At 65.1% G+C, this 57,671-nt stretch carries 48 protein-coding genes (1 of these 48 only partly in view); 36 read left to right on the top strand and 12 right to left on the bottom strand.

All coding sequences use genetic code 11. From position 1 onward, the window contains the following. Positions 1 to 1,228, top strand: the 3' portion of a protein-coding gene (locus AO716_RS14245; protein ID WP_055241816.1) for a class II 3-deoxy-7-phosphoheptulonate synthase. The gene continues 161 nt to the left of window position 1, outside the view; 1,228 of the gene's 1,389 nt are visible here — the last part of the coding sequence; its start codon lies beyond the left edge, outside the window; the stop codon is at positions 1,226 to 1,228. Between the two features lie 79 nt (positions 1,229 to 1,307). On the opposite strand, the gene pknB is transcribed toward AO716_RS14245, so the two are convergent. Beyond that, complete coding sequence (pknB, locus tag AO716_RS14240; RefSeq protein WP_235472089.1) at positions 1,308 to 3,395, bottom strand: Stk1 family PASTA domain-containing Ser/Thr kinase; 2,088 nt, start codon at positions 3,393 to 3,395, stop codon at positions 1,308 to 1,310. Between the two features lie 92 nt (positions 3,396 to 3,487). Continuing rightward, positions 3,488 to 4,846: a LysM peptidoglycan-binding domain-containing protein gene (locus AO716_RS14235; RefSeq protein WP_055241813.1), complete on the bottom strand. Its 1,359-nt coding sequence runs from the start codon at positions 4,844 to 4,846 to the stop codon at positions 3,488 to 3,490. Positions 4,847 to 5,071: 225 nt separating this feature from the next. Between AO716_RS14235 and AO716_RS14230 the strand changes: the two genes are divergently transcribed. Beyond that, the gene (locus AO716_RS14230; protein ID WP_055241811.1) at positions 5,072 to 5,425 is read left to right on the top strand and encodes an Rv2175c family DNA-binding protein; all 354 of its coding nucleotides are present in this window, start codon (positions 5,072 to 5,074) and stop codon (positions 5,423 to 5,425) included. Between the two features lie 4 nt (positions 5,426 to 5,429). On the opposite strand, the gene AO716_RS14225 is transcribed toward AO716_RS14230, so the two are convergent. Both AO716_RS14225 and AO716_RS14220 read right to left on the bottom strand, forming a co-directional pair. After that, positions 5,430 to 6,566: a polyprenyl synthetase family protein gene (locus tag AO716_RS14225; RefSeq protein ID WP_055241809.1), complete on the bottom strand. Its 1,137-nt coding sequence runs from the start codon at positions 6,564 to 6,566 to the stop codon at positions 5,430 to 5,432. 12 nt (positions 6,567 to 6,578) lie between these two features. After that, positions 6,579 to 7,088, bottom strand: a complete 510-nt coding sequence (locus AO716_RS14220) for a hypothetical protein (protein WP_152969971.1) — start codon at positions 7,086 to 7,088, stop codon at positions 6,579 to 6,581. Positions 7,089 to 7,172: 84 nt separating this feature from the next. On the opposite strand from AO716_RS14220, the gene dinB reads away from it, so the two are divergent. The 25 genes from dinB to nrdR all read left to right on the top strand — a co-directional run bounded on the left by dinB (position 7,173) and on the right by nrdR (position 35,860). Next, positions 7,173 to 8,393, top strand: coding sequence for a DNA polymerase IV (gene dinB / locus AO716_RS14215; protein WP_268753585.1), 1,221 nt, complete (start codon positions 7,173 to 7,175; stop codon positions 8,391 to 8,393). Between the two features lie 168 nt (positions 8,394 to 8,561). Beyond that, on the top strand, positions 8,562 to 8,942 hold the full coding sequence (locus tag AO716_RS14210; RefSeq protein WP_055241806.1) for a DUF3040 domain-containing protein: 381 nt from the start codon (positions 8,562 to 8,564) through the stop codon (positions 8,940 to 8,942). 281 nt (positions 8,943 to 9,223) lie between these two features. Further along, entirely contained in the window at positions 9,224 to 9,655 is a 432-nt protein-coding gene (mraZ, locus tag AO716_RS14205) for a division/cell wall cluster transcriptional repressor MraZ (protein ID WP_055241804.1), read from the top strand. Positions 9,656 to 9,851: 196 nt separating this feature from the next. After that, positions 9,852 to 10,847, top strand: a complete 996-nt coding sequence (rsmH, locus tag AO716_RS14200; protein WP_055241803.1) for a 16S rRNA (cytosine(1402)-N(4))-methyltransferase RsmH — start codon at positions 9,852 to 9,854, stop codon at positions 10,845 to 10,847. After that, on the top strand, positions 10,847 to 11,518 hold the full coding sequence (locus tag AO716_RS14195; RefSeq protein ID WP_055241801.1) for a hypothetical protein: 672 nt from the start codon (positions 10,847 to 10,849) through the stop codon (positions 11,516 to 11,518). Before rsmH ends, AO716_RS14195 begins: the two co-directional genes overlap by 1 nt. 27 nt (positions 11,519 to 11,545) lie before the next feature. After that, the gene (locus AO716_RS14190) at positions 11,546 to 13,339 is read left to right on the top strand and encodes a peptidoglycan D,D-transpeptidase FtsI family protein (RefSeq protein WP_055241800.1); all 1,794 of its coding nucleotides are present in this window, start codon (positions 11,546 to 11,548) and stop codon (positions 13,337 to 13,339) included. A 53-nt stretch (positions 13,340 to 13,392) separates the two neighbouring features. Further along, positions 13,393 to 14,976, top strand: a complete 1,584-nt coding sequence (locus AO716_RS14185; protein WP_082413572.1) for a UDP-N-acetylmuramoyl-L-alanyl-D-glutamate--2,6-diaminopimelate ligase — start codon at positions 13,393 to 13,395, stop codon at positions 14,974 to 14,976. Between the two features lie 6 nt (positions 14,977 to 14,982). Beyond that, on the top strand, positions 14,983 to 16,467 hold the full coding sequence (locus AO716_RS14180; protein WP_055241796.1) for a UDP-N-acetylmuramoyl-tripeptide--D-alanyl-D-alanine ligase: 1,485 nt from the start codon (positions 14,983 to 14,985) through the stop codon (positions 16,465 to 16,467). After that, positions 16,464 to 17,570: a phospho-N-acetylmuramoyl-pentapeptide-transferase gene (mraY, locus tag AO716_RS14175; protein WP_055241794.1), complete on the top strand. Its 1,107-nt coding sequence runs from the start codon at positions 16,464 to 16,466 to the stop codon at positions 17,568 to 17,570. The genes AO716_RS14180 and mraY overlap by 4 nt, the downstream gene beginning before the upstream one ends. Beyond that, positions 17,567 to 19,108: a UDP-N-acetylmuramoyl-L-alanine--D-glutamate ligase gene (gene murD / locus AO716_RS14170; protein WP_055241793.1), complete on the top strand. Its 1,542-nt coding sequence runs from the start codon at positions 17,567 to 17,569 to the stop codon at positions 19,106 to 19,108. Before mraY ends, murD begins: the two co-directional genes overlap by 4 nt. Further along, on the top strand, positions 19,109 to 20,428 hold the full coding sequence (gene ftsW / locus AO716_RS14165; protein WP_055241791.1) for a putative lipid II flippase FtsW: 1,320 nt from the start codon (positions 19,109 to 19,111) through the stop codon (positions 20,426 to 20,428). It begins immediately after the preceding gene. Continuing rightward, positions 20,425 to 21,534, top strand: a complete 1,110-nt coding sequence (gene murG, locus AO716_RS14160; RefSeq protein WP_055241788.1) for an undecaprenyldiphospho-muramoylpentapeptide beta-N-acetylglucosaminyltransferase — start codon at positions 20,425 to 20,427, stop codon at positions 21,532 to 21,534. Before ftsW ends, murG begins: the two co-directional genes overlap by 4 nt. After that, positions 21,531 to 22,949: a UDP-N-acetylmuramate--L-alanine ligase gene (gene murC, locus AO716_RS14155; RefSeq protein ID WP_055241787.1), complete on the top strand. Its 1,419-nt coding sequence runs from the start codon at positions 21,531 to 21,533 to the stop codon at positions 22,947 to 22,949. The genes murG and murC overlap by 4 nt, the downstream gene beginning before the upstream one ends. Next, a complete protein-coding gene (locus AO716_RS14150; RefSeq protein ID WP_055241785.1) occupies positions 22,939 to 23,970 on the top strand; it encodes a cell division protein FtsQ/DivIB in 1,032 nt (343 codons plus the stop codon). Before murC ends, AO716_RS14150 begins: the two co-directional genes overlap by 11 nt. Before the next feature lie 215 nt (positions 23,971 to 24,185). Then, positions 24,186 to 25,355: a cell division protein FtsZ gene (gene ftsZ / locus AO716_RS14145; RefSeq protein WP_055241783.1), complete on the top strand. Its 1,170-nt coding sequence runs from the start codon at positions 24,186 to 24,188 to the stop codon at positions 25,353 to 25,355. A gap of 31 nt (positions 25,356 to 25,386) precedes the next feature. Beyond that, positions 25,387 to 26,076 carry a polyphenol oxidase family protein gene (locus AO716_RS14140; RefSeq protein ID WP_055241780.1) on the top strand — a complete coding sequence of 230 codons (690 nt, stop codon included), beginning with the start codon at positions 25,387 to 25,389 and terminating at the stop codon, positions 26,074 to 26,076. Between the two features lie 49 nt (positions 26,077 to 26,125). Next, positions 26,126 to 26,872: a YggS family pyridoxal phosphate-dependent enzyme gene (locus AO716_RS14135; protein ID WP_055241778.1), complete on the top strand. Its 747-nt coding sequence runs from the start codon at positions 26,126 to 26,128 to the stop codon at positions 26,870 to 26,872. 81 nt (positions 26,873 to 26,953) lie between these two features. Then, on the top strand, positions 26,954 to 27,487 hold the full coding sequence (locus AO716_RS14130) for a cell division protein SepF (protein ID WP_055241776.1): 534 nt from the start codon (positions 26,954 to 26,956) through the stop codon (positions 27,485 to 27,487). Between the two features lie 60 nt (positions 27,488 to 27,547). Then, the gene (locus AO716_RS14125) at positions 27,548 to 27,835 is read left to right on the top strand and encodes a YggT family protein (protein WP_055241775.1); all 288 of its coding nucleotides are present in this window, start codon (positions 27,548 to 27,550) and stop codon (positions 27,833 to 27,835) included. 156 nt (positions 27,836 to 27,991) lie between these two features. Beyond that, on the top strand, positions 27,992 to 28,651 hold the full coding sequence (locus AO716_RS14120; RefSeq protein WP_055241773.1) for a DivIVA domain-containing protein: 660 nt from the start codon (positions 27,992 to 27,994) through the stop codon (positions 28,649 to 28,651). A 172-nt stretch (positions 28,652 to 28,823) separates the two neighbouring features. Beyond that, complete coding sequence (gene lspA / locus AO716_RS14115) at positions 28,824 to 29,396, top strand: signal peptidase II (protein ID WP_055241771.1); 573 nt, start codon at positions 28,824 to 28,826, stop codon at positions 29,394 to 29,396. Continuing rightward, on the top strand, positions 29,389 to 30,324 hold the full coding sequence (locus tag AO716_RS14110; RefSeq protein WP_055241769.1) for an RluA family pseudouridine synthase: 936 nt from the start codon (positions 29,389 to 29,391) through the stop codon (positions 30,322 to 30,324). Before lspA ends, AO716_RS14110 begins: the two co-directional genes overlap by 8 nt. Positions 30,325 to 30,351: 27 nt before the next feature. Continuing rightward, a complete protein-coding gene (gene dnaE, locus AO716_RS14105; protein ID WP_082413570.1) occupies positions 30,352 to 33,891 on the top strand; it encodes a DNA polymerase III subunit alpha in 3,540 nt (1,179 codons plus the stop codon). Positions 33,892 to 33,905: 14 nt separating this feature from the next. Beyond that, complete coding sequence (gene hisD, locus AO716_RS14100) at positions 33,906 to 35,267, top strand: histidinol dehydrogenase (RefSeq protein WP_055241766.1); 1,362 nt, start codon at positions 33,906 to 33,908, stop codon at positions 35,265 to 35,267. 95 nt (positions 35,268 to 35,362) lie between these two features. Beyond that, positions 35,363 to 35,860 (top strand): transcriptional regulator NrdR, encoded by a 498-nt coding sequence (gene nrdR, locus AO716_RS14095; protein ID WP_055241765.1) that lies wholly within the window; start codon positions 35,363 to 35,365, stop codon positions 35,858 to 35,860. Between the two features lie 77 nt (positions 35,861 to 35,937). On the opposite strand, the gene ppgK is transcribed toward nrdR, so the two are convergent. Together ppgK and map are read right to left on the bottom strand one after the other, a co-directional pair. Beyond that, positions 35,938 to 36,735 carry a polyphosphate--glucose phosphotransferase gene (ppgK, locus tag AO716_RS14090; RefSeq protein ID WP_055241763.1) on the bottom strand — a complete coding sequence of 266 codons (798 nt, stop codon included), beginning with the start codon at positions 36,733 to 36,735 and terminating at the stop codon, positions 35,938 to 35,940. Positions 36,736 to 36,759: 24 nt separating this feature from the next. Then, positions 36,760 to 37,638: a type I methionyl aminopeptidase gene (map, locus tag AO716_RS14085; RefSeq protein WP_055241762.1), complete on the bottom strand. Its 879-nt coding sequence runs from the start codon at positions 37,636 to 37,638 to the stop codon at positions 36,760 to 36,762. A 103-nt stretch (positions 37,639 to 37,741) separates the two neighbouring features. Here map and AO716_RS17330 point away from each other — a divergent pair, with 103 nt between their 5' ends. Next, positions 37,742 to 37,906, top strand: a complete 165-nt coding sequence (locus AO716_RS17330) for an SPOR domain-containing protein (protein ID WP_152969970.1) — start codon at positions 37,742 to 37,744, stop codon at positions 37,904 to 37,906. Positions 37,907 to 37,931: 25 nt separating this feature from the next. Here AO716_RS17330 and panB read toward each other — a convergent pair whose 3' ends face one another. Further along, entirely contained in the window at positions 37,932 to 38,786 is an 855-nt protein-coding gene (gene panB / locus AO716_RS14080) for a 3-methyl-2-oxobutanoate hydroxymethyltransferase (protein ID WP_055241760.1), read from the bottom strand. A gap of 251 nt (positions 38,787 to 39,037) precedes the next feature. On the opposite strand from panB, the gene AO716_RS14075 reads away from it, so the two are divergent. From AO716_RS14075 to AO716_RS14055, 5 genes are all read left to right on the top strand, one after another. Next, positions 39,038 to 40,378, top strand: coding sequence for a glutamine synthetase family protein (locus AO716_RS14075; RefSeq protein WP_055241758.1), 1,341 nt, complete (start codon positions 39,038 to 39,040; stop codon positions 40,376 to 40,378). A gap of 16 nt (positions 40,379 to 40,394) precedes the next feature. Continuing rightward, positions 40,395 to 43,418 (top strand): bifunctional [glutamine synthetase] adenylyltransferase/[glutamine synthetase]-adenylyl-L-tyrosine phosphorylase, encoded by a 3,024-nt coding sequence (locus tag AO716_RS14070; RefSeq protein WP_055241754.1) that lies wholly within the window; start codon positions 40,395 to 40,397, stop codon positions 43,416 to 43,418. Positions 43,419 to 43,517: 99 nt separating this feature from the next. Beyond that, positions 43,518 to 44,993: an amino acid ABC transporter substrate-binding protein/permease gene (locus AO716_RS14065; RefSeq protein ID WP_055241752.1), complete on the top strand. Its 1,476-nt coding sequence runs from the start codon at positions 43,518 to 43,520 to the stop codon at positions 44,991 to 44,993. After that, complete coding sequence (locus AO716_RS14060; protein WP_055241750.1) at positions 44,990 to 45,718, top strand: amino acid ABC transporter ATP-binding protein; 729 nt, start codon at positions 44,990 to 44,992, stop codon at positions 45,716 to 45,718. Before AO716_RS14065 ends, AO716_RS14060 begins: the two co-directional genes overlap by 4 nt. Positions 45,719 to 45,864: 146 nt before the next feature. Further along, positions 45,865 to 46,206 carry a hypothetical protein gene (locus AO716_RS14055; RefSeq protein ID WP_055241748.1) on the top strand — a complete coding sequence of 114 codons (342 nt, stop codon included), beginning with the start codon at positions 45,865 to 45,867 and terminating at the stop codon, positions 46,204 to 46,206. Positions 46,207 to 46,211: 5 nt separating this feature from the next. Here AO716_RS14055 and AO716_RS14050 read toward each other — a convergent pair whose 3' ends face one another. Beyond that, positions 46,212 to 47,333: a serine hydrolase domain-containing protein gene (locus tag AO716_RS14050; protein ID WP_055241746.1), complete on the bottom strand. Its 1,122-nt coding sequence runs from the start codon at positions 47,331 to 47,333 to the stop codon at positions 46,212 to 46,214. A 147-nt stretch (positions 47,334 to 47,480) separates the two neighbouring features. Next, a complete protein-coding gene (gene glnA, locus AO716_RS14045; RefSeq protein WP_055241744.1) occupies positions 47,481 to 48,905 on the bottom strand; it encodes a type I glutamate--ammonia ligase in 1,425 nt (474 codons plus the stop codon). 264 nt (positions 48,906 to 49,169) lie between these two features. Between glnA and AO716_RS14040 the strand changes: the two genes are divergently transcribed. Beyond that, the gene (locus AO716_RS14040) at positions 49,170 to 49,616 is read left to right on the top strand and encodes an RDD family protein (RefSeq protein ID WP_055241742.1); all 447 of its coding nucleotides are present in this window, start codon (positions 49,170 to 49,172) and stop codon (positions 49,614 to 49,616) included. A gap of 66 nt (positions 49,617 to 49,682) precedes the next feature. Here AO716_RS14040 and AO716_RS14035 read toward each other — a convergent pair whose 3' ends face one another. The 3 genes from AO716_RS14035 to lipB all read right to left on the bottom strand — a co-directional run bounded on the left by AO716_RS14035 (position 49,683) and on the right by lipB (position 52,292). Next, positions 49,683 to 50,435: a DUF4191 domain-containing protein gene (locus tag AO716_RS14035; protein ID WP_055241740.1), complete on the bottom strand. Its 753-nt coding sequence runs from the start codon at positions 50,433 to 50,435 to the stop codon at positions 49,683 to 49,685. Positions 50,436 to 50,538: 103 nt separating this feature from the next. After that, positions 50,539 to 51,543, bottom strand: coding sequence for a lipoyl synthase (gene lipA, locus AO716_RS14030; RefSeq protein WP_055241738.1), 1,005 nt, complete (start codon positions 51,541 to 51,543; stop codon positions 50,539 to 50,541). After that, entirely contained in the window at positions 51,540 to 52,292 is a 753-nt protein-coding gene (gene lipB / locus AO716_RS14025) for a lipoyl(octanoyl) transferase LipB (RefSeq protein WP_268753592.1), read from the bottom strand. Before lipB ends, lipA begins: the two co-directional genes overlap by 4 nt. 77 nt (positions 52,293 to 52,369) lie before the next feature. On the opposite strand from lipB, the gene AO716_RS14020 reads away from it, so the two are divergent. Both AO716_RS14020 and AO716_RS14015 read left to right on the top strand, forming a co-directional pair. Next, positions 52,370 to 54,019: a serine/threonine protein kinase gene (locus AO716_RS14020; RefSeq protein ID WP_055241734.1), complete on the top strand. Its 1,650-nt coding sequence runs from the start codon at positions 52,370 to 52,372 to the stop codon at positions 54,017 to 54,019. A 10-nt stretch (positions 54,020 to 54,029) separates the two neighbouring features. Next, positions 54,030 to 57,542 (top strand): S41 family peptidase, encoded by a 3,513-nt coding sequence (locus AO716_RS14015; RefSeq protein ID WP_055241731.1) that lies wholly within the window; start codon positions 54,030 to 54,032, stop codon positions 57,540 to 57,542. Positions 57,543 to 57,671 lie beyond the last annotated feature (129 nt).

Genomic DNA, 57,671 nt, shown 5'->3' with positions numbered 1-57,671 from the left:
GCCTCCGCTGGTGTTCGCCGGTGAGGTGGACATCCTGCGTGACCGTCTGGCCCAGGCAGCGCAGGGCAAGGCCTTCCTGCTGCAGGGCGGCGACTGCGCCGAGACCTTCGAGGCTGCTACGGCCGACAAGATCAGTGCGCGGGTCCGGACCATCCTCCAGATGTCAGTGGTGCTGACCTACGGTGCTTCCCTGCCCGTCATCAAGATGGGGCGGATGGCGGGCCAGTTCGCCAAGCCGCGGTCCTCCAACGAGGAAACCCGCGACGGCGTCACGCTCCCGGCGTACCGCGGGGACATGGTCAACGGATATGAATTCACTCCTGAATCCCGGCGGCATGACCCGGCCCGCATGGTCCGGGCCTACCACACCTCCGCTTCCACCCTGAACCTGATCCGCGCTTTTACCCAGGGCGGGTTTGCCGACCTCCGGCTGGTCCACCACTGGAACCGCGGCTTCACAGCAAACCCGGCACACTCCCGCTACGAGTCCCTGGCCCGGGACATCGACCGCGCCGTGCGCTTCATGGATGTGTGCGGGGCGGACTTTGAGGCACTCAAGCGCGTCGAGTTCTTTGCCAGCCACGAAGCACTCCTGCTGGACTACGAGCGTGCCCTGACCCGCATCGACTCACGGACGGGCTACCCCTACGACACCTCGGCCCATTTCCTCTGGATCGGTGAACGCACCAGGGACCTCGATTCCGCGCACGTGGATTTCCTGTCCCGGGTACGCAACCCGATTGGCGTAAAGCTCGGCCCGAACAGCACGGCCGAGGACGCACTGGCACTGATCGACAAGCTGGATCCGGAGCGCGAACCAGGACGCCTCACGTTCATCACCCGCATGGGCGCGAAGAATATCCGGGAGAAGCTTCCCGCGCTGGTGGAGAAAGTCACCGCTTCCGGCGCCCAGGTCCTCTGGGTCACCGACCCCATGCACGGCAACACTGTCACGTCCCCGAACGGTTACAAGACCCGTAACTTCGACGACGTCATGGACGAAGTCCGCGGATTCTTCGAAGTGCACAACGAACTGGGGACGTTCCCCGGCGGCCTGCATGTTGAGATGACCGGCGACGACGTCTCAGAGTGCCTGGGCGGAGCGGACCCCGTGGACCAGGAAGCCTTCGCAGACGGGTACGAATCGGTATGCGATCCGCGCCTGAACCACATGCAGTCCCTGGAGATGGCATTCCTTGTAGCCGGGGCCCTGGCGGAAAAGAACTAGCGTCGATTGGTCCGGGGCTTCGCTGAGGTACTTTGCGCGGAGCCCCGGCCGGTTGACCGCATCAGGGTGCTGCGGTGTCCTACACGACGGTCAGGGTGATGACTGAGCCCTCCGGCACGGAGCCGCCGGAGGGATCCTGGGCACGGACGGTACCGAAGAACCCGCCCAGGATCTCGTTGACCTCCACCTTGAAGCCCAGGGCCTCGAGTTCACGCCGTGCAGTGTCTGCCTGTTTGCCCACGTAGCTGGGCACCTGGACCATCCGCGGGCCGTCAGAGAGCGTGAGGGTAACTGTTCCGCCGCGTTCCACCAGGCCGGAGGCCGGGTTCTGGGATGCGACGGACCCCTTGGGTATGTCAGCACTGTTCACGCGCTCGGGAGAGACAGTGGCCTCCAGCCCGGCGTCTTCGATCAGCCGCACCGCTTCCTGCTCGCTCTTGCCGGTAACATCCGGGACCTCCACCGGGGCGGGGCCCTTGGAAACGGTCAGATCCACCGGCGTCCCGCGGCGGAGATCGGCGTCGGCGGCCGGCACCTGCGAGATTACCTGTCCGGCGGGGACCGATTCACTGAATTCTTCGGTCACCGTGCCCAGGGCCAGCCCTGCGTCAACGAGGTTCTCTTCCGCTGACTCCAGGGGACGCTGGATCACGTTGGGCACAGTGAAGAGTTCGGGTCCGCGGGAGACCAGCATGGTCACCGGCTGAAACCGGCGGACCTGCTGTGCAGCGGCAGGATCGGTTCCCACAACCAGTCCTGCAGCAACCACCTCGTCGTAGACCTCATTCGTGGTGTAGCGGAGCCCCTCCTCGCCCAGCCGGCTGCCGGCAGCCTCGACAGAACTGTTGGACACTTCGGGAATAGTCACAAGGGCTCCTGGGCCGGCCCCGAAGAACCACCCCGTGAACGCGGCTGCGGCTACCAGCAGGGCAAGCAGGAGGGCCAGGAGTACGCCACGCCTGCGGGGACGGCCTGAGCGCAGGGAGACTTCAGGCCGCTGGGCATCCCGGTTCGCCTGTTTCTGGCTTGCCTTGAAGTTCCGCCGGGCCTGGCGCCTGCCTGCCCAGCCGGAAGGCTCCGAATAGCCATCGTCCTCATCTGCGCCGTAACCGTCCTCTTCGGGCTGGTAAGCCGGAACGGCAGCGGTCCCGGTTCGGCCCAGGACAGTGGTGGCGTTGTCGGTACGCTGCAGGACCTCGGTGCCGTTGGGCTCGCCGCGGCTGATCACTTCGGTAGCCCCCGAGGGCGCCGGCGCGATGACGGTGGTCCTCTCGTTGCGGCCGGGTGCCTCAGGGTGGGCTTCCAAGGTCCCCGGAGCATGGAAATCCAGCTGCTCGTCGGTGAGTGAGGTTCGGATGTGCCGCAGTTCGCCCAGCAGTGCCCGACCGTCCACCGGACGGTCTTCGGGATCCTGCGACGTGCACCAAAGGACCAGTTCATCCAGGTCCTCGGCGAGTCCTGGGCAGGCCTGGGAGGGTGCGGGCACGGAGGAATGCACATGCGCGAAGGCAACCTGGATGGGTACTTCACCGGTGAAAGGCTGGGACCCGGTCAGCATTTCGTAGAGCATGATCCCGGCGGAGTAGATGTCGCTGCGCGCATCCGCCCCGGCGCCGGTTACGAGTTCGGGTGCAAGGTAGGCGACCGTGCCGACCAGCGTGCCCGTATTGGTGCTGGTGGTGACCGCACGTGCCAGGCCGAAGTCCGCGATCTTGATGGCACCGCTGCCGGCGAGCAGTACGTTTTCGGGTTTGACGTCCCGGTGGACCAGACCGGCTTCGTGGGCAGCGGCCAGGCCGTCCACCACCGCGTCCATCATGGCCAGCGCCAGGCGCGGCGTCAGCACACGGCGCTCATTGAGGACGTCGCGGAGGGTGCGACCGGGCACGTATTCCATCACCAGGTAGGACAGGGACTCGGTCACTCCCTGGTCAAGGACGCCGACGACGTGCGGGTGGGACAGCCGTGCCGCGGACTTCGCCTCGCGCTCGAACCGGTCCAGGAATCCCCGGTCAGCGGCCAGATGGGGATACAGCACCTTCAGTGCGACGTCGCGGTCCAGCCGGGTGTCCGTGGCCAGGTAGACGGTGGACATTCCGCCGCGGGCGATGCGGGAACGCACCAGGTAGCGGTTGTCTACCAGGGTTTCCAGAAGTGGGTCACTCACGGGCTCATGCACCCTTTGATCCTATAAGCGAGAACGGGCAGGCGGCGGATCGACACCCGATCCACCGCCTGCCCGGTTTGCCTGGGACCGCTTTAGAAGCCCGAGCGGTGGGCCAGGACAGAGGCAACATATGCCTGCGTGTCCGGGTACATGCCCTGCGTGGTAACTGAGTACTGGCCCTGGTAGTAGGAAGCGATAGCGACTTCCAGGCTCGGGCTGGTGCGGACGAGCGCGCGGATAATCGCCACACCTGCCGTCACGTTGTCCTGCGGGTCAAGCAGGTTCAGCTGGCGGCCGACCAGGTCCGAAGCCCATTCGCCGGAGGAGGGGATGACCTGCATGGTGCCGATGGCGTTTGCCGGGGAAACGGCGCGCTGGTCGAAACCGGACTCCTGCAGGGCGAAGGCCTGTGCCAGAGCCGGATCCACACCCATGGAGACAGCGGTGTCAGCGACCATCTGCTGCATCTGTGCCCGCGAAGGCACAGCAACTGCGTTCAGTGCCTGCTTGTTGAGGTTGGCGTTGGCCACCACGTGCTGCGGGTACGTGTAGTGCAGGAACGTGCTGGGCACGAGGTCCGTCGGAGCCTCAGCCGCGGCCGGAGCAGCCGGAGCAGCAGGTGTGGACGATGCCGTGGTGATGGTGGATGAACCGCTGAGGGAGAGCTTCTGGCCGGGGCGGATGATGGAGGTCATGCTGAGGTTGTTAGCCTCCAGCACGGTTTGCAGGCTCACGCCGTGACGCGCCGCAATAGCGCCGAGCGTGTCTCCGGGTACCACGGTGTAGGTTCCCGCGGAGGCAGGCGCGGGTGCGGCAGGGGCACTTGGGGCGGCTGCGGGCGCGGACGGAGCTGACGGGGCTGCACCGTCGACGGCGATTTGCTGCCCGGGATGAATCACGGACGTCATGCTCAGGCCGTTTGCCTTCAGGACGGAGGCCAGGCTCACGTCGTGCTTGGCAGCGATGGCGCTCAGCGTGTCACCGGCTTCCACCGTGTAGGTGCCCTTGGCCGGTGCTTCAGCAGCGGGTGCGGTTGCCGTGCCGGTGAGCTTGAGTTCCTTGCCGGCGAAAATGATGGACGTGGGTGTGAGGTTGTTGATCCGCAGCACCTCGTTCAGATCCAGGCCGTAACGCGCTGCGATGGAGCTTACCGTGTCACCGGGAACGATCCGATGGGTTGCCGGGGCAGCGGATTCGGCGGCCACAGTGGCAGGAACCTGGGCTGCCAGCTGTGAGGCGGGAATGAGCGCACCGGTGAGCTGCTTCTTCGCCTGAAGCGGGAGCTGCGGGAACAGCGCCTTTGACGGAGACGGGGCAGGAGCAGCCTGCGCAGGTTCGGCCAGGGCAAGTGAGGACATCATGACGGCCGGTATCGCTGCAGTTGTTACCGCGACACTCAGTTTGCGGGGCAAAGCCGCGGTGCGCGGCTTTGCAGTGGGCTGCACTGTCATAACGGGTTGTTTCCTCATCTGTTGGCGGCGCGGCCTTTACCGCAGTCCGTGGGACAAAAAACAAGTAGTGATACGAGTGTTACAGATGTGATTACTGTGACTTATGCGAATTTACACGAGAAAAGGTGATCCGCAATACCCGGACGTGAACATATGGGTGCGCGGGAGCAGCGGATAAGGGTCCCGACTGGCCCGTAATGATGCCGCCGTGGCAATCTTGGGAACGTGAATGAACTCGAGGAACTGGTTTCCGACTGGCTAACCCTGCCCGATGTGGCTGAACAACTAGACGTAACAATCAGCAAGGTACACAGCCTGCTGGAAGAACGTGCCCTCCTGGCAGTACGCCTGGGGGACCGTAAAATCCGAAGCGTGCCCGCCGAATTCATCAATGACGGCGCCATCCTTGACAGCCTTAAGGGAACTATCTCTGTGCTGACGGATGCAGGCTTCTCTGATGAAGAGATGCTCCGCTGGCTGTTCACAGCCGACGAGACTCTGCCCGGGCGTCCGGTGGACGCCCTCAAGGAAGGCCGCAAGACGGAAATCCGCCGCAGGGCCCAGGCCCTGGCCTGGTAACCGGCTAGGCGGTACGGGTCACTGCTGCATGCGCGAGTGACCCAAGCGCCGAGCGGGTCTGCTCATCCACCGCAAGCGCGGCCAGGGTGTTGAAGGCCTGCTCGGTGTGCTCTGCTATCAGGGCTTCGGTGGTGGCCAGCGCTCCGCTGTCTTCGATCGCTGCCCGCAGCGACTGCACGGCGGCATCGTCCAGGTCCGGCTGACCGAGCTTGTCCGTGATTTCCTTCCGGACTGCGCCGGACCCGGCGCTCAGGGCGTAGGCAATGAGCACGGTCCGTTTACCTTCACGCAGGTCGTCCCCGGCCGGTTTCCCCGTGACCTCGGGATCACCGAAGACCCCCAGGACGTCATCCCGGAGCTGGAAGGCTTCCCCGAGCGGCAGCGCGAAGGCGGAGTAGGCCGTGAGAAGCTCATCGCCGGCACCGGCCAGGGCCCCGCCAATGACCAGTGGATGCTCAATGCTGTACTTGGCGGATTTGTAGCGCAGGATGTTCCTGGCGCGTATCACGGCATGCTCGGGTTCATGGCCGGGGCCGACCACCTCTTCCAGGATGTCGAGGTACTGGCCTGCCATCACTTCCGTGCGCATCCGGTTGAAAACCGAACGGGCCCGCGTGTTGTACGCCGCCCTCTCGCCCACGGAAGCAAAGGCTTCCTCGCTGAGGGACAGGCACAGGTCTCCGGCAAGGATGGCGGCAGAGGAACCGAAATGCGTGCCGTCCAGGAACCAGTCGGCTTCAGCATGGCGGTTGCTGAAGTGCCGGTGCACACTCGGCGCTCCCCGGCGGGTATCGGAACGGTCGATGATGTCGTCATGGATCAGGGCAGCGCTCTGGAACAGTTCCAGGGCGACTCCGGCCCGGACAGCCGGTTCGCCCAGCGCCTCGCCGCCGGCTCCCCGCCAGCCCCAGTAGTTCAGCAGCGCCCGCAGCCGCTTTCCGCCCTGCGCCAGGGTATGTACTGCGCCCAGGAGAGGGAGGGACTCCGCCGAAACGTCCTCCAGGACTTCACGCTGCCGGCCCAGGAACTGCTCAAGGTCGGAGGAAAGGGCCTGCCGGTAGGCAGTCTGTTCGAGGGCGGCAGTTTCTTCCGCGCCCTTTTTCTCCCGGTTTGCGTCCGACTCCGCGGGTGCCTGGCTCATTGAATGTCTGTCCTATTCTGCGGTGCCGGGAAGTACGTTGGCCCCGACTGTGTAGATCGAGCTGCCCTCCCGTGTGATCACGGAAACGTTCGCGGTCTCGGTCTCTGAGTCCGTGGTGCGGGCAAAGTCCTTGGCCGGTGTTGAGTCCACGGCGTCGCCCTCAAGGGCGGTGAATCCGAGCTTCTCGAAATGCGCGGTGTAGAACGCCAGGATTTCTTCCGCCGACGAGGAGGAGGACGCGGTCAGGGATGCAGTCAGCAGCTGGCCGTCATCTTCGAAGCTGGAAGCTGTGGGGACAGAGTCCGTGTAAACCGGAACCAGGTCTTCAGGGAATCCGGCGGCTATGGCGGAGGAAGGTGAAGGGCTCGCGGACGCCTTTGCGGTGGCGGTGGGAGATGCGGAGGCCGATACCTGGGACGAGGAATCCGAGGGCGAGGTGGAGGGAGCTGACTCTGTTGAACTGCATCCGGCGACGGCGGCAAGGATGGCTGCGCTGCAGGCAAGGGCGAGGGTTTTCTTCATGGGAATCCGCATCGACGAAGGGTCAGGGCCTGAATCCAGTCTAGGGGAGCGTTCCAATGTCCGCGGGCTGCATAGTATGAGGACGTGGGAACAGTAACGGAGGCAGCGGGTGAAAACCGCGACTGCACCATCATGCATGTGGACATGGACGCCTTCTATGTCTCGGTGGAGCTGCTTCGCCGTCCCGATCTGAGGGGTACCCCGGTGATCGTCGGCGGACTCGGCGGCCGGTCTGTGGTTCTCTCCGCCTCCTACGAAGCGCGGCGGTTCGGGGTCAGATCGGCTATGCCGATGGCAACAGCACGCAGGATGTGTCCGCAGGCCCAGATCCTGGAACCGCACCAGGAGGTCTACCGTCAGGTCTCCGCGCGGCTCATGGGGATCTTCGAGTCCATAACACCGCTGGTGGAACCGCTCAGCGTGGACGAGGCCTTCCTCGACGTCGCCGGGTCCATGCGCCGACTGGGGCCCCCGCGCCAAATCGGTGAGCTCATCCGCAGCCGTGTGTCCCGGGAGCTTGGAATCACTGCGAGCGTTGGAATCGCATCCTCCAAGTTCGTTGCCAAGATTGCCTCCACCCGCTCGAAACCCGATGGTCTGCTGGTGGTTCCGAAGGAAGAGACCATCGCGTTCCTCCATGCCCTGGATGTGTCCGCACTTTGGGGAGTGGGCGCCAAGACTCGCGAAACCCTGGCAAGGGTCGGCATCAATACCGTCTCCGATGTTGCCCATACCCCTCCGACTGTTCTGCAGCGGCTTCTCGGCGCCACCGGCAGGCACGTCTACGATCTGTCCTGGGGGAGGGATTCCCGCCCGGTGACCCCGGTCCGGGTGGAAAAGAGCATCGGCGCGGAGGAAACGTTCGCCCGGGACGTGGACGAGGACGAGGTGCTTGAGACTGAACTGCTGAGGCTCGCGCACCGGACCGCAGCCCGGATGCGTGCAGCGGGACTCCAGTGCCGGTCCGTGTCACTCAAGCTGCGTTACGCGGATTTCTCCACGCTCACGCGTTCACGGACCCTCTCTGAGCCGGTCGACAGTGCGCAGCTGCTGTACGAAGCTGTCCGGGGGCTTCTGGGCGGCCTGGGCGTTCGGCCAATGAGCGTCCGGCTTATTGGACTTCGTGCGGAGAACCTTGAGCCGGCGGGCGCTGCGCAGCAGCTCACGCTCGACGGACGGGATGACAACTGGCGCTCCGCGGAAGACGCGCTGGACAAAATCAACCAGCGGTTCGGCCAGGCCGGAATCATGCCCGCCCGCTTAATCGGACGCGAAAAGAGCAGGAAACCCGAGGGTACGGGCTGAGGTTTGGCAAGCCGGGTTAAGCAGGCTTATCGGTGGCTTTCCCCGGACCCGATTGCAAACTATCCTTGTGGGTAAGTGCAGATCAGCGTCGAGGCCTCGTGGGAACAACCACCGCGTCAGGTTCGTTGCTTGGTTTACAGGGCACATTTGGACCGCAAGGAGACAGTAATGGCACTCTCAGAGCACGAGCAGCGCTTGCTTGATCAGCTGGAGCAGCAATTACACGCTGAGGACCCCAAATTCGCCAACTCCATGGCATCGTCAGCTGGTCGTGGCATGTCTACCCGGCGGATCGTGCTGGGCGCACTCGTGGCAGTGGCGGGAATAGCCATTCTGATCCTGGGCATCACGCTGGACAGTCCGGCCAACATAGTCGTGGGAATCCTGGGCTTCATAGTTATGGGTGCCGGCATGTACTACGCCACCACCAAAGGCAAACAGGCGGAGACACGTGTCCCCGCGGGCCGAAAAGAGCGCGAAGCTGCACCCCGCGGATTCATGACCAATCTCGAGAACAAGTGGGACGAGCGCAAGCGGGACCAGCCGTAGCGCCACAGCCCCCCACTTTCCTCCCCGGTATGGCTGCCGGGAACCAGGAAGACCCGCTTCGGCGGGTCTTCTTCGTTTAAGGGCCCGCCGGAGCCGGATTTCCCTCCACCACGCGCGCTGCCTTCTCCGTCCTTGCAGTTACTGGGAACCAGGGGTGCGACGCGCCGAAAAACGTTATCAAATTGCGTTGACTGTGGAGGGAAGTGGAGTAAAGTGGGGGGCGTAAGAGGGTAGGACAGTGGAGGAGGGGTGGATCTCCCGGATCTGACAGGTGGTGGCTGATGTTCCTCGGAACTCACTCACCGCGCCTTGATGAAAAGGGCAGGCTCATTCTTCCCGCCAAATTCCGCGATGAACTGGCTGACGGGCTGGTTCTGACCCGGGGCCAGGAACGCTGCATCTACGTCTTCAGCCAGAAGGAATTCGAAAAGGTCCACGAGCAGATGAGGCAGGCACCACTGTCTTCACGCCAGGCCCGTGACTACATTCGCGTTTTTCTGTCCGGGGCCTCTGACGAAGTCCCAGACAAGCAGGGCCGGGTAACCATCCCGCAGGCTCTGCGCTCGTATGCCGGGCTCGGACGTGAACTCGCCGTAATCGGCGCGGGCACCCGGGCGGAGATCTGGGATGCCACGGCATGGCAGGAATACCTGGAAGAACAGGAAAGCGCGTTTTCGGAAACCGACGAAGACACGATGCCCGGCATCTTCTAGCCGTTGCACAGCACTAAACACAGCAGTATGCAGGGAAATTCGAAACCGGAAACGGCGGGATCTTGAACGAGATCTCCAGCCGCCCCGCGGAACTCACCTGGCTCACCTTCCCCGGAGCCAGGCGTACCCGTGAGGCGCGGATGGGGATCTGGTCCAAGAAACCGCTGAACCGGACACGCAGCGGAAGGAGAGACCAATGAGCGAAGACCGTCCCACCGAAGAGCGGCACGTACCCGTACTGCGGGACCGCTGCATCAATCTGCTGGCCCCTGGGATCGAAGCAGCAGAGGCAGCCGGCCGCACACCGGTCGTGGTGGATGCCACACTTGGCATGGGTGGCCATACCGAAGCCATGCTCGAACGCTTCCCGAAACTGCACGTCATCGGAATCGACCGTGACACCCAGGCGCTGGCACTGGCCGGGGAGCGGCTGGCAGCATTCCAGGACCGCACCGATCTTGTCCACGCCGTCTACGACGAAATCGCCGACGTAGTCCAGGACCTTGGGTTCAATTCAATTGACGGAGCCCTCTTCGACCTCGGTGTGTCCTCCATGCAGCTCGACGAGCGTGACCGGGGTTTCGCGTATTCCTACGATGCCCCGCTGGACATGCGCATGGACACAAGCCGCGGACGGACCGCAGCCGAAATCGTCAACAGCTACGACGAAGCTGAACTGGTCTCGATCATCCGGCGCTGGGGAGAGGAAAAGTTCGCGGGACGCATTGCATCCTCGATCGTTTCCACCCGGGCGAAGAAGCCCTTCACCACCACCGGTGAACTGGTCGATGCCATCCGGGCCGTCGTTCCCGCAGCCGCTGCACGCACCGGCGGCCACCCGGCGAAGCGCACCTTCCAGGCCCTGCGGATCGAGGTCAACGAAGAACTTGATGTCCTTGAACGCGCGATTCCGTCTGCCCTGTCCGTGCTGGGCGTCGGCGGACGGATCGTTGTGATGTCCTACCACAGCCTGGAAGACCGGATCGTCAAGGACATCTTCGCGGCTGGATCCCGGTCCTCGGCCCCCAAGGGGTTCCCGGTGGAGCTGGAGGAACACAAAGCACAGCTCAAGCGGCTGACAAAGGGCACCGAAGTGCCCACGGAACAGGAAATTGCAGAAAACCCGCGTGCGGCTTCGGCCAAGCTGCGGGCGGTCGAACGTATTCGCGCAACCATGGACGGGGCACGGTAATGGCTGAAGGATCGGGACGGCGTCGGCCGCAGGCACCTGCCCGGGCGATCGAGGGCAACCTGGCCCGTGCCCTTCCGCTGCAGTCCCCGCAGGCGCCCGCACCTCGGCGGCGTACGCCGCTGGCACTGGTGCCGGCCGCCGCACGCCGGCGCCGCGTCCCAGTAGCTGCCCTCTGCTTCGCCGTGCTGGCTGCCGGCCTCGCCGCAGTCCTGGGACTGAATATTTCCGTTTCCAGCGGCCAGTATGAGCTGGTGCAGCTGCAGAACCAGCGCACCGAGCTCATCCAGAAAAACGAGGCACTGACCCAGCAGGTCGAGCACCACCAGGCCCCCCAGGTCCTGGCTGGAGCAGCCGCCGAGCTGGGAATGGTAGTCTCTCCGACCTTCGGTACGATCGACCTGCAGACACTTGCTGTTACGGGGACCCCCGAACCGGCCAAGGAAGGAACGGGCCCGGGAACCCTGGTGGAACTGCCCCAGGTCCTTACCCAGCCCGTCGCCCCCGTTCAGCCGGCAGCCCCGGAACCTGCGGAGAATGCCAGGGCAGCAGAACAGCAGGACGATGCGGCGGCCGGAGCCGATCCGGTACCCGCGCCGGCAGCTCCCGCGGCTGTGGAACCAGATCTGAACGGCGGCACGATTCCGGCCCCCAGCCAGAGAAGCGGCCAGTAAACCAACCAGCACCGACGAGGACACGTTGTGGCAAAAGCAGGACAGGCTCCGGCACAGGAGAACCACAGAGTCTCTCTCGTCACCGGAAGGCTCCGCACGGGGCTGATCATCGTGCTGGTCCTGCTCACCGTGCTCGGGGTGCGCCTGTTCCAGGTACAGGGGGTGGACCCTGAAGGCATGGCTGACGCGGCCGTGGCCAACCGCCTGGTCACCGTGAACGTGCCTGCCCTTCGCGGCGGCATCCTCGATTCCGAGGGCAACTACCTGGCCCGCAGCGTGGAGCGCTTTGACATCGTGGTGGACCAGAGGCTCTCTGCCGCCTACGACGAAGAGGAATACGAGCGCCGCAATTCCGAAGGCGACAAGGAAACCGTGACCTTCGATGATGCATTTGAGGAGCTCGCGGGCATTCTCGGGCAGGACGCGGCTACCCTGCGCAGGTCCATCCTTGGGGACAAGGGATTCAACTTCGTGGCGAAGACCGTCACCCCCGAGATCAGGGACAAGGTCCTTGCCGTCAAGTTCCCCGGCGTCTACGCGGACCGGACCACGCTGCGCACGTACCCCTCAGGTCCCGTGGCGGGATCAATCGTCGGTTTCCTGGGCACGGAAGGTGCGCAGGAAGGACTCGAACTCACCCAGGATTCGATCCTGGCAGGCGAGCCGGGCAGCAAGACCTACGAAATTGGCGGGGACGGCATTCGGATCCCTTACGCCACAAACGAAGACGTCCCCGTCCAGGACGGGGATTCAATCCGGCTCACCATCGACCAGGACCTGCAGTGGTTCGCGCAGCAGACAATTGCCTCGCAGGTGCGGGACTACAACGCCGACTGGGGCAACGTGGTAGTTGTCGAGGTGGAGACCGGCAACGTGCTGGCAATGGCGGAGTCCACCACCGTTGACCCGAACAACCCCGGGGCAACGGAAGCCGAGTCGCGCAAAGCCCGCTCTGTCACGGATTCCTTCGAGCCCGGTTCCACCACCAAGGTCATCACCATGGCTGCAGCAATAGAGGAGGGGATTATTTCCCCAACCTCGCAGTTCCAGATCGACAACACCTATACGATTGACGGCCAGACCTTCAAGGACGCTTTCGACCACGGGACGGTCCGCATGACCGCGGCGGGCGTCCTGGCGAAGTCCATGAACACCGGGACCGTTATGGTCGGCCAGCAGCTGACCCCTCAGCAGCGCTATGACTGGCTGCGGAAGTTCGGCATTGGCACGGAGCTTGGCACCGGCCTCAACGGCGAGACCTCCGGCCTGCTGGCCGCCCCGGAAACGTGGGACACGCGGCAGCAGTACACCGTGCTGTTTGGCCAGGGCCTCACACAGACCGCCCTGCACACGGCCATGGTCTACCAGACCATCGCGAACGACGGCGTGCGGCTCTCTCCCCGGCTCGTGGACGCACGTATCGATGCGGAAGGTGTGGAGCACCCAACGGAGCGTAAAAAGGGCACCCGGGTGGTATCCGAGAAGACGGCGGTGGAAGTCCAGCACATGCTTGAGACCACCACCGTTGAAGGATCCGGTGCCTCCGGGGCGCTCGAGAAATACCGGGTTGGATCGAAGACCGGCACGGCAGAGGCACCCAGCCCCAGCGGCGGGTACGACGGATACACCGTCTCCTATGCTGGTATTGCGCCCATGGACGATCCCAAGTACGTCACTGTGGTTACCCTGCAGCGGCCCAAGGGAGACCTCTATTACATAGAACCGGGAAAGACCTTCCAGAAAGTCATGGAACAAGTCCTGACCACCAACAACGTAGCCCCTTCCGAGGGGAAGCCGGTTACCTACCCCATTGAGTACTAAAAAGCTGGAGCAGTGCAGTGCCACATAGCAACCATCAGCGCGCCCTGGACGGCATGCGCCCGGAGCGGGTGCGTCCCGTCAGCCTGGCCGACGCCGCGGCAGCGCTTCCCCCGGGCTCACCGGCCATCACGGCCGCGCCGGGAACCGGCACCGATGCCTGGAAAACGGAACTGACCGGGATAAGCATCAATTCCCGGGAGATCATGCCCGGAGACCTGTATCTGGCGCTGCCCGGCGCCCGGCACCACGGAGCGGGCTTTGCCGCGGACGCTGCAGCGGCGGGAGCAGCGGCGATCCTGACAGACGCTGCCGGGGTTTCCCAGCTGCCCCGTACCGTGCTTCCGGTTTTCCTGGCCGATGACATCCGGCGGCTGGTCGGACCGTTGTCCGCTGCCGTATTCAACAGCCAGCCGCAGGACGGCAGCGCACCGGCGCTCTTCGGGGTAACCGGAACAAACGGGAAGACCACAACCACCTACTTCATCACTTCGCTGCTCCAGGCGCTCGGACGCACCACTGGGCTGATCGGAACCATCGAAATCCTGGCCGGCGGCGAAGCGATTCCCAGCGTCCTGACCACCCCTGAGTCGCCCCAGGTGCACGGGCTGCTGGCGCTTATGCGCGAACGCGCCCTCGACGCCGCCGCCATGGAGGTTTCGTCGCACGCGATCTCCTACCGGCGCGTTGACGGCGTTGTCTTCGACATCGCCGGTTTCACGAACCTGACCCAGGACCATCTGGACCTGCACGGATCCATGGAAGAGTACTTCGCGGCAAAGGCCAACCTGTTCCGGTCCGAACGCAGCCGCCGCGCGGTGCTCACGGTGGACGACGAGTGGGGCCGCCGAATGGCAGCGGTGGCCGGAGACCGCGGCGTCACCCTGCAGACCACCGGTGAACCCGGCGACGCGGACTGGCAGGTCCGCTCCGTCACACGGGAGGGTCTCGGCCATTCCTTCGAACTCCACCCCCGGCAGGGAACACCCCTCAGGGCCCGCACCGGACTGCCCGGCAGCTTCAACGTCTCCAACGCAGCACTGGCGCTGGCCATGGTCATGGAGTCCGGCGCCGACCCGGCAGAAGTCCAGCGTGCCCTGGAGGAGCATGATCCGTTCACCGTTGAGGTGCCCGGACGCATGCAGCTTCTCTGCGAAGCTCCTGCGGCGATCGTCGATTTTGCCCACAATCCCGACGCACTTGAACGGACGCTTGAATCCGTCCGACGCCCCGAAGGACGCGTCATTGTGGTCTTTGGCGCGACGGGGGAGCGGGACCAGACCAAGCGCCCGCTGATGGGCTCGATAGCCGCCCGCCTGGCCGACGTGGTGATTGTCACCGATGATGATCCCCACGACGAAGACGAGGCGGCCATCCGCGCCGATGTGCTCCGCGGAGCCTTCAGCGCAGGCGAAGAGTCCGGAACCGAAATCCTGGAAGTGGCGCCCCGGGCGGAGGCTATTGCCCGCGCCGTCGAACTTGCCGGCCCGCAGGACACCATCCTGGTGGCCGGACGCGGCCACGAGGTGTGGCAGGAGGTCAAGGGGGTCAACCTGGCCCTCGATGACAGGGTCGAACTCCGGGCTGCCCTGGCCAAAGCCGGATTCACAGTGCCTACTTACGACGGGGTAGAGTCCTAATTCGTCATGATTGAACTAAATGCAGCCGAAATAGCGGCAATTACGGGTGGCGAGCTGGTGGGGGCAGCAGCAGCAGACCCTTCCATCTCAGTGACATCAGCCACTACAGACTCCCGCGAAGCGGGTCCGGCAGCGCTGTTCATTGCGAAGCCCGGAGAGTTCTCCGACGGGCATCTCTTCGTCGCGCGCGCTTTCGAGGCGGGCGCCGAACTGGCCCTCACAGAACGGCCGGTGACGAACGACGCCGGAGAGGTCTTTCCCGGAATCGTCGTTCCCGACGCCGTGGCCGCGATGGGGCAGCTGGCAGCTGAGATTGTCCGGCGCCTGCGCGCTGAAAGCCCGCTGACCGTCATCGGCATCACCGGCTCGGCCGGCAAGACCACTACCAAGGACCTGCTTGCCGGGCTCCTGCGCTCCCACGGCCCGACCGTGGCGCCCGTAGGCTCCTACAACGGCGAGGTTGGGGTTCCCCTGACGATCTTCAGTGCCGGGCATGGCACCCGCTACCTCGTGGTGGAGATGGGTGCAACCGGCATCGGGCACATCACCTACCTGACGGATATGGTCCGCCCCGACATTGGGGTTGTGCTTTGTGTGGGCAGCGCCCATGCCGGCGAATTCGGCGGAGTGGAGAACATTGCCCGCGCCAAGGGGGAACTGGCCGAAGCCGTTGCCCCGGAGGGCACCGTGGTGCTCAACGGCGATGACATCCGCGTTGCTGCCATGGACAAGCGAACCACGGCCAACGTGCTGCTCTTCACCTCCTCCACCGACGATCTCCCGGGAAACCACGCCACACTGCGTGCCCTCGACGCAGGGACCGACGAGCAGGGCCGGCCGGTATTCACTCTTGAATTCCCGAACGGCGAACAGCACCGGGTCGAATCCGGACTGATCGGGGCGCACCACACCGCCAACCTCCTGGCAGCAGCCGGCGCGGCGCTGGCCGCAGGTATTGCCCCGGCAGACATCGCTGCGGGACTCTCCGGCCAGAAAGCGGCCAGCCGCTGGCGGATGGAACGCACAGACCGCGCCGACGGCGTCACTGTCATCAACGACGCGTACAACGCCAACCCCGAATCCGTGCGCGCTGCGCTGCGGACGCTTGCGGAGCTGGGCTCCGGGCGGCGGACCTGGGCAGTTCTTGGGGAAATGCTCGAGCTGGGCGACCAGTCAGTCACCGAGCATGACGCCATTGGCCGCTACGTAGTGCGGCTGAACATTTCAAAGCTCATCGTGGTGGGCACGGGTGCGCGCGCAATGCACACCGGCGCCGTGATGGAAGGCTCCTGGGGAGACGAGTCCACCTTCGTATCGTCCCCCGAGGAAGCCGAGGCCATCCTTGAATCCTCGCTGGAGCCCGGGGACATTGTCCTGTTCAAATCTTCCAACGGAGCCGGACTGCGGTTCCTTGGTGATCGGATTGCCTTGAAAACCCTTCCCGCAGCCGGCGGCGCCCAGGAGAACACGGCCCGGGGTGAGGCCCTGTGATCTCGCTCCTGATTGGGTGCTCCCTGGCACTCGTACTGGCCTTCGCCTGCACGCCGCTGTTCATCCGTTTCCTCGTCAAAAAGGGGTACGGACAATTCGTCCGCGATGACGGTCCGACGTCGCACCACACCAAGCGCGGAACGCCCACCATGGGCGGCGCGGTCATTGTGGCTGCCGTGGTGGTCTCCTACTTCGCCACCCACCTGATTTCCTACGCGATCAATCCCACCAGCTTTGGTCCCTCGGTCTCCGGCCTGCTGGTGCTGTTCCTGATGGTGGGCATGGGTTTTGTCGGCTTCATCGACGACTACACCAAGATTTCCCGCCAGCGATCCCTGGGACTGAACGCCAGGGCGAAGATCATCCTGCAGGCGATCGTGGGCATCGTGTTCGCGGTCCTGGCGCTGCAGTTCCCGAACAATGCCGGTCTGACGCCTGCCTCAACGAACGTGTCCTTCGTGCGTGACACCGCGATTGACCTTGCGTTCGCCGGAACTATCATCGGCGCGATCCTGTTCATCCTGTGGTCCAGCGTCATCATCACCGCAGCCACCAACGGGGTGAACCTGGCGGACGGACTTGACGGCCTGGCGGCGGGTGCCTCGGTGCTGGTGTTCGGTGCCTACTTCCTGATTGGCATCTGGCAGTTCAACCAGTCCTGCCTTGGCCCGGCCAACGACGGCGGCGTCTGCTACGAGGTGCGCGACCCGATGGACCTGGCGCTGCTCGCCGGAGCCATGGCCGGCGCACTCGTGGGCTTCCTCTGGTGGAATACCTCCCCGGCAAAGATCTTTATGGGCGACACCGGGTCGCTGGCCATCGGCGGCGCAATCGCAGCCTTCGCCATCCTTTCCCGGACCGAGCTCCTGCTGGTTATCCTGGCCGGCCTCTTCGTCATCATTTCTGCCTCGGTGATCATCCAGGTGGGCTACTTCAAGCTCAGCGGGGGCAAGCGCGTGTTCAAGATGGCTCCGCTGCAGCACCACTTCGAACTCAAGGGCTGGGCCGAAGTCACAGTGGTGGTCCGTTTCTGGATCATCGCAGGACTCTGCGTCGCCGTGGCCCTGGGACTCTTCTACGCTGATTGGGTGGCTGGACAATGAGCATCCCCTCCACGGGCAACCCCCGTCTCGACTCCCTGACCACCTGGGACTCCGACTGGCGCGGCCTGCGGGTCGTCGTCGCCGGAATCGGGCTCTCCGGGTTCTCTGCTGCCGACACTCTGATCGAGCTCGGAGCACGGGTGGTCATCGCGGACGGCGTGGACTCCGAGGAAAACCGCGGCAAGGCGGACACCCTGCGGATCGTAGGTGCGGCGGACGTCCTGCTGGGCGACGCAGCCGTGGCCGCCCTGCCCCAGGTTGACGGTGCCCCCGCCGAACTGGTGGTGACGTCCCCGGGCTTCCGGCCGTCCCATCCACTCCTGGCCGCAGCAGCCGATGCCGGAATTCCCATCTGGGGCGATGTTGAGCTGGCCTGGCGGGTGCGTATCCGCGAGGGCCGTCCCACCGCGCCCTGGCTGGCCATCACCGGAACCAACGGCAAGACCACCACCGTGGGCATGACCGAATCCATGCTTCGGGCCGCCGGGCTGCGGGCCATCGCGGCCGGGAATGTCGGCACACCGATTCTGGACGCTATCCGGGACCCGCAGGGCTGGGACGCGATCGCCGTCGAACTCTCCAGCTTCCAGCTGCACTGGACATACTCAATGTCGCCGCTGGCCAGCGTCTGCCTGAACATCGCCGAGGACCACGTGGACTGGCACGGCAGCTTCGAGGCCTACCAGGCTGACAAAGCCAGGGTTTACGAGAACACCCAGGTTGCCTGCATCTACAACGCAGAGCAGGCTGCAACCGAGCACATGGTCGAGGAAGCAGACGTCATTGAAGGCTGCCGGGCCGTTGGCTTCACCACCGGCATGCCGGCGGTCAGCATGGTCGGGATTGTCGAGGGCCTGCTGGTGGACCGCGCCTTTATCGAAGAGCGCCGCAACTCCGCCGCCGAGCTGGCGTCCCTGGATGATCTGGGGGATACCGCGCCCCGGCACCTGGCCGCTGATGCCCTTGCCGCTGCGGCCCTGGTCCGCGCCCTGGGCGTTGAGCCAGTCGCCGTCCGTGACGGGCTGCGCAACTACGCTCCCGGCGGGCACCGCATTGAGCCGGTGGCGAAGCTGAATGACATCCTTTGGGTCAACGACTCGAAAGCCACCAACCCGCACGCTGCGAATGCATCCCTGGCTGCCTTTGGGCACGTCGTCTGGATAGCCGGCGGGCTGTCCAAGGGCGTGAGCTACGACGAGCTGATCGAAGCCCATCGGCAGCGGCTGCGCGCCGTCGTGCTGATCGGTTCAGATTCCTCAGAGCTCCGGACCGCTTTGAGCCGACACGCTCCCGATGTGCCGGTAATTGAAGCCCCACAGGCGGACACTGGAGGGGAAGGAACACCCACGGGTGAAGCCGTCATGGTCCAGGCCGTGGCTGCTGCAGCCGCTGTGGCGAAGGGCGGGGATACGGTCCTGATGGCGCCTGCCTCGGCGTCCATGGACCAGTTCCGCTCCTATGCCCACCGTGGTGAGGCCTTCATCGAAGCTGTCCGCGGTTACGTGGAAGGACAGGCGCAGACCACCAAGGAGCCGTAGATGGTGACCACGCCCACGGGCAAGGGACGAAAGCCGACGGCGCGAAGGCGCCCGGCAGGGACGCCCCCTCCATCCGCCGCCGGCACGGCCACCCTGGCACCTGAGGCCAAGGGAACGCAGGACCCCAAAAAGGGTGGACTCCGGCTTCGGGAACGCCTGGTTTCGTTTATGGTGCTCCTTGAAGGCAGCGGAGCCAAGGCAACAGGCTCCAGCTACTACATGATCCTTGGAGCCACGCTGGCCCTCACGGCGATCGGGCTCATGATGGTCCTTTCAGCGTCGTCTGTTGAGGCCATCGCGGCCGCCGCGGGATCAGACGCCGGCGCCGCAACTACCTTCGACCTGTTCGTCAAGCAGCTGATGTTTGCTGCGATTGGTGTCGGAGCGATGCTCCTGCTTTCCCGGTTCGGGCCGCGCTTCTACCGGTTCATAGCCTGGCTGGCGCTGGCCGCCGCCGTCGTGCTGCTGGTGCTGGTTCTGTTCATCGGCGTGGAAGTCAACGGCAACAAGAACTGGCTGGCGTTCGGTCCGGTAACGGGCCAGCCCTCCGAGGCGGCGAAGCTGGCCATGGCCATCTGGTTCGCCTCCGTGCTTTCCCGCAAGGGCCCCCTGCTTGCCGACTGGAAGCACGCACTGATCCCGGTGCTGCCCGGAGGCGGCCTCCTGATCGTCCTCGTGCTGCTGGGGCATGACCTTGGCACCGTGATCATCATGGGCCTGATCATGCTCGCTGCCCTTTTCTTCGCGGGCGTGCGGCTGAAGCTCCTTGGCATGCTTGCCCTTGGAGCAGGTGCCGCGGCCGTGCTCTTTTCAATGATCAGCAGCAACCGGACCAGCCGGATCAGCGCGTGGCTGAAGCTGGACTGTTCTGCCGGGCTCTGCGACCAGGCCAACGCCGGTATGTATGCGCTGGCCTCGGGCGGCTGGTTTGGCGTGGGAATCGGGCAGAGCCGGCAGAAGTGGAACTGGATCCCGGAAGCCCACAACGACTTCATCTTTGCGATCATCGGCGAGGAATTCGGGCTGCTGGGAACCCTGGTGGTGCTGGTCCTCTTCGGTATCCTTGCAGTGGCCACGGTCCGGGTGACCATGCGCCACACGCAGCCTTTCATCCGCATCGTGTGCGGCTGCATCCTGGTCTGGATTACCGGCCAGGCAGCAGTGAACATCGCCATGGTCACAGGGCTGCTGCCCGTGATCGGCGTGCCGCTGCCCTTCATTTCCTACGGCGGCTCTTCGCTGACGTTTACGCTGGCAGCCGTAGGAGTCCTACTGTCCTTTGCACGCACTATCCCTGAAAGGGAACCCACAGCTCCATGACGCAGTCCCCACTTTCCGTTGTACTCGCCGGCGGCGGCACAGCCGGGCATATCAGCCCGCTGCTGGCAATAGCCGACGCCGTAAGGCGGCTGCGGCCCGGCACCCGCATCAAAGTGGTTGGAACTTCAGCCGGCATGGAGACCCGGCTGGTTCCCGCCGCGGGTTACGAGCTTGCCGTGATTGACCGCGTGCCAATGCCCCGGCGTCCAAGCGGGGACCTTGCACGCCTCCCTGCCCGCCTGGCCCGTGCCGTGCGGCAGGCAGGGGAGATCCTGGAGAAAGCTGAAGCCGACGTCGTCGTGGGCGTGGGGGGCTATGTTTCAACTCCCGTTTACCTGGCCGCACGCAAGCGCCGGATTCCCGTAGTGGTGCACGAGGCGAATGCCCGTCCCGGGCTGGCCAACCGGGTCGGGGCCAAGAGCGCCGCAGTGGTGGGCGTTGCCTTCGAGGAAACCAAGCTCCCGGGCGCCCGCTGGGTAGGCATGCCCATGCGGCGGGAAATCTCCGGACTGGACCGCGAAGCTGCCAGACAGGAGGCCCGCACGGCCCTCGGGCTGGAACTGGACCTGCCCACCCTGGTGGTCACCGGCGGTTCCTCCGGCGCCGCGAGCATCAACGCAGCCGTTACCGCCGCCCTTCCCGCGCTGGCCGAAGCCGGTATCCAGACGCTGCACGTCACCGGCCGCGGCAAGGCCGCCGCCGATGCCGAAGGCAAGTCCCTCACCGCGCCGCTCTACCGCCAGGTGGAGTATGTGGACGGGATGGAACAGGCCTATGCGGCCGCAGACCTGCTGCTGGCCCGGTCCGGTGCCGGAACCGTCAGTGAAATTTCCGCCGTCGGCCTCCCTGCCGTCCTCGTTCCGCTGCCCCACGGCAACGGCGAGCAGGCGCTGAACGCTGCCGGACTCGTTGCGGCCGGGGGAGCGCTCCTGGTACGGGACTCCCTGTTCACCCCCGAATGGATCTCCGGGCATCTCATACCGCTGCTGCTCGATCCCCAGGCACTGAAGACCATGGCGGAGGCCTCCGCCGCCCGGGGCATCCGGGATGCCGATGCCCAAATGGCTGACCTGATCGTCCAGGCAGCAGAACGGAAGAACGCATGAGCCGGCTGAACCTCGCTGATCTGGGCCGGGTGCACTTCATTGGACTCGGCGGCGCCGGAATGTCAGCTGTTGCGCGCGTGATGATCGGCAGGGGCGTTCGCGTTTCCGGCTCCGATGCCAGGGACTCGGCAGGGCTGCGGGCCCTGGAAGCACTCGGTGCCCGGGTCTCCGTGGGACACGACGCCGCCAACGTGGCCGAAGTGGACACGGTGGTTGTGTCCACCGCCATCCGGCCGGATAACCCCGAGCTTGCCGCTGCCGAATCCTCCGGGCTGCGGGTAATCCACCGTTCGGTGGCCCTGGCAGCCGCCATGGGCGGCAAGGAAGTGGTGGCAGTCGCCGGCACGCACGGCAAGACCACCACAACGGCGATGATCACCGTGGCGCTGCGTGAAGCCGGGTACGACCCCTCCTTCGCAATCGGCGGCGACGTGGCAGCGCTGGGTGTCAACGCCGCTGCAGGGGCCGGGCCCATGTTCATCGCGGAAGCCGATGAATCGGACGGGTCCTTCCTCAACTACACGCCCCGGATCGCCGTGGTCACCAACGTGGAAGCGGACCACCTGGACCACTACGGCACCGCTGAAGCCGTCTTTGCCTCCTTCGACCGTTTCGTTGAGCTGCTGCCTGAGGACGGACTGCTGGTAGCCTGCGCCGACGATCCCGGAGTCCGGGACCTGCTGCACCGCAGCAAACCGCCCCGCGTCCGGACCTACGGGTACGCCGAGGACGCCGATATCCGCATCAGCGGGACACAGGCGGACGGCCGCACCAGCACCAGCACCGTCCATTTCCGCTGGAACTACCGAAACCAGGAACAGACCCTGCTGCTGCAGGTGCCGGGCCGGCACAACGTGCTGAACGCCGCTGCAGCATTTGCGGTCGCGCTTGAAGCGGGGACCGGCCCAGAGGCAGCCCTGCGCGGGCTGGCCGCCTTCTCCGGGGCAGCACGCCGGTTCGAACCCAAGGGAGCGGCGCGGGGCGTGCGGGTCTTCGATGACTACGCGCACCACCCGACTGAAGTTGCTGCGGCACTGCAGGCGGCGCGTGCAGTAGCAGGGGAGCGCTCAGTACACGTTCTCTTCCAGCCGCACCTGTTCAGCCGCACACGCAATTTCGCCGCCGAGTTCGCTTCCGCCCTGGACCTCGCTGACTCGGTCACCGTCCTGCCGATCTATCCCGCCCGCGAAGATCCAATCCCGGGTGTAACCAGCGACCTGATCACGCAGCAGCTGAAGACCCCGGGCACTGTCGCGGCCGATCCGGCAGCTGCCGTGCAGGACATCGCTGCGCGTGCAGCGGAAGGGGACATCATCCTGACGGTCGGAGCGGGAGACGTTACCCAGTACGGTCCGCAGCTCGTAGCGGCCCTGTCTGCTGCCGCTCCGCATGGAAGCGGCTCTGATGCCGGGTAGGAAGCCCCGCCAGCCTCCTGCGGGGGCAGGAGCGGACCGCCAGGCCCCCGGAGCCAAAAAGCCGGGAGGGCAGGCCCAGCCTGCCCGCACCGCGGCAAACTCGGCGAAGGTGGAACTGCTTCCCGGGCATGGCGCCCAGATCCATGAACTGCGCCCTGCTGCCCCTGGCTACCAGGATGCAGTCATTTCGGCAACGCGGGACTCAGCGGACTCGTACACAGGTGCGGGTGAACCAGGCACAAAGGAATCAGGCGCAAAGGAACCAGCCGGACAGGGTGGGGGGAAGCAGGCATCCCCGGAGGCCAGCATCCTGGCGTTTCCGGAACCCCCGGTACGCCGTCGCAGGCGCTACTTCCTGGCGTCAGCCGGTGCTGCAGCCGTGCTGGCCGCGGCACTGCTGTTCGTCCTGTTCTTTTCGCCTGCACTGGCATTGAAGAACCTGCAGGTGGAGGGCAACTCGCTGCTGGCTGCGGAAGAGGCCGAGACGGCGCTGGCCCCTCTGCTGGGAACCCCGCTGACACGCATCTCCGATGCTGATGCCGGTGAGCTGCTGGCCGGCCGCCCGGAAGTTGAATCCGTGCGCGTTACTGCCGTTCCGCCCTCGGACCTCGTGGTCACAATTACCGAACGCGTGCCGGTTGCCGTGCTCCAGAACGGGCGGGAGTTCCTCCTGATCGACGAGGACGGCCGGCAGCTCAAGGCAGTGGCCAGCCGCGGCGACGCTCCGCTTCCCCTGATCGACGGGGGCACTGAAGCGGTCAACAGCGACGTTTTCCCCACTATCACGGCGGTCCTGGCTGCCCTGCCCGCCAATGTCCTGGCGCTTCTTGACCATGCTTCCGCAGAAACGGTGGACTCGGTGGAACTCAAGCTCACCAGCGGCCAGACGGTATTCTGGGGGAGCGCGGAAGCGAACGTGGCCAAAGCACGGGCGTTGGAAGCTCTGCTCCTGATGCCCGCTGCGGACCCGCCGGTCTCGGTGTTTGATGTGAGCACTCCGAACCGGCCGGTGACCCGATGAGCGCCGCGGCGGAAAACCGCAGCAAACTTCTCCCCGACACGCGCGGAAGGGTAATTGCAGAAGCATGGCCCTACCCATAGCGTCGGGAGTAGAGCATTACTTGACATAACTATAACCCTCAAGTGGAGGGTTAAGGTTGTTCGGTTGAAGGTTTCGGCTGGGGCAGACCCGGCCACATTGATCAGTTGCACAGATTCGAACAAGGGACACAGGACGTGGCAGCACCGCAGAATTACTTGGCCGTCATCAAGGTCGTCGGCATCGGCGGCGGCGGCGTGAATGCCGTAAACCGAATGATCGACGTCGGACTCCGCGGAGTCGAGTTCATCGCCATCAACACAGACGCCCAGGCGCTGCTGATGTCCGACGCCGACGTGAAGCTCGACGTCGGACGTGAACTGACCCGCGGCCTCGGCGCAGGGGCTGATCCGGAAGTCGGCCGCAAGGCGGCTGAGGATCACGCCGAAGAAATCGAAGAGGTGCTGCGCGGAGCGGACATGGTCTTCGTGACCGCCGGCGAAGGCGGCGGAACCGGCACCGGCGGCGCGCCCGTCGTGGCACGCATCGCCCGCTCGCTCGGGGCCCTGACCATCGGCGTCGTAACCCGTCCGTTCACCTTCGAAGGCCGCCGCCGTTCCAACCAGGCGGAATCGGGCATCGATACCCTGCGCGACGAAGTCGACACCCTGATCGTCATCCCGAACGACCGCCTGCTCTCCATCAGTGACCGCAACGTCTCCATGCTGGACGCGTTCCGTTCCGCTGACCAGGTGCTCCTCTCCGGCGTCCAGGGCATTACCGACCTAATCACCACCCCGGGCCTGATCAACCTCGACTTCGCCGATGTGAAGTCGGTTATGCAGGGTGCCGGCTCGGCCCTGATGGGCATCGGCTCCGCCCGCGGTGAAGACCGTGCCGTCAAGGCTGCGGAGCTGGCCATTGCCTCCCCGCTGCTGGAAGCCTCGATCGACGGCGCCCACGGCGTGCTGCTCTCCATCCAGGGCGGATCCGACCTCGGCCTGTTCGAGATCAACGAAGCTGCCCGCCTGGTCCAGGAAGTGGCGCACCCCGAAGCCAACATCATCTTCGGTGCCGTCATTGACGACGCCCTGGGCGACGAAGCACGCGTCACCGTCATCGCAGCCGGGTTCGACCAGGTTGACGTGACCTCGCAGCCGGCCTCGGCCAAGCCTGCCGAGCCGCTGACCCCTCCGGCCGCCGCAGCTGCTGCAGCCGGTGCAGGCACCTCCGCCTGGGCCCAGCGTCCCCAGTCTTCGGATGTGCCCGCAGACGCAGGATTCGACATCGACCTCCCGGCCGTGGTTGAACCCGACCTGAGTGCCGGCCGCCAGGATGACCTGGACGTCCCGGATTTCCTCAAGTAGTCCAAACACCGGCGCGAGGTTGCCTGATCGTATGTTTTGGTGGGAAGGGCAGGGCCCCGGCGGGCTCCGCGTAGCCTTTACTGACACATCGGCGGGCAACCTCGCGCTGCACGTTGGGGACGATCCCGCGGCGGTCCGGAGCAACCGGAATGCCCTGGAAGAACAGATGGGGATTGCCTCCGGAAGCCTGCGTTTCATGGAACAGATCCATTCCGCGGACGTTGCAGTGGCCGGCGGGCAGGATGTTCCCGTTGCAGACGCGCTTCTCAGTCCGGACGGATCCGTTCCGCTTGCGGTGATGGTGGCAGACTGCCTGCCGGTGCTGTTCGCGGGGACCCGCCCCGGGGGTGCGGTAACGGCCGCAGCCCATGCCGGACGGCGCGGCCTGCTTGATGGAATCCTGCTGAACACGGTTGCTGCCCTGCGCAGCGCCGGTGCACAGGACCTCATGGGCTGGGTTGGGCCGGGTGTCTGCGGTCGGTGCTATGAAGTGCCCGAAGCGATGCTGGCGGATGCGCAGCACCTGCCGGGCGCGGAATCACGCACCCGCTGGGGCACTCCAGCGCTGGACCTGCCAGCCGCCGCACTCCATCAGCTGAAGTCCCTCGGCGTATCAGCGGTACAGGTGCCGGGGTGCACCATGGAAGAGCCGGCGCTTTTTTCCCACCGCCGCGATGCTCCCACCGGACGCTTCGCCGGCCTGGTCTGGCCCGGCCTGTAGTCCCCGCCGCGGCGGGGAGACGAAAAGAAAGCAGCAGCACGAGGATCCCATGAGCACCACCACGCCTGAACGGGTAAATGACCTTCGGCAGCGACTGGACGCCGTCCGCCGCCGTATTGCAGCCGCAGCAGCCTCAAGCGGCCGAAGCGAACCGAATCTCATCGTTGTCACGAAGTATTTCCCGGCGTCCGACGCCGCCATCCTCGCTGCGCTGGGGGTGCATGATGTGGGGGAGAACAAAGCCCAGGAGGCAGAGGCAAAGGCGGCTGAACTGGTGGACAGCGGCCTGCGCTGGCACTTCATTGGGCAGCTGCAGACAAACAAGGCCAAGTCCGTGGTCAGGTACGCAGCGGCGGTCCACTCCGTTGACCGTGCCGGGCTGGTTGGCGCGCTGGCCAAGGCAATGGCTGCTGAGAACCGGCGCCGCGGCGGGGAGGGCAAGCCCGCACGCGGGCCCCTCGACTGTTACCTGCAGCTCGATCTGCGCCAGGGCCAGGGCCTGGAGCCAGGGCGCGGCGGTGCCCGGCCCGAGGAGATGCTGGAACTTGCTGACGCCGTAGCTGCCCAGCCGGACCTCCGTCTTGCCGGTCTTATGGCAGTGGCGCCGCTGGGCGAGGATCCTGCTGCGGCCTTCGAGCGGCTCCGGGACTTGTCGGCTGTGCTCACGGACCGGTACCCGGATGCCGCAGGCATCTCCGCCGGCATGAGCCAGGACCTGGAAGCTGCTGTGGAACACGGCGCGACACACCTGCGCATTGGCTCGGATGTTCTCGGTCCCCGCCCTGCTGTGGGGTAGCGTCAACAGGGCAGGGCAACACTGCAAAACCACTGGGTACCACTGGAAAACGCGGGACGCTGAAGGACTGAAGGAGCAACCATGGCTGGCGCAATGCGCAGGACGATGATCTACCTTGGGCTCGCCGATGGCGATGAGCTCTACGAGGACGAGCAGAAGCCTGTACGTGAGGCACCCGCCAGGGATGAAGAGCGCACACAGGACAATGAGCGAAGCGACCGCGAGCCGGCCGTGACGTCTGCTCCCGAGCGCAAGACCGCGGTAGAGGAATACCGCGCTCCCGTAACTCCCATCAAGCGCGCCCCCTCATCGGCAAAGGAAGACGTGGCAGGCTTGCGGCAAATCACCACCGTCCATCCCCGTTCCTACAATGACGCCAAGATCATCGGCGAGAGTTTCCGCGACGGGATTCCGGTCATCATGAACGTCACCGACATGGGAGAAGCCGACGCCAAGCGTCTGGTGGACTTCTCGGCGGGACTTGTCTTCGGGTTGCGCGGTACCATCGAACGGGTGACCAACAAGGTCTTCCTGCTCTCGCCGGCATACGTCGAGGTGCTGGGAGATGACAAGAAGGTCAGCGAGTCCCAGTCCACATTCTTCAACCAGAGCTAACCGCCGCTCCCTGCGGGCGGAACGGGCAGCCGTGGTTCTACGGCGGAAACGAAAAGACGCGTGAGTATTATTTTTGCCCTGCTGTACCTGGTGCTGATGCTCTTTCAGCTTGCCCTGATCCTGCGCATCGTGTTTGACGCCGTACAGATGTTTGCACGCCAGTGGCGGCCGAAGGGCCCCGCACTGGTGTTGGCGACCTCGGTATACGGGGCGACCGATCCGCCCATCCGTGCGCTGAGGAAGATCATTCCTCCGCTGCGCCTGGGCGGAATCTCGCTGGACCTGGCCTTCCTGGTCCTGTTCATTGTGGTCAGCATCGCAATGCAGATTACGCTGGCCGCCGCCTAGGGGATCGCCGCAGGTGCGGCCGGTTCGATATCGGTTCGCAAAAGATATAATGTGAAAAATAGTATTGAATTGATCCCTGATTTAATGTTCGAGATTCTGTAACTAGGCTCACTGCCGCATGGCAGGCCGGCCTGATAACCAGTATGAGGTGACCAGATGGCCTTGACGCCAGAAGATGTAGTCAACAAGCGGTTCCAGCCGACTAAGTTCCGCGAAGGCTACGACCAGGACGAAGTGGATGACTTCCTCGACGAAATCGTCGTGGAGCTCCGCCGGCTGAACGCCGAGAACGAGGACCTGCGCCGGCAGCTTGCCGAAGCCGTGGCCGGTGCTCCCGCTGGTAACCAGGTTCCCGCACCGGTTTCGGCCGCTTCCAAGACCGAGCAGGTTTCCCAGCCGGTCAAGGAAGAGAAGAAGCCCGAACCGGCACCGGCTCCCAAGGCCGAAGAGCCGAAGGCTGAGGCTCCGCGCGCTGCCGAGCCCGCTCCGGCGGCCAACACCGCTGAGTCCGCTGCAGGCATCCTGGCCATGGCCCAGAAGATGCACGACGACTACGTGAGCGCCGGCGTCGAGCAGCGGGACAAGATCATCGCCGAAGCGCAGATCGAAGCCAGCGGACTCGTTAATGAGGCCCAGGAGAAGAGCCGCAAGATCCTCAGCTCCCTCGAGCAGCAGAAGGCTCTCCTGGAGCGCAAGGTTGAGCAGCTGCGCGGCTTTGAGCGGGATTACCGTTCACGCCTGAAGGCCTACATCGAAGGCCAGCTCCGCGACCTCGACTCCCGCGGATCAGTAGCCTCGGAGACCGCAGACGCCTAAGCGTGTGCAGCTAGTCGTTTCCGCATGGACGGATATTAATCAGGATTAGACTGGTAACAAAGCCACGGGCCGGTGGTCGGGATCTCCCGGCCGCCGGCCCATGGCTTTGAAAGACCCGTTCCGGCGCCCAAGTGCCACGCACAAACCTGCTGCCCGACTCCCCGAAAGCACCATGACTGAATCCTCCGGGGCCGCTGCCCCCCAGCCACAGCCTCCCGCGCGCCCGAAGGCCGCACTGACCCGTTACGCGCTGATCATGGCTGTCATTGCCCTGGCTGCGTGGGTCTTCGACCAGCTCACCAAGATCTGGGTTGTGTCCACCATGACTGAAGGGCAGGTCACGGACGTCCTTCCGCCGGTCCTGCGGTGGCACTTCATCAGGAACCCCGGTGCCGCGTTCTCGATTGGCACCGACTACACCTGGATCTTCACGATCATCATGGCCGTGGTCTCCGGGTTCCTGATCTATCTCATGTTCCGCCTGCGGTCCGCCGCCTGGTCCATTGCACTTGGTTTGGTGCTCGGCGGCGCGGTGGGGAACCTCACGGACCGCCTGTTCCGGGAACCGTCCTTCGGCCAGGGGCACGTGGTGGACTTCATCGCCTTTCCCAATTTCGCCATCTTCAACATCGCAGACTCGTGTGTGGTCTCCGGCGTGATCCTCGTCTGCCTGCTCACCCTGCGGGGGATCAACATGGACGGCACCCGGGCCGCAGCAACGGGCAAGGACACCACGAATGCCTGAAATCCATTCCCGCTTCACTATCGGCGAGGAGCACAACGGCGTGCGCGCAGACGCAGCGCTGGCCGAGCTCCTTGAGGTCTCCCGTTCCACCGCCGCCGGCTGGTGTGCCGAAGGCTGGCTCACCCGTGCAGGCAGGCCGCTGGCCAAGTCTGACCGGCTGCACACCGGGGACAGCGTGGCCGCCGACGTTCCGGAACAGCCGGACCCCCTGGCCGTCGTCGTCGAGCCGGTTGATGACCTCAGGATCCTTGGTGACGATGAGCACTTCGTCGTGATCGACAAGCCAGTGGGCGTCGCCGCGCACCCCTCGCCGGGATGGGTGGGCCCCACAGTGGTGGGCGCCCTTGCAGCCGCCGGCTACCGCATCTCCACCTCCGGGGCAGGAGAACGGCAGGGTATCGTGCACCGGCTCGACGTCGGAACTTCCGGCGTCATGGTGGTTGCCAAGACCGAGCACGCCTACACGCTGCTCAAGCAGGCCTTCCGTGACCGCACCGTGGAGAAGGAATACCATGCCCTGGTCCAGGGCCTGCCCGATCCGCTGGAGGGCACCATCGACGCGCCCATTGGACGCCATCCGGGGCACGACTGGCGCTTTGCGGTGGTAGACGATGGCCGGGACTCTGTGACCCATTACAAGGTCCTTGAAGCGTTCGGGCGGGCCTCCCTGGTGGAAGTGCACCTGGAAACAGGCCGCACGCACCAGATCCGCGTCCACTTTTCCGCGCTGCGCCATCCCTGCGCCGGCGACCTCACCTACGGAGCGGATCCGCGCCTGGCTGCCGAACTCGGCCTCACCCGGCAGTGGCTGCATGCCCGCAAGCTCGGGTTCAGCCATCCGGGCACAGGGGAGTGGGTGGAGTTCGTCTCCTCCTATCCGCAGGACCTGCAGTACGCCCTCGACGCGCTGGGCCGGGGAGACATCTGAACCTGCCGGGCCCCCTAGAATGGTTAGGTGGCTTCAGCAACTAGTTCGTCGAAATCGTTTGTCCACCTTCACAACCACACCGAATATTCGATGCTGGACGGGGCGGCACGCCTGACCGACCTGTTCAGCCACGCCGATGAACTGGGCATGAATGCCCTGGCGACGACGGACCACGGGTTCGTCTTCGGCGCCTTCGACTTTTGGAACAAGGCGCGAAACTCGGGCATCAAGCCGATCATCGGCGTCGAGGCCTACCTGACACCGGGCACGGCCCGTCAGGACAAAACACGCGTGAAGTGGGGCGGCGGCGGGCGCGACGACGTCTCCGGTGCCGGTGCCTACACCCACATGACAATGTGGGCCGAAAACACCGAAGGCATGCACAACCTGTTCCGGATGTCCTCCCTGGCATCCCTGGAGGGCTACCTCTACAAGCCCCGCATGGACCGCGACCTGCTGCAGACCTACGGCAAGGGACTCATCGCCACCACCGGCTGCCCCTCCGGTGAGGTACAGACCAAGCTGCGGCTGGGCCTCTACAAGGAAGCCGTCCAGGCGGCCTCGGACTTCCGGGACATCTTCGGCAAGGACAACTTCTTCTGCGAGCTGATGGACCACGGGCTGGACATCGAACGCAGCGTCCAGGGTGACCTCATCAAGCTGGCCAGGGAACTGGACCTGCCGCTCGTAGCCACCAACGACCTCCACTACACCCACGCGGAAGACGCGAAGGCCCACGCGGCCCTGTTGTGCGTCCAGTCCGGATCCACCCTCGCGGACCCCAAGAGGTTCAAGTTCGACGCCGATGAGTTCTACCTGAAGTCACCGGCAGAAATGCGCGCCGTGTTCCGGGACTACCCCGAGGCCTGCGACAACACGCTTCTCATCGCCGAGCGCTGCGACGTCGAGTTCAATACCAAAGCCAGCTACATGCCGCGCTTCCCGTGCCCTCCGGGTGAAAACGAGGAATCCTGGTTCATCAAGGAAGTCGAAGCCGGGCTGCACTACCGGTTCCCCAAGGGCATTCCGGACGACGTCCGCAAGCAGGCCGAGTATGAGATCGGCATCATCACCCAGATGGGCTTCCCGGGCTACTTCCTGGTGGTTGCCGACTTCATCAACTGGGCCAAGAAGAACGGCATCCGTGTTGGTCCGGGCCGAGGATCCGGTGCAGGCTCCATGGTGGCCTACGCCATGCGCATCACCGACCTGAACCCGCTGAATCACGGCCTGATCTTCGAGCGTTTCCTGAACCCGGACCGTGTGTCCATGCCTGACTTCGACGTCGACTTCGATGATCGGCGCCGTGCCGAGGTGATCCATTACGTCACCGAGAAGTACGGCGCTGACCGCGTCTCCATGATCGTCACCTATGGAACCATCAAGGCCAAGCAGGCGCTGAAGGACTCCTCCCGCGTGATGGGCTACCCCTTCTCGGTGGGCGAGCGGCTGACCAAGGCCATGCCGCCGGACGTTATGGGCAAGGGCATCTCGCTGAGCGACGTCCACAACAAGGAAGCCAAGCGCTACGGCGAAGCCGAAGAGCTGCGCGAACTGCTGGCCACGGACCCGGATTCCCAGCGGGTTTTCGAAACGGCTATTGGACTTGAAGGCCTGAAGCGGCAGTGGGGCGTCCACGCCGCCGGCGTCATCATGTCCTCGCACCCTCTGATCGACATCATTCCGATCATGAAGCGTGAGCAGGACGGCCAGGTCATCACGCAGTTCGACTACCCGACCTGTGAAGGCCTCGGCCTGATCAAGATGGACTTCCTGGGGCTGCGGAACCTGACGATCATTTCCGACGCCATAGAGAACATCAAGCTCAACCAGGACGTCGACCTTGACCTCGAGCACCTGGAACTCGATGACAAGGCGTCCTACGACCTGCTGGCCAGCGGCGACACCCTGGGTGTGTTCCAGCTCGACGGCGGGCCCATGCGTTCGCTGCTGAAGCTGATGCGCCCGGACAACTTTGAAGACATCTCCGCTGTGATCGCCCTGTACCGTCCGGGCCCCATGGGCGCGAACTCGCACACCAACTACGCGCTGCGCAAGACCGGTGTCCAGGAAATCACGCCGATCCACCCTGAGCTGGAGGAACCGCTCAAGGAGATCCTGGATACCACCTACGGCCTGATCGTCTATCAGGAACAGGTTATGGCGATCGCCCAGAAGGTGGCCGGCTTCTCGCTTGGCCAGGCAGATATCCTCCGCCGCGCCATGGGTAAGAAGAAGAAGTCCGAACTGGACAAGCAGTACGCAGGCTTCCATCAGGGCATGGTGGACCGCGGCTACTCCGAAGCAGCCATCAAGGCGCTGTGGGACATCCTGCTGCCGTTCTCCGACTACGCCTTCAACAAGGCCCACTCCGCAGCGTACGGACTGGTTTCCTACTGGACCGCGTACCTCAAGGCGCACTATCCCACCGAATACATGGCCGCCCTGCTCACCTCTGTTGGTGATGACAAGGACAAGCTGGCGATGTACCTGAACGAATGCCGCAAGATGGGCATCACCGTGCTGCCCCCGGACGTCAACGAGTCCTCAGTGAACTTCACCCCTGTGGGCAAGGACATCCGCTTCGGCATGGGCGCCATCCGCAACGTGGGCACCAACGTAGTCCAGGCGATGGTTGCCGCCCGTGAGGAAAAGGGCGCCTACACCAACTTCAAGGACTTCCTCATGAAGGTCCCTGCAGTGGTGTGCAACAAGCGCACCATCGAGTCGCTGATCAAGGCAGGTGCCTTTGACTCAATGGGCCATGCCCGGCGTCCCCTGGCCATGATCCACGAAGAAGCCATCGACTCCGTGGTGGTGCTCAAGCGCAACGAAGCCGTGGGCCAGTTCGACCTCTTCGCCGGCATCGGCGAGGCAGAGCCGGAAGCCTCCATCAGCATCGACATCCCGGACCTGCCGGAGTGGGAGAAGAAGGACAAGCTCTCCTTCGAGCGTGACATGCTCGGCCTCTACGTCTCGGACCATCCGCTCCAGGGCCTGGAAGGGATCCTGAGCCAGCATGCGGATTCGTCGATTACCTCGATTGTCAGTGAAGAAGGCCCGCCCGACGGCGCCATCGTCACCATCGCGGGCATGATTACCTCGCTGCAGCGCCGGATCGCGAAGAACAGCGGCAACGCCTACGCCCGGTGCGAGATCGAGGACCTTGCCGGGTCTATGGAAGTCATGTTCTTCGGCCAGGTTTACGGTCCGATTGCCGCCGTGCTCGCGGAGGACCTGATCGTCGTCGTACGCGGCCGGCTGCAGCGCCGGGACGACGGCGCGGTGACCCTCAACGCGCAGGAGCTCACTGTTCCGGACCTCAGTGAGGGTCATTCGGGGCCGGTGGTCATTTCGATGGCGACCTACAAGGCCACGGAGACGGTGGTGACCCAGCTCGGAGACGTGCTGAGGACGCATCCGGGCACCTCCGAAGTGCAGATCCGGCTCAACGGCAACCGGACGGTGGAAGTCATGAAACTCGGTGTGGATCTGCGGGTCAACCCCACCCCTTCGCTCTTCGGCGACTTGAAGGTGCTGCTGGGGCCTGCGTGCCTCGACGCCTAGGTAGAATGGGGGTTGTGACTCTTTCTGCTGACGCACGAACTGACCAGCCCTTTCCTTCCCTGCGCACCATCGATCTGCGCGGCAAGGTGCATACCCCTGCCCAGCTGAAGACTCTGATGCCGCGGGCCGAGACCACCACGGACGTCGCTTCCGACACCGTGGCCGCGATCATCAGTGACGTCCGTACGCGCGGCTTCGCTGCGCTGGCGGAGCTGGCGGAAAAGTTCGACGGCGTCCACCAGACCCATCCTCTGGTGCCGCGCGACGCTTTAGTGTCGGCGCTGGAGAACCTTGATCCCGCGGTCCGCGAGGGCCTGGAAGAGTCGATCCGCCGTGCCCGCGTCTTTGCCCAGGCGCAGCGGCCGTCCGACGTCGAAGTCGCGATCGCCGACGGCGCGACGGTGACCCACCGGTGGGTGCCGGTCAACCGGGTTGGCCTCTACGTGCCCGGCGGCCTGGCCGTCTACCCGTCCTCCGTGGTCATGAACGTGGTGCCGGCGCAGGCCGCCGGTGTTGCCTCCCTGGCCCTGGCCTCGCCCCCGCAGAAGGAATTCGGCGGCCTCCCGCACCCCACCATCCTTGCTGCCGCCGAACTGCTGGGCATCGAAGAGGTCTATGCCGTCGGAGGCGCCCAGGCGATCGCCGCTTTTGCGTACGGCATCCCTGCCGCTGAAGCCGGGCCCGCCCTGGAACCGGTCGACGTCGTCACCGGCCCCGGGAACGTATTCGTGGCAACTGCCAAGCGCCTGGTCAAGGGCGTCGTGGGGATCGACGCGGAAGCCGGCCCCACTGAAATCGCAGTGCTGGCAGATGCTTCTGCCGAGCCGAAGCTCGTGGCGGCCGACCTGATCAGCCAGGCGGAACATGATCCCAACGCTGCCTCCGTCCTCGTCACGGACTCCGAGGAACTGGCCCGTGCCGTCCGCGCAGAGCTGGACAGCCAGGTGTCCGCCACCAAACACACCGAGCGGGTCCGCACTGCCCTCTCCGGTGCCCAGTCCGCCGTCGTGCTGGTAGACGGCCTGGACGCCGGAATCGCTGTCTGCAACGCCTACGGTGCCGAACACCTGGAGATCCAGACGGCCAACGCGCGGGACACTGCCGGCCGGATCACGAGTGCCGGTGCAATCTTTGTGGGCAACTACAGCCCGGTGAGCCTGGGTGACTACTGCTCCGGTTCAAACCACGTGCTGCCCACCGCCGGCACCGCGGCTTTCTCCTCCGGACTCAACGTGACCACGTTTATGCGGGCCATCCAGGTCATCGATTACAGCCGTGACGCCCTGGATGAAGTGAGCCGGCACGTCGTCGCGCTCTCACGTGCGGAAGACCTGCCCGCCCACGGCGACGCGGTCAGCATCCGGTTCGCCGGCTAGCGCTGCGCCGCAGCCGCGCCGATTGTGAACCAGGCGGCACGGACACCTAGAATGAGGGCGCCAAGCCCGCCGCCCGCGTGTGAAAGGACCGAGGAATGTACTGTCCGTATTGCCGCAACGCCGACTCGCGGGTCGTAGACAGCCGCCTGGCTGATGACGGATCAGCAATCCGGCGCCGCCGGCAGTGTCCCGAATGCGGACGCCGGTTCAGCACCGTGGAAACCACCAGCCTCAGCGTCATCAAACGTTCCGGCGTGGCAGAGCCGTTCAGCCGCAGCAAAGTCATCAACGGCGCACGCAAAGCCTGCCAGGGCCGCCCCGTGAGCGAGGACGACCTGGCCCTGCTGGCCCAAGAGGTTGAAGAGACCATCCGTGCCTCCGGTGTCGCAGAGATCCAGGCGCACGAGGTGGGCCTTGCTATCCTGCGCCCGCTGCAGAAGCTGGACCAGGTGGCCTATCTGCGGTTCGCCAGCGTCTATCAGTCCTTCGAGTCGCTGGAAGACTTCGAAACCGCCATCGCTGCGCTGCGGGCGGAGTCAGCCCGCAGCGGGGGAGTGCCGGCCGGTTCACAGCGGCCGCTCACGGCCCAGTAGCCGCCCCCATCGAGATAGCAGAAAGTGCCCGTTAGAACGCTCTAACGGGCACTTTCTGCTATGTCGAAAAGGCGGAACTACTTGATGTACTTGAAGTGCAGTGCAGCCTGAAGGGCGGCACCCACAATGCCCGCGTTGTTCTTGAGGTTGGCGGTGACCATGGGGGTGCGCAGGTCCAGCATGGGCAGGAAGTCCTCGCTGCGCTTGGAGATGCCGCCGCCAATGACGAACAGGTCGGGGGAGAAGAGGAACTCCACGTGGGAGAAGTACCGCTGGAGCCGCTTGGCGTATTCTTCCCAGCTGATGTCATCGCGTTCGCGAGCCGAGGCCGACGCACGCGTCTCGGCGTCCACACCGTCGATTTCAAGGTGGCCAAGTTCTGCGTTCGGAACCAGCGCCCCGTTGGAGATCAGCGCTGAACCGATGCCCGTGCCCAGGGTAATGACCAGGACGGTGCCGTCCACGCCGCGGCCTGCGCCATAACGCGCTTCCGCCAAACCTGCGGCATCGGCGTCGTTCATGACCTGCACTTCGCGGTTCAGTGCCTTGGTCAGCAGGGCGTCAACGTCAGTATCAACCCAGCTCTTGTCCACGTTGGCAGCAGAGCGTGCGACGCCGTGCTGGATGATGGCCGGGAAAGTCACCCCTACCGGTACATCGGTGCCCGGACCCTCGGGACGGGAGGAGAGCTCGGCAACAATCTGGCCGACGACGCCGGCAACGGCCTCGGGAGTCGCGGGCTGCGGCGTCGGGATCCGGAAACGGTCACCGATCAGCTTGCCCTTGGCGAGATCAACGATCCCGCCCTTGATGCCGGTACCGCCGATGTCGATACCGATAACGGCGTCGTGCTTGGTCTTGTGCTTCTTGGCCATGGTTCTCCAGTGCTAGGCGTTGCCCTAGGGCAGGGTCAGGATTTCGGCGCCGTTGTCAGTGACTAGCAGGGTATGTTCAAACTGGGCGGTGCGTTTGCGGTCCTTTGTGACCACGGTCCAGTTGTCCTCCCACATGTCCCACTCAATCGTCCCGAGGGTGAGCATAGGCTCAATGGTAAACACCATCCCGGTCTCAATGAGGCGGCTGTAGGCAGGCGCGGCGTCATAGTGCGGGATAATCAGGCCGGTATGGAAAGCCTCGCCCACGCCGTGGCCGGTGAAGTCCCGAACCACACCGTAGCCGAACCGCTTGGCGTAAGACTCGATGGCACGCCCAATAACGTTGATTTCACGCCCGGGCATTACGGCCTTGATGGCGCGCCGCAGGGATTCCGCGGTGCGCTCGACCAGCAGCCGGGATTCCTCGTCCACATCGCCCGCCAGGAACGTGTAGTTGGTATCCCCGTGGACACCATTGATGTAGGCGGTGATGTCCACGTTGACGATGTCGCCGTCCTGGATGACGGTTGTATCCGGGATGCCGTGGCAGATGACCTCATTAATGGAGGTGCAGATCGACTTGGGGAAGTGCCGGTAGCCCAGTGTGGAGGGGTAGGCCTTGTGGTCCATCAGGAACTCGTGTGCCACGCGGTCCAGTTCATCGGTAGTGACACCCGGTTCGATCCGGTTGCCCACCTCGACAATCGCCTGTGCCGCGATCCGGCTTGCGATTCTGATTTTCTCGATGGTCTCGGCGGACTTGACTTCCGAACCCGTGAATTTCGCCGGCGCGTCCCTGTCCACATATTCGGGACGGGCAATCGACGACGGCACATGCCGTCGGGGAGAGACCGATCCCGGCTGCAGGCGGCCAAGGGGTGCGGTGGCAATATTCTGGGGCATAGTATCGATCTTATCGCCAGCGTTCCGTGCTACTGCATGGGACGGTGAATGTGCGCCACCGTGCGGCCCAATCGGCCGGACGGCGCCGACCAAAGGAGGGCCCATGGCCGAGTACTGGTTCAACCTGTCCACCCATGAAATCGAGGTGGGCCCCCAGTCGGACTGGACGAAGCTGCTGGGCCCGTACAAGACCCGGGAAGAAGCCGCAGCTGCCCTGCAGAAGGTCCAGGCCCGCAACGAAGCCTGGGACCGGCAGGACGACGACTAGTGACTTCCTGGGCGGGCGGCGCCCGCTAGAAGCTGTGCTCCGGGCCGGGGAAGGATCCGCTGCGGACCTCGTCCCCGTACTCCTTCGCCGCAGCTGAAAGCACTGAGCGCACGTCCGCGAAAGCCTTGACGAACTTCGGCGCCTTGCCGCCGCGCATACCGGCCATGTCCTGCCACACCAGCACCTGGCCGGTAGTTGCGTTGCCGGCCCCAATGCCGATAGTCGGTACGCGCACGGCTGCGTCAACGGCGGCTGCGACATCGGCCGGAACCATTTCCATCAGCACGCAGAAGGCACCCGCATCAGCCAGGGCGACGGCGTCGTCAATCACCGCCTGCGCTGCGTCACCGCGGCCCTGCACCTTGTAGCCGCCCAGGGCGTGCTCGCTCTGCGGGGTGAAGCCAACGTGCGCCATGACCGGGATGCCGGCTGCCGTCATCGCCCGCACATGGCCGGCGTAGTGGGCGCCGCCCTCCATCTTCACGGCCTGCACCCCTGCCTCCTTCATCAGCCGGACGGAGGATTCGATGGCCTGGGCCGGGGACACCTCGTAGGAGCCGAAGGGAAGATCGCAGACAATCAGTGCCCGCCTGGCTCCGGCCGAGACGGACTTTGCGAAAACGATCATTTCATCGAGGGTGATGGGCAGCGTTGTCTCGTGTCCCATGACGTTGTTGGCCGCAGAGTCGCCGATCAGCAGGGTCTCGATGCCGGCCTCGTCGAAAATCTGGGCCGTGTACTGGTCATAGGCCGTAAGCATGGCGAACCTGCCGCCGGTGTCCTTGAGCTGCTGGAGGTAGGAGGTTCGTACGCGCCGGGGCGGCACCGGTGCCGCTGCCTGCTCGGTGCCGTACGGTTTGGGCTGTTCAGCGCTGGTCATTCTTCGAGACTACTAAAGGTTGGGCTGCACCGTGCCCGGCCGCGGTTTATTGCCTTGCGCGTAATGTCCGCGAGCCACGCGATGCGCTGGGCCGGAAAAGGGCCGCGGCTGGGTAGAGTAATTGCAGGTTGCGCGCACCGCCGAGCCAGCCTGCCCTGCAGCCCGGCCCCATGTGCCGGCCTGCCTTCGGAAGCCCGGGTGGCAGTCCGGACAAGGGACCGCCAAGCGAAGTACAGCGAAAGAGGTTAAGCATGAACCGCCAGCAGGAATTCGTTCTGCGAACGATCGAAGAACGCGACGTGCGGTTTGTCCGGCTGTGGTTTACCGACGTGGTGGGTTCCATGAAGTCCGTGGCCCTGGCACCGGCTGAGGTGGAAGGGGCCTTTGAAGAGGGCCTGGGCTTCGACGGTTCCTCCATTGAGGGACTGGCCCGGATCTTCGAATCGGACATGCTGGCCCAGCCGGACCCCTCAACGTTCCAGATCCTGCCCTGGCGCGGCGACGAAGAGCAGACTTCCCGGATGTTCTGCGACATCCTCACCCCGGATGGCCAGCCCTCCGCTGCCGATCCCCGCTACGTGCTGAAGCGCCAGCTCGCCAAGGCCGCCGACATGGGCTTCACCTGCTACACGCACCCGGAAATCGAGTTCTACCTGCTGAAGTCGGACCAGCCAGGCCCCGACGGCGAGCCGGTGCCGGTGGACAGGGCAGGCTATTTCGACCATGTTCCCGGCGGTGTGGCCCAGGACTTCCGCCGCACAGCGGTTTCGATGCTGGAAGCCGTGGGCATCTCCGTTGAGTTCAGCCACCACGAAGCCGGCCCCGGCCAGAACGAAATCGATTTGCGCTACGCGGATGCCCTGCAGACCGCAGACAACATCATGACGTTCCGAACGGTGGTCAAAGAGGTCGCTCTGATGACCAACTGCTACGCGACGTTTATGCCGAAGCCGTTTTCCGATCACCCCGGTTCGGGGATGCACACCCACTTCTCGCTCTTTGAGGGCGACTCCAACGCGTTCTTCGAAGCAGGCGCCGAGTTCCAGCTCTCCGCTACCGCACGCCAGTTCATGGCTGGAATCCTGCGGCATGCACCGGAATTCACTGCCGTCACCAACCAGTTCGTGAACTCCTACAAGCGGCTCTGGGGCGGTGGGGAAGCCCCCAGCTACCTCTCCTGGGGCCACAACAACCGCTCAGCCCTGCTGCGTGTGCCGCTGTACAAGCCCGGCAAGGGCCAGTCCGCACGGATCGAATACCGCGGGATCGACTCCGCCGCCAACCCGTACCTGTCCTACGCCGTACTCCTCGGGGCAGGGCTGAAGGGCATCGAAGAAGGCTACGAGCTGCCGCCGGGCGCCGAGGATGACATTGAGTCGCTGAGCGCTGCCGAACGCCGCGCCATGGGCCACGCGCCCCTTCCCTCGAGCCTGCATGACGCGATTCGGGTCATGGAGGATTCAGAACTCGTGGCGGACATCCTTGGCGAGCAGGTCTTCGAAAACTTCCTGCGGAACAAGCAGGCCGACTGGAACGAATACCGCCAGCAGGTCACTGCCTTCGAGCTGAAGAAGAACCTGAGCATCCTCTAAGGGAAGCGGAGCGCCGATGAGCCTGACCAGACGCCTGATCGCAGCCGGTTTTACGGATCTCGAGAAAAGCGAACGGTTCCTGGGTGCCCCGGAACTTTCCGGGATCGACCAGGAACGGCTCTTCGCCGGGTTTGTGCGGTCCGCAAACCCGGACATGGCGCTTCAGTCCCTTGTACGCCTGCTCTCCCGCATCCCTTCCCTCGGGGAGCTGGTCAGTGCCGACCAGGACGAAAGCGAAGCGCTCTTCCGGGTACTCGGAGCCTCGGAGGCGCTGGCAGAGTTCGTGATGCGGCACCCGGAGAACGCGGACCTGTTCCGGACCGGCCTGCGCGCCGAACCGGGCCAGACACCGGTCCGGACGCTGCGTGCCTCGCTGCTTGAATCGGTACAGGCCGGCTCGGGCCCCAACCCGGTGGCCCGGCTGACCGGGACCGATGCCTATGTGCAGCTGCGCACCCGGTACCGCAGGCACCTGCTGGATTTGGCGATCAGGGACCTCGGGGCGGCTTCGCCGGAAGACACCATGCCCGCCGTCGGGCGGGAACTGGCTGACCTGGCAGGTGCTGCGCTCGAAGCTGCACTGGCCGTGTCCAGGGCAGAACTGGCCGAAGCCTTTGACCCGGCCGACGTCTCGGCGGTCCATCTGGCCGTGATCGGTATGGGCAAGTGCGGCGCCAGTGAACTGAACTACATTTCCGACGTCGACGTGATCTACGTGATGGAAGCGCCGGACCTTGATGAAACCCTGGCCGCACGCATCGGAACCGCCATGGCTGCGGGGATCTCACGCGTCATCAACGCCTCGGCCCCGGAGCCGGGACTGTGGGACGTTGACGCCAACCTGCGGCCCGAAGGCAAGGACGGGCCGCTGGTCCGTACCCTCGACTCCCACCTGTCCTACTATCAGCGGTGGGCGCAGACCTGGGAGTTCCAGGCCCTGCTCAAAGCGCGCGCCGTGGCCGGCGATCCGGACCTTGGCCGCCGCTATGAGGACGCCGTCGCGCCGCTGATCTGGTCCAGTTCCGAACGGGATGGCTTCGTCGAGTCAGTGCAGGCGATGCGCCGCCGGGTCACCGACCACATTCCCACCCACGAAGAGACCCGGCAGATCAAGCTGGGCAAGGGCGGGCTGAGGGACGTCGAGTTCACTGTCCAGCTGCTTCAGCTGGTTCACGGCCGGATCGATGAAAGCCTGCGGGTCCGCACCACCACCGCTGCTATCGCGGCGCTCAGCGAGGGCGGTTACATAGGCAGGGGCGACGCCGCCGACCTGGATGCCGCGTACCGCTACCTTCGGGTGCTCGAACACCGGATCCAGATGGTCCACATGCGCCGGACCCACCTCATGCCGGAGTCCGACGCCGCACTGCGGGCGCTCTCGAAGTCCTCTGCCGGTGCCCTGGCACTGGTCCGTCCCAGCGCCGAGCGGCTCCTGGAGACCTGGCAGCGCACCAAGCGCCTGGTCCGCCGGCTGCATGAGGCGATTTTCTACCGTCCGCTGCTGGCCACGGCAGCGAACCTTTCCGAAGCCGAGGTTCGGCTCAGCCCGGAAGCCGCCCAGGCCCGGCTGGCTGCCCTTGGCTACGCCGATCCGCGCGGGGCCATGCGGCATATTGAGGCACTAACCAACGGCATCAGCCGCCGGGCAGCCCTGCAGCGTCAGCTGCTGCCCGTGCTGCTGGGCTGGCTCGGTGACGGCGTGGACCCCGACGCCGGACTGCTCGGTTTCCGGCGCCTGAGCGAATCGCTGGGGGACAGCCACTGGTTCCTGGGGATGATCCGCGATTCTTCGGCCGCGGGGGAGCGGCTCTGCCAGATCCTCTCTTCCTCACGGTTCATCAGCGAACTGCTGGAAGTCTCACCGGAGTCCACCGTGTGGCTGGGCAGCGACAAGGACCTCCAGCCGGTCAGCTTCGACTCCCTCTGGCAGGAGATGCGGGCGAAAATGTCCCGTCATCCGCGGCCGGACGAAGCCGTGCGCCTGATCCGCCTGATCCGGCGCCGCGAAATGCTGCGCATCGCACTGGCAGACAGCGCCGGCCTGATCACCCAGGAAGAAGTGGGCAGGGCACTGGCAGACAATGACCGGGCCGCCGTGCTGGGTACGCTGCACGCCGCCGAAAACGAGGTTTATGCCCAGGAAGAGCAGCTGACCGAACTGCTGGTGGTGGCAATGGGCCGCCAGGGCGGGCGGGAGATCGGCTACGGGTCCGACGCCGACGTACTCTACGTCCACCGGCCGCTGCCGGGCTCAGACCCGCAGGCTGCACAGGGGCAGGCCGAGCGGATCATCCAGATGGTTTCTTCCCTGCTGCAGCAGCCCTGCCGGCCGGCAGTGCAGGCCGAGCGGGTCCTGGTGCTCGACGCCGGCCTGCGGCCCGAGGGGCGGCAGGGACCGCTGGTGCGCAGCCTCGACTCCTACTCCGGTTACTACGAACGCTGGTCCCTTGCCTGGGAAGCGCAGGCGCTGCTGCGGGCACGCCCCATGGCGGGGGACGACCGTCTGGGCGAGGACTTCCTCTCCCTGATCGACCCGATCCGGTATCCCGAAACGCTGTCCGAATCCGATGTACGGGAAATCCGGAGGATCAAGGCACGGGTCGAATCGGAACGGCTTCCGCGGGGAGCGGACCCGTCCCGGCAGCTCAAGCTCGGCCGCGGCGGCCTCAGCGACGTTGAATGGCTCGTGCAGCTGCTGCAGCTGCAGCATGCACGTGAATACCCTGCCCTGCGGACCACTGCCACCCTTCCTGCACTCGACGCGATCTCTGACGCAGGGTTCCTCCCCGACCCGGATACAGCCATGCTGCGGGAGAGCTGGCTGTTTGCCAGCCGGATCCGTTGTGCAAATGTGATTCGTGGCGGAAGGAACCCCGATGTACTGCCCTCCTCCCGCCGGGAACTGGAGGCGGTGGCACGCTGGTGCGGTTACGCCGCAGGTCAGGGCGGGGTTTTGGAGGAAGACTATCTGCGGATCACCCGCCGTGCCCGTGCCGTCTTCGAACGCTGGTTTTACGGCTACGGACTCGAAGACAGCTGATTTGGGACCCCGCGGTAATTTCGGTGTCCGCATTCCTAGTAGGCTTTTTGTGGCGTTTGCTGCGCATCGCCACGAACCATTAGCTAGGAGACGTTTACTTTGCACAGTGGCAAACGGGCGCTGAAAGGCCCGGCCTCACTCGCGGTTCCCATCACCACCCTGCTGGCGGCCATAGCGCTGCTTGTGGGCGTCCCCGCCTCCGGGGCCCTCGCGGCCACCTCACCGGCGTCGGACAGCGTGGCGGGCAAGACCTACACCATCGGTACTGACACAACCTTCGCCCCGTTCGAGTTCCGCGAAAACGGTGAACTCGTCGGCATCGACATCGACCTGATGAACGCGATCGCCGAAGACCAGGATTTCTCGGTTGAAATCCGTTCCCTCGGGTTCGACGCCGCTCTCCAGGCGCTGCAGTCCAACCAGGTGGACGGCGTGATCGCCGGCATGTCCATCACGGAGGAACGGCAAAAGGTCTTCGACTTCTCGGACCCGTACTTTGAATCCGGCATCCAGATGGCCGTGGCGGAGAACAACAACGAGATCACCGGTTACGAGGATCTCGAGGGCAAGCGCGTCGCGGTCAAGACCGGCACCGAAGGCCAGGCCTTCGCCGAATCCATCCGCGAAGAGTATGGCTTCGACGTCATCGCCTTCGCCCAGTCTGCCCAGATGTACGACGACGTCAAGGCCGGCTCCTCGGTAGCTGTCTTCGACGACTATCCCGTCCTGGCCTACGGAATCAAGTCCGGCAACGGCCTGAAGACGGTCACGGACAAAGAGGTGGGCTCCTCCTACGGCTTCGCGGTGAACGCAGAGACCAACCCGGAACTGCTTGAGGCATTCAACGCCGGTCTGGCGAACCTCCAGGAATCCGGGGAGTACGACGAGATCCTGGACCGCTACCTGGATGCCGGCGCCGCTGACTCCAGCTTCTGGTCCCTCGTGACTGACAACGCCCCGGCCTTCGCCAAGGGCCTTGGCCTGACACTGCTGGCAACGGCCCTGTCCCTGTTCTTCGCGCTGATCCTGGGCGTGATCTTCGGTTTCTTCAAGGTCAGCTCCAAGATTGTGCTGCGCGGCATCGCCACCACATATGTGAGCATCTTCCGCGGCACCCCGGTGCTGGTCCAGGCCTTCTTCTTCTACTTCGGCCTGCCCCAGATCATTGGCCAGCCGGTCGATGTGCTGACCGCAGGCGTGCTGACGCTGAGCCTCAACGCCGGTGCCTACATGACTGAAATCGTGCGCGGAGGTATTCAGTCCGTGGACCCGGGCCAGATGGAAGCTGCCCGCAGCCTCGGCCTTGGCTACGGCAAGACCATGCAGAAGATCGTCATTCCGCAGGCCGTGAAGATCATGACGCCGTCCTTCATTAACCAGTTCGTCATTACGCTGAAGGACACGTCACTGCTGGCCGTTATCGGCTTCGCGGAACTGACGTACCAGGCGCAGCAGGTCTACGCGGTGAACTTCCGGACCGCAGAGGTCCTTATCATCGTCGCCGCCCTGTACTTCATCGTCATCACGCTGCTGACCAAGCTGGCGGACGTCCTGGATAAGAGGTTCAACAAGTGAGCAAGATCCAAACCATTGGCCTGCGCAAGTCCTACGGTCCGGTCGAGGTCCTGAAGGGTCTGGACGTTGCCGTCGCCGAGGGTGAAGTTGTCTGCGTGATTGGCCCGTCCGGTTCAGGCAAGTCCACGTTCCTGAGGTGCCTGAACAAGCTTGAGGACATCACCGGCGGCAAGGTCGTCATCGACGGCTTCGACCTCACTGATCCGAAGGTTGACCTGAACAAGGTCCGCCAGCACATCGGCATGGTGTTCCAGCACTTCAATCTGTTCCCGCACATGTCCGTGCTGGAGAACATCATGCTGGCACCGGTGGAACTGAAGAAGGGTTCCAAGGACGAGGTCCGCAAAAATGCCCTGGCCCTGCTGGACCGTGTTGGCCTGTCAGACAAGGCCGACGCCCGTCCGGCACAGCTCTCCGGCGGGCAGAAGCAGCGTGTGGCGATTGCCCGTGCCCTGGCCATGAAGCCGGATGTGATGCTCTTTGACGAGGCTACGTCGGCACTTGACCCGGAGATGGTGGGCGAGGTGCTGCAGGTCATCCGTGACCTGGCGCAGGAGGGCATGACCATGGTCGTGGTCACACATGAGATGGGCTTCGCCCGCGAAGTCGCCGACCGTGTGGTCTTCATGGCCGACGGCCTGATCGTGGAGGAGAACTCACCCGAGGAACTCTTCGGCAATCCGCAGTCCCCGCGGCTGCAGGACTTCCTGGCGAAGGTGCTCTAGAACCACAGCTGACTACGACGGCGGTGCGGTGCCCGGCTGGGTGCCTCACCGCCGTCGTGCGTTAAGCTCCGGGGGTCCAGGTTGGCCGTGACGGCGGGGAAAACGATAAGGTGGCTGATTATCGGAACCGAACCGTAGGAGGATCCATGACGGAAACACCCGCCCACGATAACCTGCCGCTTCCCGATTACGACCATATTCCGCTCGGTACCCTGCCCACCCGGATCACCGCGCTGGACCAGGGCGGTATCTCCGCGCTGCTGTCCTACGAACGGGAGCACGGGAACCGCCTCCCGGTAGTGCAGGTGCTCGAAGCGAGGCTCGACTCGCTGAAGTACGGTGCGGAACCCAGCGGGTCCATCCCGGAGGACAATCCGGAAATGAGCGAGGGCTCGGCAGGCTCCAAGGTTTCCCCAGCCACCGCCGGCCCCAAGATCAACCCGCCGTCGCAGGGTGTCCCCACCAACCCGGCGCAGCCGCGGACCTGATCCTCTCAGCGGCCCCGCGCGGCACCGAGGGGTTCCCAGAACCAGTCGAAGCCGTCGCCGGGGCCGCTCAGGAAGCGCTGGGTGAAAACCACCCCGATATCCCCGTTCGGGTAGACCGCCGCACTGGTTCCGGATCCACCGGCCCAGCCCCACATTCCGGGATCCGACCAGACCGGCCCCGGCCCTGTCTGGACGCCGGTCAGGTAGCCCCAGGACTCGTCCGGACCGTTCATCTCCGCGGCGCCTGCGCGCTGGGTGCCGGTTAGCTGGTCTGAGGTCATGGACTCCCGCAGTCCGTGGGGGAGCAGCCTGTCATCTGCCAGGGCCGCGAGGAACGTCAGGTAGTCAGGGACTGTTGATACCAGGCCCCCGGCAAGGGATTCGAACATCGGAGGGGAAGCGAACGCGTCCCGGTAGGCGGCCGCTTCCACCAGTCCGGAGGCCGTGGACTCGTAAACGGCTGGAAACTCCTCGTTTCCGGACGGAAAACCCGTTGCGGTGAGTCCCAGCGGGCCGGATATCCGGTCGGCAACCAGTTCGCGCAGCGGCATGCCCGCAGCAGCCGCAAGCAGCGCTGAGAGCACGTCGGCACCCGCGTGGTACATCCACCGTTCCCCCGGCTGCGCAGCGAGCGGGAGGCTGCCCAGCTGGTCAAGGTAAGCATCCGGTTCCATGGCCGGCGGATTGGGGCCCCAGAGCAGGTCCCGGGTCGCCGCGGCATAGGGTGTCTGCCCGAAGTCGACTCCGAAGCCGGCAGTCAGGGTCAGCAGGTGGCGGACGGTCACCGGCCCGCGTGCCGGGACGGTGACGGACAGCGGGGCATCCGGAGTGGCGAGGACCCGAAGGTCCGCCAGCTGTGGAAGCCAGCGTGCGGCGTCGTCGTCCAGGGCCAGCGTTCCATCGTCTACCAGGCTGAGTGCAAGGGCACCGCCCACGAGCTTACTCAGGGAAGAGATCCGGAAGGGCGTGGACGTGTCCATTGCGCGGGGGCTGCCGAAGGCGTATGTGCCGCAGGAATGGACTTCCAGCTCGCCGCCAATCCGCACCCCGGCTACCAGTCCCGGGCACCAGCACGATTCCACCCGCGAGTCCACTGCATCCCACAGTTCCTCGGTTATCTGCGGCATGGGTACACCCTGACCCACTCCGCGGGTACCGGTCAAGGCCCACTGGCAGGCGCTGTGCTGGTGGGGAAGCCGGGTAACGCAAAAGGGCCCGCACCGCCGCCTTTCGGCAGCTGTGCGGGCCCTCCTGTGGCCGGAACCGGTTACGTCTTAGACGCCGTAGTAGAGCTCGAACTCGAAGGGGTTCGGGCGCATGGCGAGCGGCAGGATCTCATATTCGCGCTTGTAGGCGATCCAGGCGTCAATCATGTCCTGGGTGAACACGCCGCCGGCCTGCAGGAACTCGTTGTCCGCTTCGAGGGCATCCAGGGCTTCCTCGAGGGAGCCCGGGGCCTTCTGGATGTCCTTGGCTTCCTCGGCCGGGAGCTCGTAGAGGTCCTTGTCGATCGGGTCGGCCGGCTCAATGCGGTTCTTGATGCCGTCCAGGCCTGCCATCAGCTGTGCGGCGAAGGCCAGGTACGGGTTGGAGGAGGGATCCGGTGCGCGGAACTCGATGCGCTTGGCCTTCGGGTTCGAACCGGTGATTGGGATACGGATACCGGCCGAGCGGTTGCCCTGCGAGTAGACCATGTTGACCGGAGCTTCGAAGCCCTTGACCAGGCGGCGGTAGGAGTTCACCGTCGGGTTCGTGAATGCCAGAACGGCTGAAGCGTGCTTCAGCAGGCCGCCGATGTACCAGCGGGCAATGTCGGAGAGGCCCGCGTAGCCCTTCTCGTCGTAGAAGAGCGGCTCGCCGCCGTTCCAGAGCGACTGGTGGCAGTGCATGCCCGAACCGTTGTCGTTGAAGATCGGCTTCGGCATGAAGGTTGCGGACTTGCCCCAGGCATCGGCAACGTTCTTGACGATGTACTTGAACTTGAGCAGGTCATCGGCCGCGTGGGTCAGGGTGGTGAACTTGTAGTTGATCTCTGCCTGGCCGGCGCCGCCAACTTCGTGGTGGGAGCGCTCAACCTCAAGGCCGGCGTTGTCCAGCTCAACGCAGATGGCGTCGCGCAGGTCGGCCTGCTTGTCCACCGGAGCTACGGGGAAGTAGCCGCCCTTGAACGGCGTCTTGTTGCCCAGGTTGCCGCCCTCTTCCTCGCGGCCGCTGTTCCAGGGAGCTTCGATGGAGTCAACCTTGTAGAAGCTGCCCTGCGGGGCGGATTCGTACTGCACGTTGTCGAAGATGAAGAACTCGGCTTCGGGAGCAAAGAAGGCCGTGTCCGCAATGCCGGTGGACGCGAGGTATGCTTCAGCGCGCTCAGCTACGCCGCGGGGATCGCGGTGGTAGGGCTCGCCGGTGCGGGGGTTGACGATCGAGAAGTTCAGGGCGAGCGTCTTCTCAATGCGGAACGGGTCCAGGAATGCGGTGGTCACATCGGGGATCAGCTGCATGTCGGATTCGGCGATTCCCTGGAAACCGCGGATGGAGGATCCGTCGAAGAGCTGGCCGTTGATGAAGAAGTCGGCGTCCACTGACTTGGCGGGTACGTTGAAGTGCTGCTGCACTCCGGGCAGGTCGGTGAAACGGATGTCGACGAACTTCACATCTTCGTCAGCGATGAACTTGAGGACCTCGTCCGCATTCTTGAACATCGTGTCTATGCTCCTTATACATGTTTGAGTGGAAGGCCCCGGGCGGTTGGCCTGTCCGTGTACCGGGCGGTGAATTCCGCGGTTCCGGTAACAGCTGTAAGTCTAGGAACACCCCATTACCCGCCCGTGTCACCAATGTTTCGGTGACGTTACGTGCTCCCGGTAACACCTACCACCCTAGCCTGTGCAGGCAGTTGCGGGCACAATAGGGTCCCGTCACAGAAGGGGGAACCGGGCATCAGGGGCTCCGGGTAGTCTTAAACCGTGGTTGACAGACGAAGCATTGGTTCATGGCTTGAAGGCCCCCCATCCGACGAAGAGAACTGGCCGGGCCGCAGGCTGGGCAGGCCCCGGACAGGTCCTGGTTCGATCGCCCGGGTGGGCCCGAGGCTGGGTGCGCTCATCATCGACTGGGCGCTGGCGTCACTGATTGCGTACGCGTTTTTCGGCGGCACGGGAAACTCGATCCTGCTGGTGTTTGCTGCAGGGCAGATCGTGCTCGTCGGCTTGCTGGGCTACAGCATCGGACACCGGGTTTTCAGCCTGCAGGTGCAGAAACTCGACGGCAGCGCTGCCGGCCCGCTTGCCGGCGTCGTTCGCACTGTCCTGCTCTGCCTCGTTATCCCGGCCCTGATCTTCGATGCCGACCAGCGTGGTCTCCATGACAGGGCGATGAAGACTGTCCTCGTGAAGGTCAAGCACGGGCGCTGACCCCCCAACACAAAGAATGCCCCCGCCAGGTTCACCTGACGGGGGCATTCTTTTATGCTGCGGATCTTAGCGGCCGCGGGCGGCCTTGCGGTCCGGGCGTGCCTTGTACGGGTCGATGCCCTTGGGGATTGGAAGGCGCTGGCCGAGGGCGGAGAGCCGCTTGTTCACGGCGGCGACCTCCTGCTTGGTCAGCGACTTCTTGAGCTTCTTGACCTTCTTGGCAACCTGCTGGAGGGGGACCTGTCCTTCGCCGCGTCCCGTCTGGATGACGTGGACCGGAACGTTGGGGACAATACGGTTCATCTTGCGGCGTTCACCGTCAACCAGTGTCTTGACCCGGTTCGACGGACCTTCGGTGACCAGGACAATGCCGGGACGTCCGATGGCGCGGAACACAGCATCCTGGGTGCGCGGGCTGACGGCAACGGGCTGTTCCTCCAGGATCCAGCCGCGGCGCAGGACGGAAAGTGCGGCACCGGAGGCTCCCGGCTGTCCCTCGATCTGCGCGAAGGCTGCGCGTTCGGCACGGCGGGAGAGGATGAACATGGCGGCCAGCAGGCCGAGCGGGATCGCGATGATGAGCATCGTGACCCAGTTGTCGATCAGGAAACCAATGATCAGGCCGATGGCGATGATGCCCGCAAAGGCACCCACCATCCGCCAAATGACACTGGGATCATTGCGCCGGGTCATCTTGAAGACATCGGCGATCTGTTTCATGCGGCCGGGCTGCTTGTTCTTCTTTTCCGCCTTCGGCTTGCGGGAGAAGAGGCCGCGGCGGGCGCCCTTGGATGCGTCGGAATCAGTGCTGTTGGCCATAATGCGTCAATTCTACGTGATGAAGGCGCAGCACTATCTCCCCGTGACGCGGGGAGCAGGCGGGCCTGTTGAGACTAGGGAAAACGAAGGTATCCGCCGGGCATTACCGGCGGGCCAGGACGGCGGATGCCTCCTGGGCAGCGGTCCCGGAGTCAGCGATGTGGGCGAGGTTGGGCGGCAGCACGCGGCCCTTTTTGCGCATGGCGCCTGCCCAAAGCCGGCCTGCCCGGTAGGAGGAACGGACCAGGGGACCGCTCATCACTCCCAGGAAGCCCAGTTCTTCCGCCTCTGCACTGAGCTCGACGAATTCCTCCGGCTTGACCCAGCGGTCCACCGGCAGGTGGCGTTCGCTGGGCCTCAGGTACTGGGTGATGGTCAGCAGGTCGCAGCCTGCCTCACGGAGGTCCCGCAGCGCACCGGAGATTTCGTCCCGTGTTTCGCCCATGCCCAGGATCAGGTTCGACTTGGTGACCATGCCCAGTGCCTGCCCCTGAGTGATGACATCCAGGGAACGCTCGTAGCGGAATGCCGGCCGGATCCGCTTGAAAAGGCGGGGGACCGTCTCCACGTTGTGCGCGAATACTTCCGGGGCCGCATCGCAGATGGCCTGGATGTGTTCGGGCTTGCCGGAGAAATCCGGAATGAGGATTTCGACGCCGGTTCCCGGGTTGAGGGCATGGATCTGGCGAATCGTCTCCGCGTACAGCCAGGTTCCCTCGTCCGCAAGGTCGTCGCGGGCGACGCCGGTGACGGTCGCGTAGCGCAGGTTCATCGACTGGACCGAACGCGCAACCTTCAGCGGTTCCATGCGGTCCAGCGGCGAAGGCTTGCCAGTGTCGATCTGGCAGAAATCGCAGCGGCGCGTACAGTCCGAACCGCCGATCAGGAACGTCGCTTCCTTGTCTTCCCAGCATTCGAAGATGTTGGGGCAGCCTGCCTCCTCGCAGACTGTGTGCAGGCCTTCTTTCTTCACCTGCCCTTTCAAATGGACGTACTCCGGGCCAATGTTGACCTTCGCTTTGATCCAGTCGGGCTTGCGTTCCACCGGAACGGCGACGTTTCGCTGCTCGATGCGCAGCAGGCGGCGGCCTTCGGGGGCAAGTGTCACGTCATGGCTCCTTGTGCTTTGTTGGCTGTGCCGGAGTTGCCCGGCGCTGGGGGTGCAGCACCGGGATGGGGAGATAGGTTCGCGAGGGTGTGCCGCAGTTCTTCCTCCACACGCGCCACCACGTCTGAGGGCGTCACCGCAGTGCCCGTTTCGGCGCTGATTGAAGTCGTGCCTGCATCGGAAATTCCGCACGCCACGATCTGGGCGTAGGGAGCGAGGTCATTGCTGCAGTTCAGTGAGAATCCGTGCATCGTAACGCCGTGGTCCACGCGGATGCCGACGGCGGCGATCTTGCGGTCCTGCCCGCCGTCCGTCCCGCGGATCCAGACACCCGAGCGTCCGTCTACGCGTTCCCCGGCCAGGCCGTAGTCGGCCAGCACGCTGATAAGGGCGGACTCAAGAGCTGCGACGTAGTCCACCACCAGGACGGGATCCGGCAGGCGGAGGATTGGGTAGCCCACCAGCTGCCCGGGACCGTGCCAGGTGAGTTTGCCACCGCGGTCAACATTGACCACCTCGGTGCCGTCGAAGGGGCGCTCATGGGGCTCGGTTCGCCTTCCGGCCGTGTAGACCGGGGTGTGCTCCAGAAGGTAGACGGTGTTCTGCCGGGTTCCCTCGCTGACCTCCCGGTGGGCCCTGCGTTGAAGATCCCATCCCTCCTGGTAGTCCAGGTAGCCGGGAGCAAGGCCAACGCGGAGAAACTGCAGATCCATAGGGGCTACCCTAACCGGTGCAGTGACGGAAAGCAGATGTGTTTCGCGTCACGTTTGCCGCAGCCTGTGGATAAGTCCTGCACCAATCGCTTTGGCAGGCTAGAACTGTCGGCATGGAGACAGGGCCGGGAACTGAAGCTGACGCTTTTGAAGACGCCGGCACCGTCCGCCCTCCGCTGCTCCCTGAGGAGGCCTGGCGAACCGGTCCGTGTCTGGGCACGGGAAGCGGTGCGTCGGTTTGGCTGGTGGAACACATTGGTGAGGGGCAGAGCTATGCGCTCAAAATCCCGCACGCCGGCAGTACCCTCCGAGACGACTATGAACTGCGCCGGGAACTCACCATCCTCTCCCGCTACCACCATGAGAACCTGCTGGGTGTCCACGGAATCGTTGCTGCGGCCGACGGTCCGGGACTGTTGCTTGAATATGCGCCCGGCGGCAGCCTGGCCCGGGTGGTTGCTGCGCGGGGCGCTCTGACGCCGGGGCAGGCCGTAACAGTGCTGGTGGGTGTGGGCCGGGCGCTCCAGGCCCTGCATGACGAAGGGGCCGTCCACGGACGGCTCACGCCCGGGAACGTTCTCTTCACGGCCAACGGCAAGCCGCTGCTGGCGGATTTCGGGGCGGGGGTGATCCTGCCCCCGGCGCATGGCCTCAAAGCGGGGGATCCCGGGTCCTGCACGGCAGGGGTTTCTACGTCTGTGCCGGGTCACGGACCGTCGGAGGACGTGTACGCGCTGGGGGCCCTCGGCTGGTTCATGCTGACGGGCAGGCCCCTGGTGCCTGGTCTCCGTCCTCCGCTGGGCGTCCTGGTGCCGGAGGCGCCCGCCGTGCTGCGGGACCTGCTGGATTCGGCGCTCCGGGAGGACCCTGCCCTGCGTCCGGGAGCCGGAGAATTCGCTGCGGAGGTACTGGGGGCCTGGGACCCGGAGCCTATGGACCTGCTCACCGCCGGCCTCCGCCGCCCCGGGGCGGGTGCTTCCGTATCCCTGCGTGCCGGGTCTGGAAGACGCCGGAGACAGAAGCAGGGCAGGAAACCCCGTTCTGCGGGAACGGGCCCGGCACGGCGACGGGTAGCGGAAGGCGGCCACGGGAAAGCCAGGATGGTCATCGCCACGCTGCTGGTGTCCGCGACCGCCGGCCTCGGAGCTGTCGCCGTTCTGGCCCCGGAAGTCCTCTATCCCCGCCAGCATGCCTTCGTGCCCGCGTCAGGGGACACCGTGGAGGGCTCCGCGTTGCCGGGCCGGAGCGACGCGGCCGATGAACGGCCGGGAAGCGGTGAGGCAGCCGGGACGGGGGAGCCTTCAGCCGAGGAGCAGGCTGCGTTGGCAGCAGAGGATCCGCTCACGGCTGTCCGGGTTCTCTCGGCTCTTCGCGCACGTGCGTTCGAACAGGGCAGTACTGAGCTGCTGGCATGGGTCAATCAGGAAGGCTCAGCGGCGCAGGCGGCAGACCAAGCCCAGCTGGCACGTCTTGAGGAACGGGGGGAACGGCTGGCCGGTTTTGGCGTCGAAGTCCTACAGGCCTCAGCCGCTGAGCGGGACGGACCAGGTGGCCCGCCCGCAGGGGCAGCCCGGATCCATGTCTCGGCGCAGCTCTCCGGCTGGCAGCAGGTCCGTGCAGACGGCACAGAGGCTGCCCCCGCCGGGAGCCCGGTCCGGCAGGACGTGCTCCTGGAGATGGTTCGAGTGGAGGGACAGTGGCGGATCGCCGCAGTGCTGCCCGCTGCGGCAAGCCTGGACAGGAGGGGGGAAGCCGAAAGATAGGATCGGAAATATGAGTTCAACTGCGTACCTTCGCTTTCCCAACCTGCACGGCGACCGCGTGACCTTCGTAGCCGAGGACGACGTGTGGGTGGCGCCGGTTTCAGGGGGACGGGCCTGGCGTGTGTCCTCCCTGCAGCTGCCTGCCCGCAATCCCAAGTTCTCGCCGGACGGATCGCGGATCGCCTGGACTGTCATCCAGGGTGCCGCACCGGAAGTCGTGACGGCCGATACCGAGGGCGGAGACTTCCGCCAGCTGACCTTCTGGGGCAACCAGAACACCCGGGTCCGCGGGTTCGCGCCCTCAGGGGCGGTCATCGCCACCAGCCCTTTTGAGTACGAGGACTTTCGCCTCCGCTGGGCCTACGAGGTTCCATTGGACGGCGCAGCGCCGTCGAGGCTTCCCTACGGGCCGCTGGACACGCTGGCACACGGGCCGGCACTGGGCGACGAGCGCCCGCTTGTTATCGGATCCGTGCTTAGCCGGGAGCCCGCACGCTGGAAGAGATACCGCGGCGGCACTGCCGGGAAACTCTGGATCGATGCCGACGGCAACGGCGAGTTTGTCCGCCTGGTTCCCGAACTTGACGGCAACCTCGCCTACCCGATGTGGGTAGACGGCCGGATCGCCTTCTTCTCCGACCATGAGGGCTACGGCAACATCTACTCGGTGACGCCGGCAGGATCCGACCTGCGCAGGCACACTGACTTCCAGGACTTCTACGTCCGGCACCCGTCCTCGGACGGTACCCGGATCATCTTCGAATCTGCCGGCGCACTCTGGCTGCTTGCGAACCTGGACGCGGAACCTGAGCGGCTGGACATCAGCCTGGGTTCGGCGGGAACCGGACGCCGGCCCCGCCCGCTCAACGCCGCGCGCCACCTGGCCGCAGCGGTGCCCGACACCGCCGGCAAATCCAGTGTGGTTGAAAGCCACGGCACGCTGCACTGGCTCACGCACAAGGACGGACCCTCGCGGGTAATCGAGGCAACCCCGGGTGTCCGGGCCCGGCTGGGCCGGCCGCTGCCGGGAGGACGCGCCGTGTTTGTGGCCGATCCCGGCAACGAAGAGGCATTGTTCATCAAGGACGTTTTCGCGTCTTTGCCAGCCGTGGCAGAGCAGGCAAAGCGAGACACCGAAACGCCGGCTGCACCGGCAGAAGACGGCCAGGATGAGCTTCCTCGGCCCGTATCGGCTCTGGGCCGTCCCCCGGCAGGCAGCACGGCAGTGCCTGCTGCCCCCGCAGCGGTGTCAGCTCCGGCCGCCGGCGTCCCGGCGGAGGGCGGCGAGCAGGGTGCCTCCGAGGCAGTCCTCGCATCCCAGGAAAGCGCAGCCGGCAATGCCGTAGTCCGGATCCAGTTCCCCGCCCCCACCCGGGTGTCCCAGCTGGTCCCCAGCCCCGACGGGAAGCTCGTGGCCGCTGCCACGGAGTTCGGCCAGGTCTACCTGCTCGACGTCGAATCCGGCCTGCTGTCCGAGATCGCCGACAGCGGCCACGGGGCCGTTGAGGAACTCGCATTCAGTCCTGACTCCCGCTGGCTGGCATGGGCCGAGCCCGTCGCCATCGAAGGGGCCCGCCGCAGGATCCGGCTCCGTCCCGCGAACGGTTCGGACGCGGCCGTCACTGACGTTACGGACGGCCGTTTCCACGACCACAGCCCTTCCTTCACACCGGATGGAGCGTTCCTGGCTTTCCTGTCAGAGCGCAGCTTTGACCCGGTCTATGACACACATGGTTTTGACCTGGGGTTCCCCACGTCCACGAAGCCTTTCCTGGTTGCCCTCGCAGCGTCCACCAACTCGCCGTTCGGTCCGTCCGCGCACACGGTGGAACAGCCCTCGGCAGGGCCGGCCGTAGGGTCGGACGACCCCGGGGACGCTTCCGGGGACGCAGTGGAAACGCTGGTGGACCTGGACCGGCTGGCAGAACGCATCATCCCCGTTCCGGTCCCGCAGGGGCGCTACTCCAAACTCCGGGCGGCTGACGGTGCGCTGCTGTGGCTCGCGGAGGACGTCTATGGCGTAACCGGCGACGGGAAGGCCAGCTCCTCCGACCGGCTGCCCGGCAAGCGTCTGGAGCGTTTCGACCTGGCCAAGAGGGAAGTCTCCGTGCTGGTTCCGGCGCTGGATGACTACGAACTCAGCGGCGACGCCGGAACGGTTGTGCTCCGGCAGGAAAACCGTGTCCGTGCCGTGCCCGCCTCAGCCAGGGTGGACGAGGATTCCCCGGAGAGCACGACCATTGACCTTTCCCGCATCCGCGTACTCCTGGAGCCTCTCCAGGTGTGGGGGCAGGCATTCGATGAGACCTGGCGCCTGCAGCGGGACTTCTTCTGGACCCCGGATATGGGCGGACTCGACTGGGATGCCGTCCACGCACGGTACCGGCCACTGGTACAGCAGCTTGGGTCCCATGATGATCTTGTGGACCTGCTCTGGGAGCTGCAGGGTGAACTGGGAACCTCCCACGCCTACGTCACTCCGGCCGGCATCGCCGAAGCCGGGGGAGGACCGCAGGGCTTCCTTGGCGCAGATCTCCGGCCCGGAAACGGCGGCTGGGAAGTGGCCAGGATCCTCGATCCGGAATCCTCTGACCCGCAGGCAATATCGCCGCTGAGCGCTCCGGGTGCCGATGTGCGTCCCGGAGACGTGATCGCCGCCGTGGACGGGCTCCCTGTCCCTGCCGACAAGGGTCCGGCAGCGCTGCTCGTCGGCGCCGGAGGGCGGGTGGTTGAGCTGACGGTTATCCGCAACGGGGACAGCCCGCAGCAGCGGCGGATCGCCGTCGTGCCCCTGCGCAGCGAAGAGCGGCTCCGTTACCAGAACTGGGTAAATGCCAACCGGCGTGCGGTGCGTGCCGCTTCAGACGGCTCCTTCGGCTACCTGCACATCCCGGACATGGTGGCCAGCGGGTGGGCACAGCTGCACAGGGACCTGGACAGCGAGGCTGCGAAGGACGGCCTGGTAATCGACGTCCGGCACAACCGGGGCGGACACACGTCCCAGCTGGTGGCGGAACTGATTGGCCGGAAGGTGACGGCCTGGAGCCTGCCCCGGGGAGACCAGGCCGGTACCTATCCGGCGCAGGCCCCGCGTGGCCCCGTGGTGATCCTGACTGACGAATTCGCGGGATCCGACGGCGACATCGTTACCCAGGTGGCCAAGCTGCGCGGGATCGGCCCTGTGGTCGGTACCCGCACATGGGGCGGCGTAGTGGGCATCGACGGGCGTTTTGCCCTGGCTGACGGAACTTCGGTGACCCAGCCGCGGTACGCCTTCTGGTTCACCGGCGGCGTTGGTTTCGGGGTGGAGAACCGCGGGGTTGAACCGGACATTGAAGTTCCGTACCCGCCGCATTCCTACATGGCCGGAGCCGACCCGCAGCTGGAGCAGGGTGTCGCCATCCTCAAGGAGATGCTCGCAGAAATCCCCACGGACCAGCCGCCGGCCAGGGAGGGCTATCCCAGCCTTCGCCCGGCACCGCTGCCGCCGCGGCCGCAGGGCCGGTCCGGCAAGGACAGCTAGGCGGAACCGGAGGGAGGGACCTCTTCCTGGCGGGAGGGATTCCTCCGTCCGGGCGTTTCCGGCGGTCTGCTTGATTGAGCCAGCCGGTACGCAGGCGTAGCGTTCAAGAATGGACTCTAATTCCAGTTG

Origin of the sequence: Arthrobacter sp. Edens01, assembly GCF_001307035.1 — a bacterium.
Taxonomy (GTDB): Bacteria; Actinomycetota; Actinomycetes; order Actinomycetales; family Micrococcaceae; genus Arthrobacter_B.
This window is presented reverse-complemented; position numbering and strand designations above follow the sequence as displayed.

Coding starts and splice junctions, on each gene's coding strand:
- AO716_RS14235 (WP_055241813.1), bottom strand. CDS start 4,846: ATGACAGTGCAGCCCACTGCAAAGCCGCGCACCGCGGCTTTGCCCCGC.
- AO716_RS14225 (WP_055241809.1), bottom strand. CDS start 6,566: ATGAGCCAGGCACCCGCGGAGTCGGACGCAAACCGGGAGAAAAAGGGC.
- AO716_RS14220 (WP_152969971.1), bottom strand. CDS start 7,088: ATGAAGAAAACCCTCGCCCTTGCCTGCAGCGCAGCCATCCTTGCCGCC.
- AO716_RS14210 (WP_055241806.1), top strand. CDS start 8,562: ATGGCACTCTCAGAGCACGAGCAGCGCTTGCTTGATCAGCTGGAGCAG.
- mraZ (WP_055241804.1), top strand. CDS start 9,224: ATGTTCCTCGGAACTCACTCACCGCGCCTTGATGAAAAGGGCAGGCTC.
- rsmH (WP_055241803.1), top strand. CDS start 9,852: ATGAGCGAAGACCGTCCCACCGAAGAGCGGCACGTACCCGTACTGCGG.
- AO716_RS14195 (WP_055241801.1), top strand. CDS start 10,847: ATGGCTGAAGGATCGGGACGGCGTCGGCCGCAGGCACCTGCCCGGGCG.
- AO716_RS14185 (WP_082413572.1), top strand. CDS start 13,393: ATGCGCCCGGAGCGGGTGCGTCCCGTCAGCCTGGCCGACGCCGCGGCA.
- AO716_RS14180 (WP_055241796.1), top strand. CDS start 14,983: ATGATTGAACTAAATGCAGCCGAAATAGCGGCAATTACGGGTGGCGAG.
- murD (WP_055241793.1), top strand. CDS start 17,567: ATGAGCATCCCCTCCACGGGCAACCCCCGTCTCGACTCCCTGACCACC.
- ftsW (WP_055241791.1), top strand. CDS start 19,109: ATGGTGACCACGCCCACGGGCAAGGGACGAAAGCCGACGGCGCGAAGG.
- murG (WP_055241788.1), top strand. CDS start 20,425: ATGACGCAGTCCCCACTTTCCGTTGTACTCGCCGGCGGCGGCACAGCC.
- murC (WP_055241787.1), top strand. CDS start 21,531: ATGAGCCGGCTGAACCTCGCTGATCTGGGCCGGGTGCACTTCATTGGA.
- AO716_RS14150 (WP_055241785.1), top strand. CDS start 22,939: ATGCCGGGTAGGAAGCCCCGCCAGCCTCCTGCGGGGGCAGGAGCGGAC.
- AO716_RS14140 (WP_055241780.1), top strand. CDS start 25,387: ATGTTTTGGTGGGAAGGGCAGGGCCCCGGCGGGCTCCGCGTAGCCTTT.
- AO716_RS14135 (WP_055241778.1), top strand. CDS start 26,126: ATGAGCACCACCACGCCTGAACGGGTAAATGACCTTCGGCAGCGACTG.
- AO716_RS14130 (WP_055241776.1), top strand. CDS start 26,954: ATGGCTGGCGCAATGCGCAGGACGATGATCTACCTTGGGCTCGCCGAT.
- AO716_RS14120 (WP_055241773.1), top strand. CDS start 27,992: ATGGCCTTGACGCCAGAAGATGTAGTCAACAAGCGGTTCCAGCCGACT.
- lspA (WP_055241771.1), top strand. CDS start 28,824: ATGACTGAATCCTCCGGGGCCGCTGCCCCCCAGCCACAGCCTCCCGCG.
- AO716_RS14110 (WP_055241769.1), top strand. CDS start 29,389: ATGCCTGAAATCCATTCCCGCTTCACTATCGGCGAGGAGCACAACGGC.
- nrdR (WP_055241765.1), top strand. CDS start 35,363: ATGTACTGTCCGTATTGCCGCAACGCCGACTCGCGGGTCGTAGACAGC.
- ppgK (WP_055241763.1), bottom strand. CDS start 36,735: ATGGCCAAGAAGCACAAGACCAAGCACGACGCCGTTATCGGTATCGAC.
- map (WP_055241762.1), bottom strand. CDS start 37,638: ATGCCCCAGAATATTGCCACCGCACCCCTTGGCCGCCTGCAGCCGGGA.
- AO716_RS17330 (WP_152969970.1), top strand. CDS start 37,742: ATGGCCGAGTACTGGTTCAACCTGTCCACCCATGAAATCGAGGTGGGC.
- panB (WP_055241760.1), bottom strand. CDS start 38,786: ATGACCAGCGCTGAACAGCCCAAACCGTACGGCACCGAGCAGGCAGCG.
- AO716_RS14075 (WP_055241758.1), top strand. CDS start 39,038: ATGAACCGCCAGCAGGAATTCGTTCTGCGAACGATCGAAGAACGCGAC.
- AO716_RS14070 (WP_055241754.1), top strand. CDS start 40,395: ATGAGCCTGACCAGACGCCTGATCGCAGCCGGTTTTACGGATCTCGAG.
- AO716_RS14055 (WP_055241748.1), top strand. CDS start 45,865: ATGACGGAAACACCCGCCCACGATAACCTGCCGCTTCCCGATTACGAC.
- AO716_RS14050 (WP_055241746.1), bottom strand. CDS start 47,333: ATGCCGCAGATAACCGAGGAACTGTGGGATGCAGTGGACTCGCGGGTG.
- glnA (WP_055241744.1), bottom strand. CDS start 48,905: ATGTTCAAGAATGCGGACGAGGTCCTCAAGTTCATCGCTGACGAAGAT.
- AO716_RS14035 (WP_055241740.1), bottom strand. CDS start 50,435: ATGGCCAACAGCACTGATTCCGACGCATCCAAGGGCGCCCGCCGCGGC.
- AO716_RS14020 (WP_055241734.1), top strand. CDS start 52,370: ATGGAGACAGGGCCGGGAACTGAAGCTGACGCTTTTGAAGACGCCGGC.
- AO716_RS14015 (WP_055241731.1), top strand. CDS start 54,030: ATGAGTTCAACTGCGTACCTTCGCTTTCCCAACCTGCACGGCGACCGC.